We start from the raw sequence: 56,545 nt of genomic DNA on the forward strand, positions 1-56,545 counted from the left end.
CGGCTCGGCGGGACGTTCTCCGCCTGGATGGCGGAGACGCATCCTCGCTTTCCCCGCGAGGGCCTCGCCGCTCGCTACGCGGACCACCCGGACGGAAAATACCGTCGGCTGGCTGTCCGGGACCCGGCCGCCACGCCCGCGCTGATCGAACGGCTGAGCCATGACCCCGAGGTCTGGACGCGCCAGGCGGCGGCCGGCGACCCGCGGCTCCCGCTCCACCGGCTGCGCGAGGCGCTCCATGTCCCCGAACTGGCCTCCAGCGCGGGCGCCAACCCGGCGCTCCCCGCGGAGGAGATGGCCGCAGTCCTGGCCCGGGCCGGTGTTCCCGCCTGACCGCCGAGCAAAACTGCTTCGCTCGAACCTTCGGGCCGAGAGCCCTGTGGTCACCAGGGGAAAGGCCTTCTTCTCAGCTATTCGGTCCTGGCACGGATGAGAGTCTGAGTGGCCCTGCCCAGAGCTGTCTTGAGTTGCTCCCGCTCGTCGCGCACCTGGTGGACCTTCTTACCGGACGTCTGGTAGGCGGCTTCGAACGCTATCCACGCCTCATAGGCCACAAACAGCGCCTCGGAAGGGGCCCGGCCCAGTTCAAACTGGTGTCGAAAGCTCAAGGCCGGCTGGTGACGCCCGATCCACAGTTCGAGGCGGGCATGTTCGGCCATGTACTGCGCTGCGAGTTCGACTACGTCGTTACCCACGATGTTGCTGCCGATGATCTGCACACCGAGGTTGAGCTCCGGTGATGCTGTCGGGGTGCATAGCCGCTCAGGCACCTCGCTGGACGGTTGGGGTCCTCTCAGCCACTCCCACTGGCCTGTCATCATTACCTCTCTCTGCGAAGCTCTTTGTGTCAGTCAGCTTGCGACCTCTTAGATCTCGAGGGCGGCAGGTCAACCGCAGCGCCTCTGGGCATCACGGCCCGCCGCGGCCGTGCGATCGCCCCTCTTCTAGGCCGACTCCCGTCGTGCGGATCGGGAAGAGCCATCGGCTGGATCGATCACGAGGCTCCCTGTCGGGCTCTGTGGTCATCGGCGCTGTTCACGGCCCAGGGCCTTGAGTCCCATGCGTCCCGTTTGCTCGTCTTGGAGCGCCTGCTGTCTGCTCACGGCACCCAGGCGGGTGCGCCGGCAAGCATTCGGTGGCAGCTGTCCGTCATGCTCTCGCGCATTGCGCCTTCAGGGCTGTGTGGACTATGGAGTGTGCTGGCGGCAGCATGCGCCCGATCCGAGTGCGCACCCAACGGCCCTTGTCAGGCCGCTCGGGGGCGGCTTGTGGGGCTGACGGAGGATGCTGGGGCGTGGTGCCGTCCTCGAGCGTCTGTGCGCCCTGCACGCCCCCTCCACGGCTGGCCTGGCCGGGTCGCACCGTCGAAACCATGGGGCATACACGGGACATGTGCGCGGGGCGCGGGGACGGCACGGACTGCCCGAACCCGGAGGACGATGTGCTGGTGGACGGGGTGCGGTGCCAGGAGTGCTTGTACTACTGGGAGCTGGACGCGACGGAACCGGAGCGCCGGCTGGTGACGGATGACGGTCTGACCCGGCCCGTGGGGGATCCTTGGGAGGCAGGAAGCGGTAGCGCGGCGTAGAGACCTCCTGGCGAGGACAGCGTGCCGCGGTGACCCCGGTCAGGGGAGGACGTGGGCGAGGACAGCGGTGCATTTCCGGTTCGAGTTCGGCTGATGCGGCACCGAGAACGTCCTGTAGGGCGAGCCGGTCGCCTCATGGTGGAGCGCTGCATACCGGCCTGGCCGGAAGCTATGTCGTGCGACAAGCGAGTGGATTCAGCTGAGGGCAACCAGCACGGGGTCCAGGGTCAGCCTCGTAATGACTCCGCCACCCCGCCGCCTTGGCAGGAACGGGCCGCTTCCCGCCGCCCGCACGCCCCAGTGCCACGGTGATCCGCCGCAGCGGCCCGGCGTCCAGTCCGGCCGCCAACAGTTCCTTCTCTCGCAGCAGCGGAAGCCCTCGGTCACACCCCGCATGACAGCCAGCCCCCTTGCCGCCTATCCGCTTTCGTCGCTCAGCGTGGCACCGGCTCGCGTCACCTCAGGGCCCGCACGGACCTCGTTCACCGCCTTCGCCATCTGGGTGCAATCGTGAGCAGGGACCCACCAGCGGCACCGCACTGACCACCACACCGGCCCGCGTCAGCGCCTCCAGGATGCCCGCGCCCCGTCACTCGCCAAGCCGGCGAAACGCCTAACTGATCGTTTCAGAATGAGAGCTCGACGATCACTCGTTGTCGAGCCGCTGGAGAACCTGTGTGAAGTCGCCGTCGTCGAGCAGGCCGGCCAGCACCTGCGTCATGTTGTCGATGCCGGGATCCCGGACGATGAGGCCGTCGGAGCACCAGAAGTAGCGGCCGTCCAGGGCCTCGCCCGTGCGGGACCACCTGTCCATGATGCGTTCGACCTCGGCGAGCGTGAATACAGTCGCGCTCCAGCGCGAGCCGTCAGCCGTCAGCCGAACCTCGACGTCGACGTTGCAGATACTGTCCAGAGGCTCGCCCTCATTGGGGACGAACGACGCCTCGAACCGATCCGTTCGGACGCGGTAAAAAGGTCCGTCCCAACCCTGCTCCGCGGTTTCGCTCCGAGTGTTGGCCATCCGGGGAGTATGTCCAGCCCGCCCGAGCCGCTCAACTGGGTTCTCTGGCAAGCTTCAACGTCGTGATCGCGAACCTAGTCCCCGACGAGCTGTGGGACCGGATAGCCCCGCTCTTGCCGGCGCGGCCCGTGCGACGGCATCGCCACCCTGGGCGGCTCCCGGTGCCGGACCGGGTTGCCCTGGCCGGCATCGTCTACGTCTTGCGCAAGGGCGTGGCCTGGCGCGACGTACCGAGTGAAGTGGTGGGCTGCTCCGGGGTGACGGCATGGCGCCGCCTGCGGGACTGGACAGAGGCGGGCGTGTGGCCTCGCCTCCATGCCGCTCTGTTGACCGGAACTGCGTCGAGCTGACTTGCTGGACCTGGACGACTGCGCCGTGGACGGCTCGCACATCCGGGCGCTCAAAGGGGGGATCACGTCGGCCCCTCGCCCGTCGACCGCGCCCGCCCCGGCTCAAAGCACCACCTGATCGTCGACCGCCACGGCACCCCGCTGGCCGTCACGCTCACCAGCGGCAACCGACACGATGTCACTCAGCTTCTGCCGCTGCTGGACGCGGTCCCACCGATCCGCGGTTTGCGAGGCGGCCCCGCCGCAAGCCCCGGCGTCTATACGCCGACCGGGGTTACGACTTCGACAAGTACCGCCGCCAGCTGTGGAAGCGCAGCATCAAGCCGCTGATCGCCCGACGCGGCATCGCCCACGGCTCCGGACTCGGAAAAGTGCGCTGGGTCGTGGAGCGCGCGTTCGCCTGGCTGCACCAGTTCAAGCGCCTGCGCATCCGCTACGAGTACCGGGCAGACCTTCACCAAGGGCTCCTTGAACTCGCCTGTTCGATCATCTGCCTGCGGCGGCTTTCTCGATCATTCTGAAACGATCAGTAAAGCCTCGGCGCCAACACCCGCAGCCCGCCCTACTTGCGGGCTGCGGCCTCGTACGTGGGCGTGGCGGTGTTGCTGCAGGCAGTGAGCGCCACGGAAATGGCAGCCGCGCCAAGCGCGCCGAGGTGCTTCCGGTTCCGGTGGCCCCCGTCACCAGGGCCCGCGCTGGACAGCCACCGGACCGGCCTCCGAAGCAGGGTGGCATTGCGACGGGGCAGAGGCCAAGGCTGGAGACTCCTTCGGCGAGGTGCTCGGCTGGGGCGTCCGGCACGTTGCGGTTGCACGTAGCGATCAGTGAGACGAGTGTGGAGAGCCCGTTCTCGCCGTCGTGCCCGGCGGTGTTCGTCCAGACCCCGATGCTGAACCCGCCCGGCGCGTTGCGATCTCGCGCGTGCAGTACAGCGCGATGGCCGCCACGACTATGGCGAGGGGGACCCATTGCGGCAGGACGAAACCGAAGTACTCAAACCAGACCCGACTACCTGAGACCATCTTCGTGAACGATCCCAATACCGCGGCGGCGTTGACGCCGACGAGGGCGTAGCCGATTCCGCGTGTCCGGCGTTCCGTCCGGGGAGTGAGGGCCGCCGCCATTGCCAGGAGGCCCGCCAGCGTGAGCGTGGAGATCCCACCGAGGGACAGCCAGTAGCCCAGTCGATTCTGTCGTGGCCCGCCAATGGACGCGACCACCATGGCGTAGGCGCAAAAGAGGAGCGCCGACGGGAGAAACCGGAGCGGCAGGGCCACGCGTGCCTGCCAACGGGGTCTTGCCTGCACGGCGAACCATACGATCAGCCCCACGGTGGCGATGGCGACCGCGCCGGCGCCGCTGGCTATGTCGCGACCGTCATAGGCTCCGTCGATATTGGCCGCGGTCACCGTGGCGGCCACCAGGGTGATGAGGAACCAGACCGCGATCGCGATCCAGGACCGCGGTGCCACGGGCCTGCGGGGAGAGGCGGCGCCACCGGGGGACGACGATGGCCACGCCCCTGTCAGCGGTGCGGTGCCCGCCGGCACAGGCTCGGGCGCGTCCGCGAGCCTCCGCAGGGCCTGAGCGGCGTCCGCGGCACTCGCGTACCGCTCTGCAGGATCCTTGCGCAAAAGCCTGAGCAGGACGGCGTCCCAGGCCTCTGGCACACCCGCCGCCACGGAACTGGGCGCGGGTGGCTGCTGGCTCAGATGCGCCGTCAGATAGCCGACGGTGTCCGGGGCCTGGAACGGCAACCTGCCGGTGACCAGCTCGAAGAGCAGGCAGCCCAGAGCGTACAGATCGCTCCTCGGTTCCGGGTGGCCGCGCGCCTGCTCCGGCGCCATGTACGGGGGCGTGCCCACGATGAATCCCGTCTGGGTCAGCCGGTCAGCAGTCGCGTAGGGATCGGCGGCGCGTGCGACACCGAAGTCGAGGACATTCACCGTTCCGGAAGGCGTGACGAGGATGGTGGACGGCTTGATGTCCCGGTGCATGATGCCGTGAGCGTGTGCGTCATCCAATGCGTCACATATCTGAGCGCCCCACCGGGCCGCCTCGGTCAGGTCGACGGAGCCTTCGCGGAGCTTGACGTCGAGCCCTACGCCTCGCCACTAACTACGCCGGTGCCCGCACCGCCGCCCTCAACGCCGCCTCCGCCTTGTACGGCGCCAACTCCGCGCAGTACGCGGCGGTCGGCAACGCGTTCGCGGGTATCAACGTCGGCAGCCACATCACCCCGCCGGGCAGCGGTGTGACGGTCGCCAACCCGGGCAGCCAGTCCTCCACCGTGGGCAGCGCGGTCAGCCTCCAGGTCCAGGCGTCCAGCACCAACAGCGGCGCCCTCACCTACAGCGCCTCCGGTCTGCCCACCGGCCTTTCCATCAACGCCTCCACAGGCGTCATCTCCGGCACGCCGACCACGGCCGGGACCTACAGCACCACCGTCACCGTGAAGGACTCCACCGGCGCGATGGGCACCGCGTCCTTCACGTGGACCGTCAACACCAGCGGCGGTGGCGGCGGGGGTGGCTGCACCTCGACCCAGTTGCTGGCCAACCCGGGCTTCGAGTCGGGGGACACCGGCTGGACCGACAGCGGCGTCATCAACAACGACACCCGTGAGCCGGCCCACAGCGGCTCCTGGACGGCCTGGCTCAACGGCTGGGGCTCCGCGCACACCGACACGCTGTCCCAGTCGGTGACCGTTCCCGCGGGCTGCAAGGCGACCCTATCCTTCTACCTGCACGTCGACACCGCGGAGAGCGGCAGCACCGCCTACGACAAGTTGACGGTGACCGCCGGTTCGAAGACCCTGGCGACGTACTCGAACGCCAACGCGGCCTCCGGGTACACCCTGAAGACCCTCGACCTGTCCTCGTTGGCGGGCCAGACGGTCACCCTGAAGTTCACCGGCGTCGAGGACGCATACCTCGCGACCGACTTCGTCGTGGACGACACCGCCCTGACTACGTCATGAGTCGCTCCGGAGGGGGTCCCAACCTGGATCGCAGGCCGCCGGCACCCTCACGGTACGGGTGGCCGAGCGTGGCCCAGCACGGTGGAGGCCGGCGGCGAAGCCGTGCCAGTGTTCCTGGCTCGGTCGGTGAGTGGTGCGGTGTGCGGCAGGCACAGGGCGCGGGGATCGACGGTCTTGCGTACCGGAGAGCGCTCGGCGGCCCGGGCCGTGAGACAACCCGGCCCACTTGTTGCGTCTGGTCATGACAGGGCGTTCACCGCTGCTGCGAAGACGCGGGGCAGGCGCGTGGCGGTGGGCACGATGCGTGAAGCCAGTGCCGGCTGCTGGCGGGCCCGCACCAGGAGGTCGGTCAGGAGCCGGTGAGAGCGGGTCGCGCGGCACCAGTCGGTCTCGTAGCGGTCGGGTGTGCCGCGGCGCACGTTGGCGACCAGGGCTTCGGCACCGGTGAGGGCGAGTGAGATGCCCTCACCGGTCAGCGCGTCGGTGTAGCCGGCGGCGTCCCCGACGAGCAGTACCCGGCCGTGCGTGCGGGTGCGTGCCCGCTGGCGCAGCGGTCCCGCACCGCGTACGGCGGTGACGGCCCTCTCGGCGGGCAGGCGGGCAGCCAGTTCGGGGAAGCTCTCGAGCTGGGTGCTGAAGGGCGCTCGCCGGGTCGTCAGCAGGGCGACGCCGACGAGTGCGGGGCCGAGCGGAGTCACGTACGCCTCTGCGTAGGGTCCCCAGTGCACTTCGACGTAGGGCGACCAGGGAGGCACCGCGTAGTGGCGGCGCAGGCCGTATCTGGGTGCGGCACGGGTCTTCAGCTCCAGGCCGAGCGAACGGCGCAACGGTGAGTGCAGTCCGTCCGCGGCGACCAGCCACCGTGCGCGCAGGCCCGTACCGGGTACGGTCACGCTCGTCGCGTCCTGTCGTACGTCCCTCACCCGCAGGGGCAGTACGGGTACGCCTGCGTCCATGACGGCTTGGTGCAAGGCAGTGTGCAGGGTGGTGCGGCGCACGCCGAGGCCCAAGCCATGCCGAAACGCGGCCTGCACCTGACGGTGGCCCTGGATGTAGCGGATGCCGGTGATCGGGTGGCCGGGGACCTCCAGGCCGAGCGTGCCCAGGGCTCGGACGGCGCCGGGCATCAGGCCCTCGCCGCAGGCCTTGTCGACCGGTGTCCGACGTGGCTCCGCCACCAGAGTGTCGAGACCGGCGCGCACGGCGTGCAGTGCGGTCGCGAGACCGGCTGGACCGCCTCCGACGATCAGCAGGTCGTGACCGCCGCTCACGCGGGCGCTGCCGAGGCGAGGGCGGTGTTCTCACAGCGGATACGGACTGCGAGCAGCAGTGCGTTGCCAGCGGTGAACACGGCAGCGGTCAGCCACGCGCAGTGGACCAGTGGCAGAGCGGCGATCTCCACGACGACAGCCACGTAGTTGGGGTGACGCAAGAACCGGTAGGGCCCGGCTCCGACCAGGCGTGCTCCGGGGACGACGATGACCCGTGTGTTCCAGTACGGGCCCAGAGTGCTGATGCACCACCAGCGCAGTGCCTGCGCCATGATGACAAGCGCCAGCATGGGCCACCCGAGAGCGGGCAGGAACGGCCGGTGGGCGAGCGCACTTTCGGCGAGACAGCAGGCGAGCAGACCAGTGTGCAGCACGACCATGACCGGGTAATGGCCGCGGCCGTACTCCACTCCGGCGCGAGAGAGGGTCCAGATGGCGTTGCGTCGAGCGACGACGAGTTCGGCGATGCGCTCGGCCGTGACGGCCAGGACGAGAAACGTGTACCAGGACATGAGAGCACTCACCAGCGCAGCAGGACGACTTCGGAACAAAATCCCGGCCCCATCGCCAGGAGCAGCCCCCACGTGCCGGGCTCCGGCCGGTTCGATTCCCGCGTCTTTTGGAGGATGTGAAGGACGGAGGCGGAGGACAGGTTCCCCACCGTTGCGAGCGAGTGCCAGGCGGTGTTCAGGGCGTCGTCGGGCAGGTCGAGGGTGTCGGCCACGGTGGAGAGCACCTTGGGGCCTCCGGGGTGGCACACCCAGCTTCCGATGTCGTCCGTGGTGAGGCCGTGGTCGGCCAGGAAGGCACGCAGGTGCCGGCCGAAGTGGTCCCGCACGATGTCGGGAACACCGGCGTCGATCACGACGCGGAAGCCGGTGGGTCCGATGTCCCACCCCAGGAGCTGTTCGGTGTCCGGATACAGGTGGCTGCGTGTGGCGACCACGAAGGGTCCGGCTCCGTCCGGCCCGGTGTTGCCGCTGCCACGCGCCACGAGCGCTGCCGCGCCGTCGCCGAACAGGGCGCCGGCGACGAGGTTGGCGCGGGAGTCGTCGTGCCGCTGAAGAGTCAGGGAGCACAGTTCGATGCTGAGGAGTACCGCGGTGTCGGCGGGGTGCCCTCGCAGGTAGTCGTGCAGCCGGGCGAGTCCTGCCGCGCCCGCCACGCACCCCAGGCCGAACACCGGGAGTCGCTTGACGTCGGGGCGCAGTCCCAGGCGTCCGGCTAGCCGAGCGTCGAGCGAGGGAGCGGCGATGCCGGTGATGGAGGTGCACACCAGCAGATCCACGTCGGCCGGTTCGAGTCCGGCCTCTTGCAGTGCGCCGGCGAGGGCTTCCTCGCCCAGTTCGAGTCCGGCGGCCATCCACGCGTCGTTGCTCTGCCCGAAGTCGCCGAGGTCGGAGTACCGCTCGATCGGCAGGGCGAGGCAGCGTGTGCGCACACCGGCGGATGCATGGAGGCGGCGCAGCGGGGCGCGGTCGGCCCCGGCGGGCAGGCACAGGTCACCGATCGCCTCAGTGAGGTCGTCCTGGGCGTACCGATACGGCGGGAGCGCAGTGCGGATCGCTGCGACCGCGGTCGCCGGGCCGGGCGGAGGTGTTCGGGACGGCGCGGTGGCCAGCGAAAGGGCGTCGTCGACCATTGCAGTGACACGCATGCCGGTAATGCCTCCTGTTGCCGGGTTTTCCCGTAACTTCCCTGTGTGTCTCTACACGCACCCCACGCCCTTCCGTCCACGACACGCCGGGTCCCGGCGCTGTTGCGCTCCTGCCACCTGGAGCCGGCGGTCGCGGTGACGGTGCTCGTGACCGCGCTCGCCGTGGCAGCGGACCGCGGGGCGGCGGGCTCCGGAGCGGTGGCCGCCGCCGTACTGGCCGGCCAGCTCTCGGTCGGCTGGTGCAACGACGCGGTCGACGCCCAGCGCGACACGGTCTGCGAACGCCGCGACAAACCGGTGGCCACCGGTGAACTCCCGCCTCGGGCGGCGGCTGTCGCGGCCGGGACTGCTCTGGTGGTGTGCGTCCCGCTGTCGCTGCTGAGCGGCGCCGCGGCAGCAGCGGCGCATCTGGGCATGGTGGCCTGTGGCTGGGCCTACAACCTGGTGTTCAAGCACACGGTGCTCTCACCGCTGCCCTACGCCGTCGCCTTCGGGGCGCTGCCGGCCTTCGTCACCCTGGGCATGCCGTCGCCCTCCTGGCCCGCCTGGTGGGCGGTGACGGCCGGCGCGCTGCTGGGTGTGGGGGCCCACTTGGTCAACGCCCTTCCGGACATCGAGGACGATCTCGGCACCGGTGTCCGCGGGCTGCCGCAACGGCTGGGCCGCGCGACCTGCCGGTGGCTGGCCCCGTCCGTGATGCTGACCGCCATGGGTGTGCTGGTCGCAGGGCCGCCTGGAGCGGTGGGCGGGGTGAGCGGGGGACTGGCGGCGCTGGCCGGGGCCGTCGCGGTCGCGGGGACGGCTCTGCCGTCGGACATCCGGAGCCGGTGGCCGTTTCGAGCGGCGATCATCGTCGCGGGCATCGCCGTGGCGCAACTGTTGCTGCGGGGCTCGGACGTGGCCTGAACCCTCAGCACGTGGCCGCTCTGGCGGTGGCCGGTGGCTACAGGCCGGCAGCGTTGAAGCCGTTGAGGGCCCACGGTGCGGCCGAGTACCACAGCAGCCCGATCAGGCCGAACAGGAGGCTCCCGGCGGCGGAGAGCATCCAGGCGGGCAGGCGGCGGCTGCGCACCACCAGGACCTTGGCGACGAAGGCTCCGTACAGCGCGCAGCCGGCCACCGAGTGCAGGAAGACCCGGGTGTCCGTGGTCTCCACGCCATAGGTACGGACGCAGTGGTAGGCGACGGGTATTGACAGCAGGAAGGCGGCCCATCCCACGATGCGGTGCGAGGCGCGGACGTGGCGGGGCGCCGCCGTGAGGCCGGGCAACCGGCCGTACATCAACAGGGCCAGCAGAAGCGGCCGGGAGCAAGCCGCCGGGGGAGGGGGGATCCATGATCGGTCCTGGCTGTCACGTCGGCTGACCCTCGTGCGGTCGTCGCCGGTCAGCTCAGGTCGACCTTGTTGCCACTGACGCCCACGACGTACCACTCGGCACCGAACTGGTTGAGCGCCTGGCCGTTCGTGTCGCCCGGCTTGGAGTCTCCCGCGTAGCTGTACAGAGGGTGCCCGTGGTAGGTGACCTGCGTCTTGCCGTCGGACCGTTTCGACGTGCCCAGCAGGCCGGACTGTGCGGAGCCGCCGACCGAGGGGGCCCCGGAGGTCAGCAGCGGCGGCCAAGCCGCTGCGCACGGCCCGTTGCAGGTCGAGGTCGTCGACTTGTCCGCCTCGAACAAGTACAGGGTTCGCCCCTTCCCGTCGACCAGAATCGTGCCGAGTTTGCCGGCCGAGGCGGTCTTCACCGTGGCCTGCGCACCGGCCGACGCACTGCTCGCCGCTCCGTACGGGCCCGCGCTTTGACCCGGCGCGCTGCTCGTGGCCGTACTCGACGGCGTCGCCGACGACGAGGAACCACCACCGCCACCACTGGAACAGCCACTCGCAGCAGCGATCGTCACCAGCGCGGCCATCCACACGGCGCCCAGGCGGATACGCCTCATCACCACTCCACCATGGTCAGTAAGGGGCCCCGCCGTACGAGGGGCCAACGAACGCATACTCCCCACGACCCCCGGCGCCTCTTGCTCCCCAGCGTCGACTTTCACCGAGATGGGCCGGTACGCGGCAGCAGACGACACATCAGCCACGGACGCGCAGACCTGTGGAACGATCCGCACGCCGAACCCCGTCCCTACCAGGGCCGGCACGGCACATGGGTCGGGTATCACCCTGCACTGGGAGACGGGAGGCGGGGACACCGGGAGACAGCGGCAGCTTGTGCGACTCTCGGCGAGGCGCCGGCGTCGGCTCACCGAGAACGCCGGCGCATCGTCGTCGAGCATTCCGCACAGCGCGACCAGGCTGGTGACGGCGACGGCGGTGTCCAGCTCGGCGAAGGCGCCGGCGACGGTGAGGGCAGCGCCGCGCGCCCGCCTCGCGGTGCGCGCCCGGCGTCGTCACGTCATGCGAAGACTGACAAGAGCAGGGCCATGGCCAGCCCCGACACACTGACCAGCGTTTGAACGACGGTCTGCGTCTTCGCGGCCTGGTTCAGGTCCATGCCGAAGGACTCCTTGACGAGCCAGAACCCCGCGTGGTTGACGTAGTTGAGGCCCAGTGACCCGGCGCCGATGGCGACGACCAGCAAGGACGCCTCCAGCCCACCGCCCGCGCCGATCAGCGGGGCGACGATACCGGTGGCGGAGACGATCCCGACCGTCGCCGAGCCGGTGGTCAAGGACAGCAGCAGAGCCACCAGCCAGCCCAGCACGATCACATTCAGGTGGGCGCCTCTGGCCGCCGAGGCAACCGCGTCACCGATGCCGGAGTCCTTCAGCACCTGGTTGAATGCCCCGCCCCCGCCGATGATCAGCAGAATGGCAGCGATGGACCGCAGGCTCTCGGTCAGGGACGCCCGCGCCTGGTCCCCCGTGCTGCTGCGGCCGGCGAGGGTCACCGCGAGCGCGAAGAGGAAGCCGGCCAGCATCGCCATCAGCGGTTCCCCGGCGAAGGTGAGCACGGAGCGCAGCCCGCTGGACTCGTCGAGCATCGCCTCGGCCAGGGCACGCAGCAGCATCAGGGCGACGGGAATCAGCACGGCGGCGACGGCCAGCGGCACGGGAACGCCGGTACGGGGGTGGGCATCGGGTCGCAGCTGCGCACCGGGGCCGCCGACCGGTGCGGGCGTGGATCCCTGCTCTTGCTTCGCTGGGTGCCGACGTCCGGTGAACTGGGTCACCAGCGCGTCGTCCGGGCGCACGTCTGCCAGCCGCGGCGCGATCCAGCGGGCGTACACGGGCCCGGCGAGGATCACGGTGGGAATCGCGCAGACGATGCCGACGCCGAGCGTGAGACCGAGGTCGGCGTGCAGGCCGGTCATGGCGGTCAGCGGGCCGGGGTGCGGCGGCAGCATGCCGTGCAGCGTGGACAGGGCGGCGATGGCCGGGACCCCCAGCAGCACGTACGGGGAGCCCTTCGCGGCGCCCCGGTCCTCCAGCCGCCGGGCCACGCTGAAGATCAGTGGCAGCAGCACGATCAGCCCGACTTCGAAGAACATCGGAATGCCGATGACGAAGGCGGCGGCCGCGACGAGCCAGGGCAGACCGCGGCCCCCGGAGCGGTCGACGATCGCGTGAGCGATGGCGTCGGTCGCGCCGGAATCGGACAGCAGACGGCCGAGCATGGCGCCGAGCGCCAGGGTGAGGCCCACGTCACCGAGGGTGTGCCCGGCTCCCGTCTCGAGGGAGTCGACCAGTTTCGCCACGGGCTCGCCGGCCGCGAGTCCGGTGCCGACCGAGACCAGCAGGAGTGCGACGAACGGGTGGATCCGCAGGCGGGAGTTGATCAGACAGATCAGTGAGGTGATCGCCACCGCGAGGATGGCCAGCAGGTACCAGGTATGAGCGGTCACACGGGTGCCTTTCGGTGTCCGGCCGACGGAAGCGGACGGTGTACGGGAACGGGGATATGGCGAAGCACGGCCGCTGCGGGAGAACGCAACGGTTTCGGTCGTGGATCTGTCGGAGCGGGAGGCTGGAGAACCAGGGCGGCGAACGCTGCGGCCCGGTCAGCCGAGTCCGAGCTGTGCGAGGAGAGCGGCGACGAACCTGTCCTGCTGCCTCAGGTACGTCCGGAAGGTGTCGCCGGTCGCGAAGGCGTCGGTCCAGCCGTGCCGGGTGAGTTCGGCCTTCCACTGACGTGAGTCGTGCAGCGCGGTCAGCGCGTCGACCCAGCGTTTCTCGTCTTCGGCGCTGATGCCGGGCGGTGCGACGATGCCCCGCCAGTTGCTGAAGACCAGGTCGATACCCGACGCCTTCAGGGTCGGAACCCCGGGCAGGACACCGACCGGCGCGCCGCTGGTGACGGCGAGGATGCGCACCTGGCCGCTGTGCAGCTGGTCGAGGAACTCACCGAACCCGCTGACGGCGAAGTCCACCGTGCCGTCCAGCAGGGCGGGCAGCAGATCGCCCCCACCTCCGCCGTAGGGGACGTAGACGACCCTTGTGGGGTCGATGCCGACGGCCTTGGCGAGTTCCATGGAGAGCAGGTGGTCCGGGCCGCCGGGAGAGGAACCGCCGCCGGCCTTCAGACGCGTGGGGTTCTCGTGCCACGCGGCGATCAGGTCCTCGATCGTCCGGTACGGCGCGTCCTTGCGGACGACGACCGCGCCGGCCTCCTCGATCAGGCGGGCCAGGGGAGTGGTCCGGGCGACGCTCACCCGTGCCCGCGCCACGTGGGAGGCGCCCACCAGACCCAAACCCATCTGGAGGGCCAGCCTGCCGTTGCCTCGTTCGTCGACGAGGCGTTGCAGGCCGACCGTGCCGCCGGCCCCCGGAAGGTTGAAGACCTGCACGTCGGAGGCGATGTGTGCCTCCTGCGTGACGCGGGCCACGGTCCGTGCGGTGGTGTCGTAGCCGCCGCCCGGAGCATTGGGCACCATGATCCGCAGATCGCGGAGCGGGCCGTCACCGCCCGGCCAGGCCCCGCACGCGCTGAGGGCGAGCAGGACCAGGACCGTGAGCGTGCCGAGGACGGCTCGTGCTGTTGAACCGCGCATGGCACCTCACTTTCGGTCTCGACCGGTCGGCGTGATGATTGTGGCGGCCCGGCAGCGGTGCCGCCCAGGTTGTGTCAGCAACAGAGATTGAGTTCATTGTGGTCGCCACGTTCCGCCGTCACTCCCTCGCGAGCGAGATGCTGGTACTCCAGCTGGCCATCGTCGTCGTGGTGTTGCTGGCCGTGGCGGGTGTCTCGCTGGCTCAGTCGGCGGCCACCTTCCGCCGGGTCGAGGGCCGGCGGGTCGACGCGCTCGCCGAGCAACTGGCCGCGAACCCCCTGGTGCGCAGCCAGCTGGTGCGGCCCGCGCCGGAGGAGACCCTGGCCCCGCTGGTGCACTCGACGCTGTCCCAGTCCGGGGTGACGTCGGTGACCGTGGCCGACGCGCACGGCCGCATCGTCACCTCCACCAACCCCACGGTGGTGGGGGAGGAGTTGCCCGCCCGGCCGGGTGTCGACCACGGCCGCAGCTGGTCCGGGGAGCTGACCCTGGACGGCAACCGTGAACTCGTGGCGCAGGTGCCGGTGCTCGGCGCCACTCAGCAGACCCTCGGCCGGCAACTCGGCACCGTGATGATCGGCGAGGCGTCACCGACGGTGTGGCAGCGCCTCAGCGGCGCGTCCTCCTACCTGATCGCCTACCTGAGCATCGCCAGCGCCCTCGGCGGACTCGGTTCCTGGCTGCTCGCCCGGCGGGTGAAGCGGCAGACCCTCGGCCTGGAACCCCGCGAGATCACCGGCCTGGCCGAGCACCGTGAGGCGATGCTCTACGGCATCGCGGAGGGCGTCGTGGCCCTCGATCCCCAGCACCGGGTCACCCTCGTCAACGATGTCGGCCGTCACCTGCTCGACCTGCCGGAGGACTGTGTGGGACAGAGCCTGGACGGCCTCGGCATCGGCGGACGCCTGCGGGACGTCCTCACCGGCGCGCCCGAGGAGGCCGCCGAACGGCACGACCAGGTGGTCATCCGCTCCGGACGAGTACTGGTGATGAACCGAATGGACGTCACCAAGGACGGCCGCCTGCTCGGCTCGGTCACCACCTTGCGCGACCGTACCGAACTGGCCGAACTGGAGCGGGAGATCGGCTCGTTCCGCAGTTCCTCGGAGCTGCTGCGCGCCCAGGCCCACGAGTTCGCCAACCAGCTGCACACCATCTCCGGCCTGATCCAGATCGGTGAGCAGGACGAGGTGGTGCGGTACATCCGCGCCCTGAACCAGCGCCGCCAGTCTCTCGACGTGACCCTTGCCCGGCGCGTACGCGACACCGCCGTGGCGGCCCTGCTGATGGCCAAGTGCTCGCTCGCGGCCGAACGCCGTGTCACGCTGCGGATCTCGGCCGACACCGCCCTCGACCGGCTGCAGCCGGAGGACGCCGCCGACGTCGCGACCGTGCTCGGCAACCTCGTCGACAACGCCGTGGACGCCGCCGCACACGACGGCGACGGTGACGCATGGGTCGAAGTCACCCTCAGGCAGGACGCCTCCAGCGTGGAGATCACCGTGCGCGACTCGGGCCCCGGACTGCCCCCGGAACTGGCGCGCGAGGTGTTCTCGCACGGCTTCACCACCAAGGCCGCCCAGGAGGGCGAGCGGGGTATCGGACTGGCCCTGACCAAGCTGGTCTGCGAACGTCACGGCGGTGAGATCTCGGTCGCCAACACGCCCGACGGTGCTATGTTCACCGCCCGCATGACCGTCAGTCCCACCGCAGGCGCGGTGGCGGAAGGAGCCCCCCGATGACCGGCGCAGGCGACACCGTCGACGTGCTCGTCGTCGACGACGACTTCATGGTCGCGCGCGTGCACAGCACCTTCGTCGACCGGGTCGAACCGTTCCGGGTCGTCGGGGTGGCACACACCGGCGAGCAGGCGATCACCGCCGTCGCCGACCTCCACCCCGACCTGGTCCTGCTCGACCTCTACCTGCCCGACCTGTTCGGTCTCGATGTCATACCGCGGCTGCACAGCGCCGGTCACGACTGCGACGTCATGGTCATCAGCGCCGCTCAGGAGGCCGACACCGTACGCGGCGCCGTCCGCCGCGGCGTGGTCGACTATCTCCTCAAGCCGTTCGACTTCGAGGACCTGTGCCCCCGGCTGCAGCGGTACGCCACCCGACGCGGCCGCCTCCTGCAGACCGTCGTGCGGGGCCAGGCAGACATCGACCGGGTGCTGGCCGGATCGGGGGTCGCCACCCCCGGCAGTTCCCTGCCCAAGGGGCTGAGCGTGGAGACCGCCGACCTGATCGAACGGACCCTGCGCGACGCCGAGGGCACACTGTCCGCTGGCGAGTGCGCCGCCCTGACCGGCATCTCCCGCGTCAGCGCCCGCCGCTACCTCGAGTACTTCCACGGCACCGGCAGCGCGCAGGTGTCCCTGCGTTACGGCGCCGCGGGCCGGCCGGAGCGGCGCTACAGCTGGCGGCCGACACTCTGACGACAGTCGCCCGAGGACGCGGACCCGCCCTTCCGGATCCATCGGTGTCCGTTCCGGATCCATCGGTATGCGTCGCCGCCAGGACGGCAGGGACGGCCAGGCGCCGGCGTCCCGGTGCGCCACAGATCACCCCGACGTCCCGGGGGACGCCGTAAGAACCATCCAGAGGAGGCGTCGAAGCGGTACCAGCCGCACCGCCGGCCGCTCCCCGCCTCACCGGCCGGTGCCTGCGAGGACGTCCTGGACAGGGCGGCGAGCAAGCACCGGCGCCCGTTTGGGCGCCGTACCCGCCGCTGTGGTACGCGCCGCCGGTCGAGGCCGCCGCGAGGAGCGGTGCCCGGACGTCGGGGGTGGAGCACCCGCGCCGCGGTCAGCGCCTCTTCACAGTCGATGGCGTGTACGACGCCACCCCCGCCAGACCCGCGGCCGTCGGCCTTCGACAGCACTCGATCTGACGGCCGCCACGGCCCCAGCGCCTGCTGGACGGGCGGGGGACCACGACGGCGAAACGATGATCCGCCCTGGCCGCCGCGGTCCGAGGTTCTGCCGGTTTCGGACCCGGGCTGCAGGGACCGGGACGGGTCTGATCGGGGTCCCCCTCAGCGTCTTGACCGTACATGATCTAATCATGTATCACTTCATTGTGAAGCAGGTAAATAATCTTGAATCTCTCACCCAGGACCCGGACGGGTTGCTCTACGACCCTCAAGTACGCGAAGTCATGCTGCAGTTCGCGGCCGGGGGTGACACTCTGCGCCTGGAGGCGGCAGCCGCCGCGCGCGCCGCGCACAGGTCCGTGGAGCGGCTTCGCGCCCATGGAGCGGAGGGCCGTGGTCTCAGCGCGGGAGCCAGCGATGTCCTGATCCGGCTGCGCACGCTCGGCGAAGCCGGTACCAACCTCGGGGACCTCGCCCGCTCCGCGGGCATGACTCCCCGTAATGCCACCGGCCTGGTCGACACACTCGAACGCGAAGGGCTCGTCCGGCGCGATCCCGACCCCGGCGATCGCCGGTCCGTCCTCGTGCGCATCACCCCGGCCGGCCTGACATGGCTGGAGGAGTTCCGGACGCCGACCCAGCGGGCGATGGCGGCACTGTTCCACGGATTCACCGACACCGAACTCCACCAGCTCCGGCACCTGTGCCTCCGGCTTGTCCAGAACCAGCAGCGCATCGCCGCCCGCCTCGCCGCCACCCAAGAAGGGACCAACCCCAGATGACGACGGCCAAGACACGCACCACCGTCCGGGCCTACCACCAAGCCCGGTTCCAAGGCGACATCCCGGCCGCCGCGCGAACGCTCAGCGACTCCTTCCACTTCCGAAGTCCCCTGCTGACATCCGACAGTCCGCACGGGCACCTCAGCGGCCTGGACGCGTTCCTGGGAATCGTCACCGGCGTCGACCTGGTCAGCGAACTGTACGGCGAGACCGAAGCGACCTTGATCTACGACGTCCACACTTCTGTCCCGGCCATCGGCACTCAACGTACGGCCGAGAACTTCCATCTCACCAACGGCCGGATCGACACCATCCATCTGATCTTCGACGCCACCCCCTGGCACGCGATCATGCAGGCAGCCAACCCGTCGCACACGGAGGATGCGGTGACCGCGCATCCGGCGCAGCCATCATGAGTGGCCCACAACGGGGCAAGGGGATCAGGCCCGCAGCTCTCCGAGGCGCCGCAAATCGTCACGCACCGACTCCCTCTCCTGGTCGGTGAGCTGGATGGCGACGGCTCGGCTGAGCGCGGCCTTCGCGGTGGACTCGTCACCGAGGCGCCCGGCGACATCCGCACGCAGCACCAGCAGCCGAAGCAACTGCACGGGCGTGGGCTGCTCGTCTTCCATGCGGAGCGCCCGATCGATGATCTTCGCGGCACCCTTGGGGTCGTCCTTGGAGTCCGCGAACAAAGTGGCGTGGTGAAGGGCTCGGGCAAACGGTTCCGTGGGTGCGGGCCGGTGGCGCTGGTCCTGGCTGGTCGGCTGCCCGATGCGCAGGCAGTTGCCACCCGGATCGGTCACAAGGAACTGCCGCGTACCGAAGGACGTGTCCTTGAGTGGCCCGATGCGCGGCAGCCCACGAGTGGGGACCTTTCCGTACGCCGCCTTGAGCCGGGCACGGAAGGCCTTGTGCAGCCCGTCGACATCGCCGGTAAGAACGAGGCAGGTGCTGTACGACTCGGTCGGCTCGTACCCCTTCAACGCGAAGAAGTGGAGCTGGATGCCGCCCAGTTCCACGACCGCGTACGGGTTGGGACTCTTCTGCTGGAAGGTCACCGCGAACCCGAGGACGGTGTAGAAGTCCACAACTTGCTGGATGGTCCTGCACGGCAGGATCGGGATGGTCGTCTCCCTCATACGGCGCAGTGTAGTCAAACTTGAATAGTCGCGGACGGTTTCGACCGTTCGACCGTCCCTGGGGTTGTGTGTGCGTCACGGCAACTGCTCACTGCCTCTGGAAGGTGAGCTCCAGCGTCGGAAGATGCCGGGGATTCGGACGGCCAGGACGTCCCACAACTCGCGGACGGCGTGCTCATGGTGGTGCTGGGCGGGGATCGATTGGTTCCAGTCCTGGGCGCGGCGGCGGACCAGGCCGGTGCGGTAGCCGTCCGGCAGCGCGGTCAGGGCGGCGATCGTCTGCGAGGCGGTCCCCGCCGACCGCGACGGCCAGGGCGACGTACAAGCTCACGGTGGCCCAGGTGTCTGCCTGTCTGGCGAGACATTGTCGTACTCGATGTACCTGGTGATTATGGGTTCTTGGGCAGGCAGGGCGGGAGGGATGCCGTGGGTGTGGGCGCGGGCGGCTGGGGTGCGGAGAAGGGTGGCTGGGACGATCCGGGGCCTGGGACAGGGACGCGCAGAGCGGCGGACGTGCTCCACTGGGGTGGCGTGGCCTGCGTGGTCGTCGGATGGCTCGGGCTTTGCGTGCGGATGGCTTTGCCGCGCGCGTGGGACGGGCCGTGGTGGCAGGCCGCCGCCTTGACCGGTGCAGGAGGCGTGGCAGCCATCGGCGCTGAGGGGATCGAACGGCACGTCCGGCGGATCAAGCGGTTCCACGCTTACCGGGAGGTGCTGGAGAACCCAGCCCCGCGCCCGGCCGAGGCGGGAGTGGACCCCAGTGTCTTCCGGCTGCTGTCGCCGCTGTACAGCCCCGTGCCCTTCCGTGACCGCGACGACGAGCTGGCCCGGCTGCGGCACTGGTGCGAGGACGAGACCGATCCGCACCCGATCATGCTCCTGGCGGGTGACCGCGGCGTCGGCAGGTCACGGCTGGCGCTGGAACTCGCGCGGGCGCTCGGTGATTCGTGGACCGCCGGGCGGCTGCTGCGCGGCCCCGGGCAGTTGTTCCCTGCGCTACGCGACCGGGGCAGGCCCGCGCTCGTCGTGGTGGACGATGCCGACCTGCGCTCCGACGTGGACAGCCATCTGCACTCGTTGGTGCGCGCGGACGTCGTCCCGCTGCTTCTGGAGTTCGGTGCGCGTCCACACGACACGCCACCGGTGCGCCTGCTGTTCGTAGTCGGGCACGCCGAACGCTTCCGTGCCGTGGTCGGCGAGGAACTGGCCTACTCTCATGACGACCCCGAGGTGCGCCGCCTCCTGGCCGACGCGCCCGTACTGAACCTCGCGCCACCGGTGCTCGACCGGGCCGTCCGGGCCGAGCGCCACGCGGAGGCCCTGGCCGCCTTCACCGCGGCCCTCACAGACGCCGCGGGCAGCGAGCGGGCGGTCGGCACCGAGGCCGCTCAGTCCGGTGCCCCCCTGAGCGCCGTCCCCGTCCGGCCCGAGCGGGCTTCCCTCCAGACCCCCCTCGATCTGCACGCCCAGGCCCTCGTCACCGCGCTGACCGGCGAGCCGGTGCCCGCTGTCCCCCGGAGCTTCGAGGAAGTCGCCGGTGTCCTCTTCGAACGGGAGTGCCGGCGCTGGCGGAACAGCGCCGCTGCGTTCACCGGACCCGGCACTCCCGCGCTGCGCCGGCTGTCCGACCACCCCGGCCCGCCCGAACGCGTCATGCTGGCCCTGCTGTTGACCGGTCACCGGGAGTCTGTCACCGCCTCACACGCCCTCGCGCGGCTTCCCGAATTCGCGGGGCTGGAGGAGGAAGAGACACGGTCCGAGGCATACGCCTGGGTGACGTGGGCCCTCGCACTGCACGGCGGAACGCGCCCGGCCGCCCGCATGGCGGAACCCTGGATCGGTCCGGAGACCTTCACCCACTGGTTCCTGACAACACGGCTGCACGCCGAGCCGGAACTTCTGGCCCGCCTTGGGACGGGGCTGAACGCACGCCGGTCCGAGCACCTGACGGGCGTGCTCTGCCGGGCCTGCGAGGACTTCCCCGAGGCGGGCGAGATTCTGCGGCGGTACGTTGCGAGCAATCCGTCGGCGCACGGATACGACGCCGTGCGCGGCGCCAGGGTGCTCGCCCATCCTGAGCGGGTGGACCCCTGGATCGCCGAGGGTCTGCGCAAGCTGGAAACCGGGTCCCGCCCCACCCTCAGCACCCCGGTCTCCCGCGACCTGTACAGCCTGGCGCGCCAGGCCCTGCCCGAGGTGGTGCCGCTGTCCCACGCTGTGCTGATCCGCGCGTACCAACGCACGCGACGGGCCGAGGCGAAGCAGGAGCGACAGCACAGAAGGGAACTGCGGCGCCGGGAACGCGGTTCACGCACCTGACCGCGCTCCCGGCCGTGTCGTCCGCCGCCGACTACCCGTGCACACTCCGGCCGCCCCAGCCACCGGACTCCAAGCAGCACAACACCACCGGCCCAAAGCCCCAAACGGCAGCGGCCGTCGGTACCCACATGAGCCACCGCCGCCACCACAACGTCCGCCCCGGGCTTGTGGTCGGCGGCCACGGAACGCCGCGCACCGCCGAGTTCGCAGGAACAGCCACTGTGACCCCCGGCCATCCGAATTGCCGAGGGTCCAAGACTCCCCGTCACGACGCCGCCCGCGCCCGGGCGGAGCGGCCCCGCATCATCCACGAGCCAGGCCACCGCTTCGTCGTCGTCATCGAAGAGGCGGCCCTGCACTACCAGATCTGCAACGCCGATGCGACGGCCGCCCAGCTCGGCCACCTGCTGACGGCCGGCGCTCTGCCGCAGGTGTCCCTCGGCGTCATCCCGAGCCGTACCACCGAGCGCGCGCAGTGGCCCCGAGAGACCTTCCACATCTCGCGGTGATTAGAGGCGCCGGGCACCACTGCCTCCCAGCTGGGCAGTTCCCGCGGGCCTGCATCGTAAGGTCCGGATCGGTAGCGATGCCGGGGAAGGGATGTGGCACAACCACCCGGCTCCCCGATGGCCTGGCGGTGCAGGTGAGGACGGCCGGGGAGGCGCGCCTGGGCCTGTCGGGAACATAGGCTGCACCGGTGTTCCCGGCGGTCTGAGACGGCTCCCCACCTAGGTGCTGTCTGACAAAGGATCTTGGTTGGGTTCGCGGAGCCAGAGGATGAGTGCGGCGAGGTGGACTCCGGCCTTGTAGCGGGTGGCGAGTTTGTCGAAGCGGGTGGCGATCGCGCGGAACTGCTTGAGGCGGTTGAAGCAGCGCTCGACCACGTTGCGAGCCTTGTAAAGCTCGCGGTCGAAGGCCGGCGGTCTGCCGCCGGCCTTCCCTCGCCGCAGGCGGTTGGCCTTCTGGTCCGCCCGCTCCGGGATCACCGCCCGGATGCCTCTGCGTCGCAGGGACTGGCGGATCGCCCGGGACGAGTACGCCTTGTCCGCGACGACCACATCGGGTCTGAGGCGGGGGCGCCCGGCGCCGGTCCGGGGCACCTTCAGCTCGAGCATGACTGTGTTGAAGACGGTGGAGTCGTTGACGTTGCCGGGCGTGACGACGACAGCCAGGGGCAGGCCCCGGCCGTCGCAGGCGAGGTGGAGCTTGGTGGTCAGCCCGCCGCGGGACCGGCCCAGCGCCTGGCCAGCCGACGGAGGTGCCGGATCTTCCAGTTCGTCCCCCGCCGCCGCCCCTTGCGGGCCCCGGCGGCGTGCTGATGGGCCCGGGTGATCGTGGAGTCGACCGACACGGTCCACTCCACGGCTCCGACGGAGTCGTCGCGGATCTGGACCTGCTCGAGCAGACGGGCCCAGGTTCCGTCCGCCTCCCATCGGGCGAACCGTTCATAGGCCGTCTGCCACGGCCCGTAGCGCTCCGGCAGGTCACGCCACGGAGCACCGGTCCGCAACCGCCACAACACCCCGTTGATCACCTGCCGGTGATCCCGCCACGGACGACCACGACCCTCAACACCCGGCAGCAGGGGTGCTATCCGCTCCCATGCCGCATCCGTCAACTCACCCCGACCCACCACAAGATCAATTATCAGACAGTGCCTAGTGGTCTCGGGCGAGAATCAGGCGAGACAGAACTCGTTGCCTTCGATGTCCTGCATCGTGATGCACGACTCGTTGACGCCATCGGCGCGCTGCGTCAGCACGTGTTTCGCGCCGAGCGCCATCAGCCGTGCGCATTCGGCTTCGAGTGTGGCCAGGCGCTCCTCACCCACGAGCCCGGCGCCGGCCCGTACATCGAGATGCACCCGGTTCTTGACGACCTTGCCTTCGGGAACTCGCTGGAAGAGCAGGCGCGGGGCTACACCCGAGGGATCGGTGCACGCGAAGTAGATCTCATCCTCGGGCGGCAGGGAGCGGTGGTACTCCTCCCATGTGGCAAAGCCCTCCGGGACCGTCGGCAGGACGTACCCCAGCACCTCGCACCAGAAGGCGGCGAGGCGCGCAGGCTCCGCGCAGTCAAAGGTCACTTGGAACTGTTTGATCGTTGACATCGGCGCACGATATCAGGGCCCTGCGTATCCCCGCAGGTCAGGAGGTCCGCACGCTGTCGGGGGAGGCGCCTGCTGTCCGCTGCTGTGTCGTGCGGTCGCAGGGGTGAATCGAGGTCACTGCCTGGCCGAAGGGAACCTGGGATGCGATCCCGGCCAGCCACTCTCGTGCTGCAAAGATCACTTACGGGACAGCTTTTTGGACGGTCCATGGGAGAGGAATTACGGCCAACCTGGTCCGTGGAGTGGTTCCAGAGGCAGTTGAGAGTGGGTAGGCGGGGCGCGCAAAGGGGGAGGAGCGGGGTCGAAGCCGCGGGCACGGTCGGCTGCCGTAGGGCCGGCGCGGCCGCCCAGCAGCCGCTGCACCGTCACCGGGGACACGGCGGCGAGCAGGCCAATCGAGTGGATCCCGTAGTCGTGCAGAACCTGGGCTTGACGCGCGTCGATGAAAGTGCTGCCCCGGTCTGGAGACCAGCGCGGCAGCGAGGGGGTGCTCCTCTCGGAGCTGTACTCTCCGATCGACGACAGGTTCAGGTGTCGAGAGCGGCCTGTTCCCAGGCTTCGAGTCCCTCTGCGCCAACTGAGGCATAAGCGGTTTGCTCACCGCTGCTTGCTTGAACGCGGAGCTCCAGTGTGCCCGTCAGGCGCCGATGACGGAGGGCGAAGTCGCTTCTTGACAGGGCGTTCAGCACATCTTCGTACTGCGGTGGAGTGAGCCCTTCGAACGTGAAGCGCCCCAGATACACGCGTACCTGATGTGCTTCCTGGTCGACGTCGGCGGCGACGAACAGGTCGTCCCGGACCGCCACGTCGACACTCCAGCCGCCCAAAGTCTGCTTGCGAACCCGCACCCGAGGTCCATAGAGGTCATGGAGGTGCCTGAAGAGGGCGGCGCCGTTGTCGAGCTCACTCATTATCGGCCCCTCCACGGCCCGAAGTGCGTCCAATAGTGTTGTCTGAACACCTTAGAGCGGAATCCGGCACGGGCTGCCTTGCCCCGAGGTGACGTGTGCCCGCGCGCCGACCAGCCGACGGCGAACCTCTTGCCGCGGTTCAGCCATCCGGCTGCTCTCGCTCCGGCATGTTCGTCGCCGAACAGCCGGCTGGTGGCACCAATGCCTCGCGCACGATAGGCCCATGATCCGAAGCGGGCTGCCGCCGTGACTACCCGTGCGCCGAGTACCCCCGGTACGCCCGTCCTGCCGCACCCAACTCGGGTACCGCGACCGTGGATGCGGTGGCCCACTTGTGCCGCCAAGCCCACCTGCCTGCGTGGCGCGCCCGGCCAGCCCAGCTCCATCGGCCCTCGAGGCCGAACCCGTTGACGGGATCACCGTTGCAGTATTCGTAGGCGTTGGCGTTGCCGCCGGGGATGGGGTCGGTGGACAGAAAGTGTCCAGTGGTGGGGTTGAGGCGCACGCCTATGAGGGTGAGACCGGTGAGAGTCTCGGAGGAGCGCTGCTTTCCGCTGAGCCAGTCATAGCGTGTGGCGGCCTGCCCGGGCCGGGAGGTCGCCGTACACGTCACTGTCGAGGATGGTGGGGGCGATGCTGGTGTCCAGGGGCAGCGTCAGGTGATGTCGCCGTGGAGGTTCTCCGGCTGCAGGATCGTGCCGCCGGTCTTGGTGGTGGTGGCAAGGTTGCCCTCGAGGCCGTCGACGTCGCGGGTGATGTCCCCGGCTGTGTCTTCGGTGATCCAGCGGTGGTTGTCGGTATCGGAGTCGTAGTGGTTGGTCTTCGTGCCGGTCTGCGTCCAGGTGCCGGCGTTGTTGGTCTCGGTGTCCAGGTGCGCAGGAGCAGGTTGGAGTGAAGGGTCCGGCTCTGGCGCTGGGTGCAAGCGGTCTGCTGCTGGACGAGGTCGTCGGCGTAGTAGGCCAGCGTGGTGCCGGGCAGCGCGGTCGTGCGGCCGAAGGCGTCGTAGACGGAGGCGGTGTTGACCAGACGGTCGGCGCTGTGTAGGTGTAACCGGTGACGGTGGTTCCGGCGTCGGAGCCGGTGGAGGCCGGAAGGGCTGCAGGACATCGACGTTCTCGACGCCACCCGCGCCTTGCCGGCCCCGTCATCGAGCGAGACTGCCCGCCGTCGATCCGCAGGAATCAGCTCGGCAAGTCGAGCCTCCCCCTCGCGCAGCCGAAGGCCGTGGCCGCTCCCGATCCCTGCCACTGCGCCACCTCGACTACATGCAGACCCGACACGAACACCTCTCCTCCACGGTGATCAACTCAGCGTATGCCGACGCCCCGGCCGAACCTGCAGCCGCCTCACCGAGCCGAACGCGCAACGCCATGCCCGGCGATGCGGACCGGGTTCGGCCGTTGGTGCACCCTCCGGCTGGTGCCCCGTGTTTACTGGTGAGTGGTTCTTTGCCATGCCGGAACAAGTCGAGGGGGAACGGGATGTTGAAGCGAATTGCCGCCGTGACTGCGGCCGTTGCGTTGAGCTGGGGGCTGAGCACCACGTCCGCGAGCGCGACGTCTCAGTACGTTCACTTCCAGAACCTGGCCACGGGCCACTGCCTGGACTACGCGGCTGACAAGGGGGTCTACGCCACGGGGTGCAACGGGGGTGGCTACCAAACCTGGCTGATCAACAGTCAGACCTTTCAACTCACCGAGCTGCGGCAGAACGCGGGTGACAGGCTGTGTCTCGTCGCCCGCAACGGTGCCGCAACGATGCGGCAGTGCCTGTCCGACGACAAGGCAGCCCTCTGGGTGATGGCTCCCACTCGCTCAGGCTTCGAGCTGATCAACAACGTGACCGACACCTGTCTCGGAGAAGGGCCGACGGGCCGCGTCCAACTCGTCACCTGCACCGGCGGCAACTCCCAGCTGTGGAACATCTGATCGTTCGATGACTCACGGGTGTCGAAGACGGTTCGTCCCGCGACCGCCGAGTAGTTGCGGGACGAACCGCGTTCGAGCAGGCACAGCGATGCACGGGTCGGGCCCGGAGTCTCGGCCGTGACGGACCATCTCGCCACCCCACTACCGAGGGCGGGGGCCATGCACTCTGAAGCGGCGGAACGGGCCGGCGGGAAATGCTAGGAACGTTGTAGAAGGGCCTGAGCGGCTTCGACGCGCACGAACTCGTCGCGGCCGAAGCGGAGGGTCCCCTGCGGGTCTGCCCGGGGGTGAAGGCGGCGCTGCCGGCGAGGGCGCCTGCGGAGTGGCCGCCTGGGCCGGGGCGCCGGGGAAGCTCACGGTCAGGATGTCGGCGAAGCCTCTGTCGGCGGCCTGCATGACGCAAATGTCCTTGATGTAGCTGGTGAAGCCGTCCCAGGGGTCCGGGTCGGCCAAGGCCTCGGCCGTGGCCCGCGCGTAACTGTCATACGGTCGGCGAAGACCGAGGCGGCCAGGTCCTCCTTGCGGGGGAAGTGGCGGAACAGGCTGAGCTGTCCCGTAATGATCTTCGTGCCCTGCAACTCTGTGCAGTAACTCGCCTCACGTCATGCGAGAGCGCACCTGTCGGACGGCTGGCCCATCCTCGTCGACCTGGAATGCGGACACGTGCGACTCAAGACCTCGGACGAGCGACGCCTGTGGAAGTACCCCAGCACTGACGGCCTGCAACCACAGTTGCAGGACAGGCCCTGAACAAGAGAACAGACAGCTGCCGGAGGCGCCGCAGGCAGGGGAGCCGACGACCGTTCTCGCCCTCATGGTCGCGCTGAACGCGCCGGCCCGAAGTGCCACGGAGGTAGCCGTCGCGCGCCGCCCCAAGGTACGCATCACTTACGCATGTGCAAACTTCCATTTTCTGTACAACCGTTTGAGGCATCCACCAGTCCAACTGCTCGCACACAGGTCAGCCAAGGGTGGGGGAGTCATGCAGAGCGGAAGACGGGTACGGTGCGACGGGGCGGCGACGGCCAAACGTTTGAACCGTACCCTGGCTACACAAGTGGCGTACGCAGCGTCTGCGTCACCGGCAGGTAAGGACGGTCGTCTCTTCAGCCTGGGGCGACGTCACTGGCCTTCGGCCCTCTGATCCACTCGACGTCGGGACGAATCTCGTCGCCGGCGCAGGCTCTCGCTTGAGTAACCACGCTCCCACGCCGACCTGTCCGTTTCGGACAGGGCTACCCATGCGAGTTGGTTTCGCTTTCCGAGAGCCGATCAACGACGTCACCGGCCGGCTCGTCACGACGTGACGCAGGCCCGGGGCGAGCTGGCATCACATGCCGACACATCACCAGGCGCCCGTTCTGAAGCAACGTGCTGCGCCGAAACGATTGCAAAGAGAGGCCATGGCCACACATCAGACGACGGAGCGAATACCCGACGCGCCCTCCGTCCCTCCTTCCGCCGGCAGCAACGCCCATACGCCAGCCGTGCCCGTCGCCAAGGCTGCGCAGCCACCGCGCCTGGCGCTCGTGGACGGACTACGGCTCGCCGCCGCGCTCTTCGTGGCCGCTTTCCACTTCCTCGGCACAACGAACCCGGCCGTCCTGGGGGAATCGCCCAAGGAATTCTCCTATCTCGTACATCGCGCCGCCCTTTACGGCTGGCTCGGTGTCGAGATGTTCTTCCTGATCAGCGGGTACGTCATCTGTATGAGTGCATGGGGTCGCAGTCCGGGCCAGTTCGCGGTCTCTCGTATATCCCGATTGTTCCCCGCGTACTGGTTCGTCATCCTGCTGATCGTCGTACGTATCGCGATCATTCCCATGCAGACCGGGGACATCTATTCCGTCATCCATCCCCGAGTCGTCCTTTCGAATCTCACCATGTTCCCCGGGCCACTCAAGGTCGGCCTGCTCGACGGCGTCGCCTGGACGTTGGACGTCGAAGCTCGCTTCTACCTCCTCATGGCCGTCGTCCTGAAGTTCGGCGCGACGTACCACCGGATGATGACCTTCTGCACTGTGTGGCTGGTGGCAGCCTTCATCACTCACTCCACGCAGAACAAACTGCTGGACCAGTTCACCCTCAGTGCCTACGCGGGCTACTTCATCGCGGGTGTCGCCGTCTACCTCATGTGCCGGTTCGGGCAGAACATGATGTTGTGGTTCCTGCTCGGCATGGCCTGGGCCTATCAACTGTCCGTGCTCCAGCTACGGGTGAACTTCCACCCCGCCACGTCCCATACTCACAAGACCGTTTCTTGGACTCTGTGCGCCCTTTTGGTGACCGGATTCCTCACCGTGCTGATGATGGCGTCGCTCGGGCCTTTGAGGAGGATCCGCTGGCGCTGGCTGGTCACAGCCGGAGCCCTCACATACCCCTTCTACCTCGTCCACATGAGCATCGGCGTCCCCCTGGCGAAGGGTCTGACCCGGCGCGTACCGGAACTCGGTCCTTGGGGCACCCTTATCGTGACCATGACCGCCATGCTGCTGCTGTCGTATGGCATCTACCGCTGGGTTGAGAGACCCATGAGCAAGTGGTTCCGGCACAACCTCATGAAGGGACTGAAGCCCAAGGAGAAGCCAGAGTTCGCCCTCTGATGCCCATGTATCCACGCTAGAGCAGCTGATAAGACCCAGCAGTATTCGGAGCGGCCCTCGACTGACAAACCAATCTTGACCGCGCCCGATGGCAGGACCAGCACCTTGCGGCACGGCGCCCACCTCGGCATCCCCCACGACGACGGCATCGCCTGCATCGCCGTCACCCTGCGCGCCGGCCGCACGACCGAGCAGAAACAGAACCTGTAGCGAACTGGCCGGCGCGCGCCGGCGTCGAGCCGCACAACGTGGTGATCACCCTGTACGAGAACACCTCCCCGGTTTGGTCCTTCGACCACGGCGAGGCGCAGTACGTCACCCCCGCGGTGTGACGGCAACTGGCGCGACAGTCCCTCGACATCCTCAGCCGCGGTTCGACTAGCGTGGCGACGATGAACTGCCGGAAGAGGGTGAACAAGAACAGGCGACATGACAAGGGGCGGAGGCACGGCATGAGCGGCGTGGTGCGGGCTTTCTGGGGTCCTCGTGAGGAGTCGGCCGAAGCGTTGGCGGATCGCTGGAAGCGGACGCTGGACCGGCTCTCGTCCCTGCTGCCGGCGCTCGCACCCGGCCCGGGCGAGGCGTGGACCTGGCAGCAGATCCACGAGTCCGGGCCGGCCACCGCACTGCGTGCCGACGAGGAGTCGATCCTCGCGGCGCTGCGCTCGCTCCGGACCGAGGACGGCTGGTCCGATCACACGGGCTACGGACTCTCGCTGGCCATCGGGAACGACTCCGGCTGGCGGGCCGACGTCCGCGGGGCTGCAGGAGGAGCCCCCGAGTTCCTGCTGCAGAACCTGATCATGGAGATCGAAGCGCCCGCCGGTGCCACGGTTCCCGAGGCGGACCTGCTCACCCTTGCCGCGGAGACCTGGCAGCCGGACTTCGGCGAGGTCACCGACGACGACATCCTCGACGCCCTGGAGGACGAGGCGGACTTCGGCATAGGCGAGCCGTCCGTCGGCCGGTTCGGCTACCTGTCCCCGGCCCGTGCGGCACTGGTGCCCGCCGGCCTGCCCGACGTCACCCGCACCGAACTGCCCTCCGGCGGCCTGCTGCTCGCCGTCGCACCGCCCACTGCGGAGACGGACACGGTGGTCCGCGTCAACGTAACGCTGCGCGAGGCGAGAGCCCTGGAGCCACTGCCCAAACCGCTGGACCGGAGCGTATGGGGGTGACGGGCCAGCACACAGACGACCGGCCGGTCCGTTGGGCTGCCACTTGCCAGCACCGCCGCGCCCCCGTCAGTACCAGCAGTTGATTAGCCGTCAACTTAGGTAGAAGTCACCGGGGACGTCGTGGGCCCCAGAGCCCGCGTACGGGCCCAAACAGGGCCGTCAGTCTTCGTCCAGTCCGTTCGCGGCGAGTTCCCGCAGATGCGCGGGCAGGCTGCCATCGGCGGCGAGACGGGTGAGCGCCTCACGGCTGTGGGGCAGCGTCTTCCACCAGAGCAGCATGCTCACGGCCTGCTCGGCGGCCATGCCGTTGTGGGCGTACTGCTCGGCGAGCGCCGTTGTCCCCGGGGTGATCGCGGCCTCGTCGTCGACGTACATGCCGAGCCAGGTGAAGACCTCGCCCGCGATCCAGCCGGTGATCCAGGCCGCCCACCTCTGGAAGAAGCGTTCCGCGTCCTCGCTGTCGGGATCCTGGGGAACTCCGGGGATGCCGAGCAACGCGCATTCCCTCATTCCCTCGGTCAGGCGCTCCCGGGTGACGAGTCGGGCGTACGGCATCAGGCTGCGCAGGACGGCGCGGATCTCGAGCCAGGCGGGCGGCTCGTCGTCCTCGGTCCCCTCCCACTCGGGCCCTGGAGCGGGGTCGGGAAGAGGACCGGTCGGCGCGCACGCCTCGAGCAGCGCCCGGGCTCGGGCGAGGTTCTCGTCGGTCTCGGGCAGGTCCTGCGGCCACTGGAACCCGGAGGGCCAGCTGTAGGGGAGGTCCCGCGCGGGGCCTGGCAGCAGGGGCTCCTCCCCGTGCGGGGGCTGCCGGGTGCGGACGTCGTAGCGCCGTGCTCTCAGACGCCGGAGCGTGTCGCGTGCCTCTTCGCTCGCACCGGCCCGCCGCACCACACGAAGGAGCGCGGTCTCGCCATGGGGCGTACCCAAGCTGCCCAGAAGGTCCACCGCATGGTGCACCGCGAGTCCTTGCCCGATGCAGCGTTCGGCCACGTCCGCGACACGCACCTGGTCGTGCGGGTCCTGTTCCAGCCAGCGCAGGACATCGCCCGCCCAGTGCGTCAGCGGGTCCGGGTTCGGGCTCGTGTCGGGCGGTGTCGCGGGCAGTGCCGCGACGAGCGCGTCGAGGGCTGCCTGCTCGTTCCCCTCCGTGTGGGGCAGCTGTTCCAGCGCACGGCCACGCTCCGGCGCGGGGTCGCTCCACGGCGGCGGCAGCGCACGCACCGTTGCGGGCAACAGGTCGTCCGAGTCAGGTAACACCCAGGTACTCCATGGCAGTCTTCGGGTCCTTCATCTTGCCCGAGTCACGGGCCGCCTGCTGTCCGGCGGCACTCTCCGATCAGCTGTGGGCGTTGAAGTGGAAGGCGTTGGCAGGGGTCTTGGTCATGGCGGCATTCCCGGCGATGGCAACGGCCCGGCTGGCATCGCCCGACACGCAGTGCTTCCTCGCAGCAAAAAGTCAGCTCACCAAGACCCCGACAAGACCCAGAGCAAGAAGAAGTAGACACCCACGAGCAAGCCCCCTGCCTGCGGGTTCTTCGCCGGCAGGGGGCTTTTCCGTCCCCATGAGCCGTGGCTGAGCCGTGGCTCGGCCGTATTCGGCTACGAACACGGCTTCGCGAGGACTTCCATCCCGATCAGCCCGACACCCGCCCGACGGTGAATCCCTCGCCGTCCTGAAACTCGATCAGGACACGGCTGTCGACGAGGTAGATCCAACACTCGTAGCAGCACTCCAGTACCGCGTCGGTGTACGCAGCCGCCAGGCCGGTCTCCAAGGCGAGGGAGGGCACCGCGAGGTTGCCCCAGAACACAACCGCCAGTTCCTCCGGTCTCCCGTACTCGCGCAACAGCTTCCGGAGTTCCTCACCATCGAACACCGGGGAGCTCTCAAGCACCTCAACACCCGTCCAGTCCAGCCGGGACGACGCCACGGCGCCGATTCGGCTCAGGCTCAGTGCGGCGAACGTCCGGTCTTCCTCGTACGACAGCACCACTGCCGCATCGCCGACGGCTGCCAAGAGCCCCGCGATCGCATCAGGCTGCGTCCCATAGTCGGTCCCAGCGCTCAACACGCTCCCCCTGCGTCCACGACGGCCACGAGGAACCAACCATCAGGCAACCAACACGTATCGGTAACCGACCACACGCCAGGCCCGGCGACAGCGGCCACGTCCACCACGTTCCGCTGACAACCAACGTCGACATCAACGACCACGGACAGCCGTGACGACCGGCAGCCAGGCGCGGCGGCCATGCCCGCGATGAACCCCTGCCACGCCCCTGAAAGATCGAACTTTGAAGGCAGTGCTCTGAGAGGCCGTGCCGCACAGGATGAGTGCGATGGCTGTCATCATCATTCGATGGCAAACGGTCAGCTACCGGTAGGTTGGGCCCTGGAGGAGATCCGTAAGTTTCTGGCGACCGGGAGGCCATGCCTCTCGACACCCATTGCGTCGTGATGGGCTGGCCGGCGCTGGACGAGCGGCTCCACCCCGAGATCGTGTTGGGATTCCGCGGGCTCTGCCTGGTGAAAGCCGTCAACGACGACGACTGGTACATGGGCAGTCTGAACGACGACGGCAGCGTCACCTGCTGGAGCGTCTATGACAACTTCTACGAGGCACTTTGCGGCCTCTAGCGGGACAACGTCTAGGCCGCGGATCGGGCAGATGGCCCAAGCCGCTGCGGCCGAGGGCGCCCCGATCGACCCGAAGCTCATGACGCTGGAGTTCCTCACCTCGCGCGGCCACTCCCCGGGCGGTGACAGCGACACAGGAGCGTGCCGGTCAGCACGATCCGCGCGGGTCTCGCCGGATCGTACGTCAGCGAGTCGTAGGCATCGGCCCGAGCCTTGTCGTGTGGGCCGGGGGAGGGGATGTCGTATCGAGGCGTTGCAGCGGCGCGGCCGCTGCAACGCGCCCCGTCTCGTGGAAGAGCTGCTCGCCCACCTGGTCGTCTTCGGCGGTTTGCAGGTAGCGGCGCGAAGCTGCTGCCGAGCGCCGCGCCCACCTGGAACGGCTCTGCACCGGCCACGCTCCGCGCGCTCCTTGGACGCTGTGACCGGAGATGGACTAACTGGTGATGACGCAGGAGTCACCGGGGTGGACGGGCTGATCGTCCCGGGGAGCGCGCAGCGCCTTCTTCGTGGTGCCCGTGCCCTCTACGAAGTCCGCTGCCGCGACACCACCGAAGCCATCGGCCCGCGAGCACGACATCGTCGACACGCTTGCCGAGGCCGACGTCGACTACTGTGCTGACAAGGGCCACCAGGGCGCCGGAGGCACGGTCCGTGTTCCCTACCGCGGCCAGCGGGAGACACTCTCTGCAGGGCAGCAGGCCGTCAATCGATCCCGCGCAAAGATCCGTGCGCTGGTCGAGTCGGCCGTCGCCACCCTCAAGACCTGGCGTCTCCTCCGCGAACTCCGCTGCTCGACGACCCGGATCGCGAGACTTGTCCCAGCCGTCCTGGTCCTCCAGGTCACTGCCACGGGCTGAGATCAATCCGCAGCATTCACCAGGTCCGTCAATTCGGCCTCGGTCGTCCCAGCCCGCAGACGAACGTCGAAGGTGTAACCCTCATCGCAGAACACCAGGTCAAGATCCATGGGCGCCAGCCTCCGAAAGACGATCGCCAACCAGATCGCGTCTTCCTCCCAGACGTCCATGTACAGGCAGGTCCCGTCTTCGTGCAGATACGCCTCACCTGGACCGTTCTCCGTCTCAAACTGCCATACAAGGCTGCGCGCTTCACTGCGGTGCACCGACTCGATCTCGACCTCGGACCACCGGTCACGGATCGCGTTTGTCAGCGCGTCCCGATCGATGCGCCATCCGCCCACATCACCCTCGACCACCGCCAAGAACGTCATAGCCAGGGTCTACCAGATATCCGTGACTCAGCGCCGATCGGCTGTCGCCTGAGGTTGGAATGGGTTCAGTATCTGTTCTTTTCCGTGACCTTCCTAATGAATGCGGCCGCTTCTGCTTCACTGATCTCCGCGTGGTCGACCTCGTTGTGCCCCAGTTCGTACAAGCGCAGGTATGCGGTCGGCTCCCAACGCAGGTTCCTCGTAAAAGCCTCGTCATGCGCTACGCCGTTCACCATGCGGCATCTGACGATGCCCTGGGGATTGCTGCGCGAGTAGCCCTCGCTGAACTTGGCGTAGTACGTGATGTCGCCGAGGCGCGGGTCGAGAACGCGTACGCTCGCTCCACGGCTGTTCAGCCACTGCTCGAGTTCCGGTCCGTTGATCTCGCGCCGCGCACCCGCCTGGTCGATCACCGCAGGGCCGAAGAGTGTGCCCGAGAGCCCTCGTACGGCTGTGTGCTCGTCGAGTGTTGCCTTCAAGGACGTCTCACGCACTGACGCGTTGGTGAGATCGGCACCTTCCAGCCTCACGTCGATCAAGGAAGCGCCATCGAGATGTGCTGCCCGGAAGGAAGCCGACCGGGCATCGACCGCCCAGAGGCCGGCACTTCCCAGGTCTGCTTCGTCCACGGTAGCGCCGCGCAGGGAAGCCTCGTCGAGCTCGGCCTTGACCAGGGATGCGGCGGACAGGTCGGCCTCGTCGAGCACCGCGCCCTCCAGATGCGCCCGGTAGAGGTCGGTGCCGACGAGTTTGGCGTTTCGGAGGACGGTCCGCGTCAGGAGTGCCATGGCGAGGTCTGCACCTGACAGGTCAGCTTGGGACAGGTCGAGTGCCGAGGCGTCCAGAAGCGAGTCAGCCCGCTCGAGCCACTCTCCAAGAGCGGCGGCGGCCTCCGCGTCGGGCGGCATCATCCGGACCATTCGCTCGAAGTCACGGACACCAGACAACTCGATCACTCCATCCGTGCTGTTCGATGATCGACCTGACGTCATCGATCGCCGCTTGGTTGGCATTGTGCATGCCAAGAATCACTATGCGCCCCTTGACGGCGATCTGATCTTCCAGCTTGCGGATCTGGTCCACGTTCACCGCGGTCGGGTCGAGGCCGACGACGTGGTCCGGGACCTCTTCGTCGTGCTCGAGGCGGGTGGTGATGCCGACGCCGATGACCCCGCCGCGCCCGCTGGCGAACGGCGCGACGTCCTTCGTGAGCTCCTCAACTGCCCATGGGGCCCGCCAACTGGTACGGGCCGCTCTTCGCGTCGAGCCACTGCGTCTCGCGCAGGCCGAGCAATTGTGGACGAGGACGCCCTGTGCCGTACCGAACCGGCCTGTTGCGGACTCGCAGTGCGGTGCGGTGCGGTCGGCAAGCCGCCTCGGGATGTCGTCTTTATCGGAACGTAACAATCGCTGGGGGGATCTTGTGGAGCCGTTGACGCGCGAACCTGCGCCTCTGCGCCCGCGCCCCTGCGCCCATGCCCACCGGTACACGCCCCGGTGCCACGGCCTGTGACTGCTCGTCGGCTCGCTGGTGTGCTGCCCGCCGGTGCGACCGTCGGGCGAGGCGGTACCCCATGCGGACAGGCTTCGGCCGGTCGGCCGCGGCACACCCTGCGCCCGGATGGCGGGCGAGTTCGCCGAAGGGCTGCGCCGGCCCGGCCGGGACACCCCTGGGAGGATGTCCGCTGCACGTCGTCCCGGGGTGCCGGGACACTGGACATGAACGACCGCTGTGGACGTGCCCGTGTTCGGCGCCGATGCGCTGTCGGCCGCCGGGTGTCGGTCGGGCTGGGCGCCTGCGTCCTGTGCGCCCCCGTGGCAGGCAGGGCAGATCACATGAGCATGGAACCCGTAGCGCACGGTGAGCTCTTGGCGGCGCGCGCGGTGGCCACCTGGCTCGGCCGGCAGCGCAGGGGCAGCGCCGTGGTGGCCCGCTGTGTCGTGGGGTCGATGCATGTCGTGGGGTCGATACGACTGGGCGCATCGTTCATTGGCTACGACCGCGCGAGGTCCGCCGCACTGAGCGCTCCCTGAGAGTCCCGGACGGGCGACTCAGCAAGGCTGCGGGCATCCGGCCATGGCTCGACCGACGAGGTGGGGGCCGAGGTACCCGGGATCTTCACCGGACCACGCGCCGGGGGAGGGTTTGTGCGCGTCGCGTTGGCCGGGACCGGCTTTGTCTCGTTCCTGAAGGAGCTCGACGAGAAGGCCCACCCCTCCACGTGGAACGACGCCAGGGAGAACACCACCGAGTTCCGCCGCGTCCCGCCGCGTGTACAACGCCCTTGCGCCCGCGGTCGACCGGATCGAGGCCGCGAGCGGTCCGCATGGCCCGGGACCCGAGATCGTTTGTCATCGGCGGCATCGTTCCGGACGAGGAGTAGGTGTCGGGCGCTCATAGGTGCATGGCGATGAGGGCGACGTCGTCGGCGGCGCCGCCGGCGACGTCGAGCCGGGCCAGCAGTGCGTCGGCCAGCCGGCTGGGGGTGAGGTGTCTGTACTCGGTCAGGGCCGAGCACAGGCGGCTCAGGCCGTCGTCGATGTCCTCGCCGCGGCGTTCGATGAGTCCGTCGGTGTAGAGCAGGAGGGTGTCTCCGCGGGTGTAGGGCAGGCCGGCCTGGGGGCGCGGGACGTGGTGCGGTCGGGCGCCGAGGGGCGGGTCGGTGGCTTTGTCCAGCAGCTCGCAGGTGCCGTCCTCGTGGAGCAGGATGGGCGGGGGGTGCCCGGCGTTGCTGTAGATGATCAGCCTGCTGCGGGTGTCGATGAGGACTTTGACGGCGGTGGCGGCCGTGGCTCCGTCGATGGAGCGGGCGTACAGGCCGAGGACCTCCAGAGCCTGGGCGGGGCTGGGGGTGGCGCGGATGGCCGCGCTCAAGGCGCTGCGCAGCATGCCCATGACTGCCGCGGCGTGCAGGCCGTGTCCGACGACGTCTCCGACGGCCGCGGCGTAGCGGTCCGGTGGCAGGTCGACGACGTCGTACCAGTCGCCGCACACGTTCAGGGAGGTGGCGGCCGGCAGGTAGCGCACGGCGATGTCGTCGTTGTGCCGGTTCAGGTCGGGGACGGAGAGCATGGCTCCTTGCAGGGTGACGGCGACCTGCCGCTCACGGGCGTGGGCTTCGCGCAGTTCCTGGTTCAGCCGGGACAGCTCGTGGGCCCGCACGTACAGCTCGGCGGCCATGCCCTTCTCCCGGTCGGTGAACTCCTCGGTGAGCCCGTCTGCCCGGCGGGAAAGGACGAAGGCGGTGACGTCCTCGACTCGCTGGACGATCCATCTCACTGCGCCGTCGGGCCCGGGAAGGGGAGTGTTGACCTCCGTCCACCACCGTTCTTCGAACTGATCCGGGCGGCCTGGGACGGAGAGGTCGTACCGCTGCAGCACCAGGGTGTCGGGAAGCCCGCTGTCCAGCACCCGCACCATCGAAGCCTTCGGGCTGTGCCGCCGGTAGTCGGGGGCGCTGGGGTTCTCCGGCAGGGCGTCGAAGAAGTGCCGGCCGACCAGTTCGTCCCGGCTGCGGCCGGTGACGGCCAGGTAGGCGGGGTTGACGTAGTGGATCATCAAGTCCGCGTCCAGCACCAGATACGGGCTCGGTGTGGCCTCGAAGAAGGCCGTGAAATCGATATCCGCCGTCACCACGGTCCGCCGTCCTCGGCACGCTCACTGTGACCGCAGAGCGTGACCGCCCACACGACCACTCTACGTGCTGGCGCGCCTGAGAGGCGGGACGGATGTGGCCGGATATCCTCGCGCCTTCCCGCGCACCCCCCTGCGCCCCCCCGCACCGCCACCCCCCGCGGGCACGCCTCGGACACCGGGGGGCGGCTTCGTCTGACCATGTACTCCGGCCAAGGTGCACATGACCACGACGAAGGCCCTGAAAGTGGTCAGCCTTGCCTCAACCGGCCACGGCGCCCGTGACCACGGCCGCCCGGCTCCGCGATGTCGTGGATCGGCTCGTTGCTGCGGATCGGCAGCCGCCGTGCCAAGCGGGCGGGGGAGAGCGGTACGCGGGGTAGATGCTGGAGGTGCCCGGTGGCCTGTACCGATGAAGGATGCAGGCGTTGTGGCACTGTCCGTGGTGGCGAGCGGAAGGACCAGTCGGTATGGCACGGTCGCGTGCGGAGGCGAGCATCAGACATCCACGGCACGAGCGCAGGGGCGAAGCCCGGCTGCCCGCGGTCGTCGCGACGCTCGCCGCGATCGCCCTGTACCTGTTCCTGCCAGAACGCCTGCTGGTCGCCCCGCGCTACGTGCTGCCCGCCCTGGAATGCCTGCTCCTTGTTCCGCTGATCGCGATCAACCCGAAGCGTCTGACCCGGCAGACAAAGGTGTTCCGGGTGCTTTCCCTCACGCTCGTGGCGGTCATCGCCGTCAGCAATCTGGTGGCGCTGGTCATCCTGGTCCACGAGCTGGTGTACGCCGGGGTGAAGGACGGCCGGTCCTTGCTGGTGGCGGCGCTGCAGGTCTGGCTCACCAACATCATCGTCTTCGGCCTGGCCTACTGGGAGCTGGACCGCGGCGGCCCCGTCAGCCGCACCCAGGCGCCCCGCTCGGCACTGCCCCTGGCGGATTTCCGTTTCTCGCAGGACGAGAACGACGACGCCGTCCAGGAAGTGGCCGACGGCGCCAGCGCCACCTCGGACTGGGTCCCCACCCTCGTGGACTACCTCTATGTGTCCGTCACCAACTCCACGGCGTTCAGCCCGACCGACACGATGCCGCTGTCGACCCGCGCAAAGCTGCTGATGAGCATCCAGAGCGTCTCCGCCCTGCTCACCTCGCTCCTCGTGATCGCCCGAGCTGTCAGCATCCTCCACTGACGGCCATGCGCCTTTACCGGCTCCAACAAAAACAGTTTGACCATGTGACTGTCGTCTTGATCGCTCGTTGACGTGGTCAAGCAACACGCGGTCGTCAGACGGCGGTGATCAGCAGGGCCGCGACGAACAGCCACAGGATGTGCCAACTCTGGTCCAGGGCGTAGGCCCTGCCCCGATCCTTGGGGCGTACTCGCCCTGGCCGTCACCGGGCCCCGAGTGTGACCGAGCGGCGCAAGATTCGAGTGCCCGGACGGGTGGTCATGCGCTGCGGTCAGGGTCGCGACGGTCTTCTGTGGCTTCGCGCTGGCGACACGTGACTTCGCATCGAAGTCTGATAACGGCCGAGAGCGTGCAGCTCACGATCGGCGGGCAACCTTGGTGCCCTTGCGGAACCGGCCCACAGGTCCCGGGCATCGCTCGATCGTGGCGGGTGAACCCCTTGCTGCCCTCTGTGTGCGGGGCGACACGGCGGAATGGTTCCGCCCGGCACGCCGGTCCGGGGAACATGGCAGCAGACGCCAAGGGCCCGGACCGCCGCCGTTGTCGGGGGACGCGACCGGGCCACGCCATCCGGGGGGATGCCATGAACACAGCCGTGCGTACACGAGCGGCGGACAGAGGACGGGGAGTGCTGGAGGGGGCGTTCGCGCTCCTGGAAGCCCTGCGGCAGCACGGCGATGAGACAGGGGTGACCGAACTGGCAGTCGCTTGCGGGGTGCCCAAGAGCACGGCTCACCGGCTGCTGGAGCAGTTGGTGGACCTGGGGGCAGTAGAGCGCCGTGGCGTGCGCTACCGGCTGGGCGCGCAGCTCTACCGGCTCGGCCAGGCGTGGCAGCCGCACCCGGGGCTGCGTCTGGCGGGACGCCTGCCGCTGCATCGGCTGAGGGCCGCCACCGGAGGCAGTGCGGTGCTGGCGGTGATGCACGAGGAACGGGCACTGACGGTTTGTTCGGTGCCCGGCCGGGTCGAGCCACTCGTGCCGGTTCGTAACGGCGAGGCGTTCTCGCTGGACACGGCGCTGGGCAAGGCGCTGCGAGGCCCGGTGCGTAGCGGCGTCGTCCTGGACCGGGAGGATGTGGTGGCCGGGGTCTGCTGCGCCGCGCTGTCGGTGCGGCTCCCGGCGGGCGCCGTGGTCGGGGCGGTGGCCGTGATGGTGGAGGCCGGCCAGCGGCTGGAGGCGGCAGCGGACCGGGTCGCCGAAGCAGCCGCAGCCGTCACCCGTGCACTGGGCCGGTCCGGGATCGACCTACGTCCGTGAGGGCGCGCCCGGCCGCGTTCCGCTCAGTGGAACGCGCGTAGATGCGAGGCGGCGACGGCGGGCACGGTGGATGCGTGCCGGGGGAGGCACAGGCTCCGCAGGACAAGGCGGGGCCACCATCTCACTCAAGGGGGAACCAACCATGCGTGCAATCGCTCGAGTGGCCACGGCCGCTCTGCTCTCGTTGGGCAGCGTCACCGGATTCGCCGCGGCGGCCCAGGCCGAGCCGATCGACTACGTCCGCATCGAACTGCTGGAGCTGACCTGTCACCAGCAGAGCGAGGGTGATCACGACGAGGCCTACCTGAAGGTCACCGACGCCAACGGAAACGCCGTCAAGGTGTGGCCGGGAAGCCTCAAGTACCAGACGATGGGCCCGGGTTACGTCCGTTCGATGACCGATGGCAACGGCAACGCGGCCCTCGTCCTCGGCAAGCAGCAGGCGCGCACCATGACGCTGTGGGACTACGACACGACGAGCAGCGACGACAAGCTGGGTGCGACGCTGGTGACGGGCAGCGAGGCGGGTGCCGAGATCCAGTACCGCTCGCTCGAGGGTTCCGGCGGCGTCTACACCATCGCCTACCGGGTCATCGACATCTGACGGTCTCGGCGGTCTCGCGTCGACGGTCTGCCGGGTACTCGCCACCCGCCCGGCGCCGCCCCGCGCGCACCAGCGGCGCGCACCAGCGGCGCCGGGCCGCGAGCCCGTTGAGCGCGCTCGTGAGCAGGAGATCGATCGGGTCCAGGCTCGCTTCCCCGAGCTCGTGCATGCGGCCGCGGACCTGCCCGACGGTCTGGTCCGCGACGGCGAATTGATCGTGTGGGTGGGGGAGGGGATGTCGTTCGAGGCGTTGCAGCGGCGCGCGGCCGCCGGCCACCTCAGCGCACCCCTCCTTGCGGAGGAGCTGCCCGCCCATCCGATCGTGTTCGACGTCCTCCAGGTCGACGGCCAGGAGCTGCTGCCGCGACACCACAGAAGCCATCATCGGCGCCACCACCGGAAGCCCGGAACGCCCCAGACGTTCATCCTGGGCCGCTACGACGACACCGGCCGACTGCGCCCGGTCGGCCGCAGCACACCCCTACGCAAGGACGCCGCACGCCAGCTCGCCGAGCTGCTGACGTCGGCCACGCCTGGGCAACCCTGGGAGGGCGTCCGCTACACGTCGTCCCTGGGGCTCCAGCAGACGCTCGACGTGACCCTGGTCGAGCCCGGCCTGGTCGCCGAGATCGCAATCGACACCGCCCGGGAACGCGGCGCATGGCGCCGCCCCGCCCGCTACGCCCGTCTACGCCTAAACGTGACGGTCGCGGACGTGCCCGCGTTCGGCCAGGCCACATTGCCGGCCGCAGGGTGATCAGCCGCAGTGCGCCCCCGTGTCCTGCAGCTCCGCCTCAACGATTTAGGCGATGGCCGCGTCCTCCACCGAGATGCGGCTGCGGCCGTACGCGGGACTGACGGGGAAGCCGTCGGCGGCGAGTTGTTTGACGGCGCGTCGATGTCCGAAGGGGTAGCCAAGCGGAGCCGCTCGTGCGGGCTTTCGGCTGACCGGGGAGCGTCTGGGAGACCGGCCCGTTCGTCTCCGTCAGGGGAGGATCTTGATGGCGCTCTGCCAGTTCAGCTGCAGAGGTTGCTGGACGGAGATGTGCAGGAAACCCAACGCCTCGAGCTCACGGGCGCGGCGCAGCGGACCGACGTCCAGGGGACGCATCGCGCCGGAGGAGATCAGCTCCGCGACCTTGGCCTTGGCAGGGGAGTCGTCGCCGGCGATCAGTACGTCGAGCGGGAAGCCGTGGCCTTCGCCGGTCGTGAGCAGCCCGGCGAACGTGGTGTTGAATGCCTTGACGACCTTCGCGTCCGTGCCGACGATCTGCTGGATCTGCTCGGCGGCCGAGGTGTCGGCGGGCGTCACCCGCGAGTCCAGGGTGGCGAAGTCGACGGGATTGCAGATGTCCACCACGACCTGTCCGGACAGCGTGGCACGGGCGGATCCGGCGACCTCCAGCGTTGCGTCGTAGGGCAGGGCCAGCACGGTCATGTCGGCTTCCTGCGCCGCAGTGGCCGAGCCGGTTTCGCCGTCCGGGAAGCGCTGCTTGAGCTCGGCGGCTGCCGCTCGGCCGCGGTCGGCGTCGGGGTGGACGAGGCACACGCTGTGGCCGCCGGTGAGTGCGCGGGTGGCGATCGCTCGGCCCATGTTGCCGGGACCCACGATGTTGATCTTCACGTTGCTGCCTTCCGATCGGGCCCGGGTGAGCGGCAGTGCTCCGGGCTGTCCGTCCGGGCAGCGAGCAGAGGTCGGATCATGGCACTCGTGGCCCAGCCGGTCGCCGCCTGGCGCAGTTGCATGCCTATCCGGTTGCACGCCGCTTGTATGCGCCGAAGGCTCGCGCGTCACCCTTGCGTCCGAGCGCGTCGCGACGCGGCCCTCGGTGCCGCCCTGTCCGGCCCGTGCTTCGGCCAGGGGAGCGCACCCGTACCGGCGATGGCCGTCGATGGGCGAAGCTTGAGAGACGTGGGGCGGGGATCCGCCGGGCTGGTGCTCGGCGTGCAGGGAGTGGGCATGGTGGCGGACACCGTGGTGATCGTGAGCGTGGGCCGCCGGGGCGGCTCGGCTTGCTGGTGGCGAGCGCACTCGTCCTGGCGGGTGCGGTGTCCTCGCGCTTGGGCTCTCCACCGGCGTGACCGGGGCCACAGCCGCATGTCTGATCATCGGCGTCGGTAACGGTTCCTTCTGCGCGCACGCTGGAAGTACCGGCCGCACTGGTTCGCCCGGGGGTACGGGGCCGCCTACCAGGTCGATCCGTCCACCGGCCGCTCGGGAGCCATGCGCGCTGAACCAGTACGGTCGCTGGACCAGTACCGACAACTTCGACGCCTCGCAGACAAGCGATCCAGCCGCCGCGGTCGCGCTCGCGTGCACCCTGCAGGCCCTCCGAGATCTCCAAGGCGTCGCGCGCGCCAGGACGGCCGCCGCGGCCGTGACCGTCGCCCGGCCCGGCGGCCCGGTGCTCGGCCACTTCACGGCCGCCGGCCAAGACGCCGAGAACGCTGCTCAACGCCGGGTCGTCCGTAACGGTCGTGGAGCAGCGTTCCGAACTCCGCTCGGTCAGCGGATCCGCGTGCGCGTCAAGGCGCCTGGCTCGGGTTCGCCCTGCGGAGATTCGCCGCATGCCGTTGTAACTGATACTGTTACGACGAGGTTGTAGGGGCGAGGGAGGAGAGGTCCGAGGTGAGCGCCAACAGCAGGCTGACCATCGCGTCGCATGCCCTCACATGGATAGGTCTGTATCAGCGGCGCGGTCATGAGGTCGCCACTTCCGAGCAGATCGCGACGAGCGTCAACACCAATCCGGTGGTGATCCGACGCCTCTTGGCTGAGCTGCGCAAGGCCGGCCTCGTTGAATCGCGGCGAGGTACGGGAGCGGGCTGGATGCTCTCCCGGGACCTGGCGGCGATCACCCTGCTCGACGTTCATGAGGCGGTCGCTGCCGGGCCGATTTTCGCTCTGCATCCCTCGTCGCCTGACCCCGAGTGCGTCGTGGGCCACGGCATCGGTCCGGTGCTGACTTCCGTCTACGACGAGATCGAGGCCGCCCTTCGCAGGGAGCTGGCGAGAACGACGCTGGAGGACGTCCTGCGGGACGTACTCAAAACCGCCTAGCCCACCCCCGATCCCGGTGGTGCGCTTTTCGCGCCCGCCAATGTAACAAAAATGGTTACCTCGAAGATTCGGAGAACCCCATGGGACAGTTGGACGGCAAGACCGCCCTGGTAACCGGCGCCTCCACCGGCATCGGTCTGGCCATCGCGCGCAGGTTCGCCACCGAGGGAGCGACGGTCTACCTGACCGGCCGCCGCGAGGCCGAACTGAACACCGCTGTCGCGCAGGTCGGTAGCCATGGGATCGGCATCCGCAGCGATGTGTCGCACCTCGACGACCTCGACCGGCTCATCACCGAGATCACCAAGCGCAGCGGCAGCCTCGACATCGTCGTCGCCAACGCCGGCGTCGGGGACTACCGTCCGCTCGGCAAGATCACCGAGGAAGAGTACGAACAGATCACCTCCATCAACCTCAAGGGCACGATCTTCACCGTTCAAAAGGCCCTGCCCCTCCTGTCGGCCGGTGCCTCGGTGATTCTGCTCTCCTCCAGCGCGGCCCTGCGCGCCGCCCCGGGCCTCGGCGTCTACGCCGCCACCAAAGCCGCGATCCGCAGCCTCGCCCGCACCTGGGCTGCCGAACTGGCCGGCCGCGGGATCCGGGTCAACGCCCTCACTCCCGGCCCCGTCGAGACCCCCGGCGGTGACGCCCTGCGGGCCGCGTTCCCGCAGGGCGATCAGTCCGCGGTGGCCGAACCCGCCGCACCGACCCCGCTCGGCCGCGCCGGGCGTCCCGACGAGGTCGCTGCGACCGCCCTCTACCTGGCCGGAGACCACAGCTCCTTCACCACCGGTGCGGAACTGCTCGTCGACGGTGGCGTCACCCAGCTCTAGAGGTGACGTGAGGCGCATGCGCCACCCACCAACCCCACACGTACGAGAGGCAAGGGCAAGCACAATGACAAGGGATTCCCAGACCTCACGGGCAGTGGCCGAGCAGTTCCTGGAGCGCCTCGGCAGGCAGGACCAGGACGGCATCCAGGAACTGTTCGCGACAGACATCGACTGGCACGTCCCCGGCAACGACGAACTGCCCTGGACCGGCCGCCGTACCCGCCGGGAGGAGGTCGCGCCGTACTTCACCACGATGTGGCCGCACTTCGTACCCGGCAAGAGCAAGGTCGTGCTGGAGCGGATCATCGTCGACGGCGGTGACGTGATGCTGCTGGGGGTCTTCACGCACACCGTCGCGTCCACCGGCAAGGAGTTCACCACTCCGTCGGCCATGCACCTGGTGGTCGAAGACGGCGAGATCGTCCGCATGCACCTCTACGAGGACACGCTGAGCGTCGACCAGGCGTTCAACACCGACTGAGCGCGACAAGGGTTCATGGGCGTCTTCCGCAACCCGCCCCGGGCACGGGGTGTACATCGTCCTGATGTCGGGCCGTACGGCATCCCGGCTCGCTCTGGGCCGCTCTGCCGGTTGTGAAGCCCGCGGCGTCCACACCGATAGAGGTCAGACTGCTGTACCGCCCGGCGGCCGGGGAGGACGACAGCTGCCCTCCCTTGGCGCCGGTCACCGACGTCGGACTGCGCCAGGAGATCCACGAGGGCCTGCAGGTCGTGGAGAACTGGAACTCCGTGAACAAGAAACCTCTTCTGCGGCAAGGACGGCGACCTGGCCGGACAGACGTCTCGACCTGGACCTGACTGCCCGGGACGCCGTGCCCAGGCCGCGCGCGCCCCGAAGGTGGACCGGCGGCGGTCCTGGGATGAGGAGCTGGGGCTCCGATCGCCTACGAACAGCATCTGGTCACCAGCACTCTCGCCGCATGACAGCACAAACAGGTGTGCACTTCGCGGGGGAAGGTTCAGCCGGCGTGTATTCGTGGGCCGCGGCAACCTCCTGGTGCGAGCACCTTGACGCCGTCGCCGACGAACTCGATGGCCGCCCACGCAAACGCTTCCAGGTCGGACAGTGCGGCCACATCCACCCGGACGGCCACGGCATTCTCGCCGAGTCGCTCGCGTGCTGCGTCGAGCTTGTCGCCTGAGCACGCACCGCGCCGCTCTCAGGTCGTCATGGTGGAGCCAGCGCTGAGCCAGCTACAGAAGCTGACCGCGGCCGAAACGCACCGCCTGGACCGCGTGATCGTCGCGATCAGCGTCAACCCCGAGCTGAGCACCCCGGTGCCCGACACCCTGCTGCGCGACTACGCCGACGACGTCGACGGAGCCCGCGTCATCTGCTACGTCACGGCCCTTCGGCACATCGCCATCCTCGCCTACGTTGAGGCGTAGGGGCCTCCCGAGCACCCATGCAGCGCCCCGGACCATGAGGTGGTTCGGGACGCTGCTGCATCCCGCTGTACGGTGCAGCGAGCGGTGCCGCTCGGTGCCCACGCCGGGGCCGCCGGGCGTGGATGCTGCGAGGCGGGCACCCGGGCGGCACACGGGTGCTGCTCGTGCAGCGGGCCGCGTGCCGCAACGCGGCGGCGCCGTGCAGCGACCTGACGCGGTGGGACTGGGCAGTGGCCCGGGTGACGTCGAGCCGTCGCCAACCTCAAGATCTGCCGCTGTGGCGTGCACGGACCCCGAGGGCATCGCTCCGCACGGTGGCGGCGCGAGGAGCCGGACGTATCGGAGTCGCTTCGGCAGATGATCTTTGCGTGTATCCGTGACCGGCCTCGCCCGGCTCGCGGGACGCATGGTGACCTCGGCCGCCGCCTGCTCGACGGCGTCGCGGCCAGTCGAGCGGGTCGCGGCGGCGTCCTGTGTGGTACGACGGCCCGGTGGACCGGTACGGATCTCGACGGCAGCGATGGGGAAGCGGCATTGGGCGACCCAGGACGGGTACTGCGAATCCATCAGGACGTGCGCGGAGATACCTGGGAGTTGCCGGTGTGGGGATCGCTTTCCGGGGCTGGCCGAGTATGACTGCTCTTGGTGCAACTGTGTCCCGACCCGGCCCTAGGTGGTGCCCGTGCCGGCGTCCGTTCGGCTGGCTGGGGTGGGCCAGGATGTCCGCGGTGCTCAGGAGGCACAGGTGAGCGCGGGGCCGGGGCTGCCCGGTGCGCTGGCCCATCTTGAGCCGCTGCTGGACAAGGGCGGTTACCCTGCGCTAGCGCTGCTGGTCGGCCTGGACAACGCGCTGATCCCCGTTCCCGGGCAGACGATGCTGATCGTGGCCGCCGTCTACGCGGGGACCGGCCGGATGAACGTCGTCGCTGTCGTCCTAGTCGCGTGGGCGGCCGCCACCGCCGCCGCAGAAGCGGCCTACCTGCTGGGGCGCCGCCAGGGCAGTGCGCTGATCAACCGCTACGGCCACTATGTCCGCCTCACCCCGCAGCGCTACGCGCGCGCGGAGACGTTCTATCGGCGCCGCGGTACGAGCATCGTCTGTGTCGCCCGCTTCGTGGACGTGCTGCGCCAGACCAACGGATTGCTCGCCGGCGCCAATCACCTGCCCCATAGGTCGTTCTCCGCAGCCAATGCGGTCGGCGCCGCCGCATGGGTGGGTGCGTGGACGGCGCTCGGCTACGGCGCCGGCACGGACATAGGCCCCCTGTACCAAGAGGCCGTGCGCTACCAGCTCCTGCTGCTGCCCGCCCTCGCCCTGCTCCTCGCTTTCGTCATCGCCCGTGCGTGGTGGAAGCGCCGTCACCGGCAACCGCAGGACCGTGCGTCTGCCTCTCGATGAGATGGTCCAGTCGACGCGGGACGGGCGGGCGAGTTGTTGCCCTAGTGCCGCCGTTCGACGCGGCGGTGGCGTGGCTGCGTGGGCGGCGGGTGCTGCTGCCGGGGGTGACGACGCTCCCCATAGGGCCCCTTTCCAGCCGGTGGGCCGGTGCCGTGTCACGTTGTGCACGCTCTGGTGGTAGTGGTCCTGGAAAAACCTGGATGCGGGCGAGCAGCTGAATGCCGGGTTGCGTCTGCGCTGCCTTGACTTGCTCTCTCGCCTGCTGCACCCGCCGGGGGGCGGACACGCAGCCGGGTGTGGCGGAGATGAGCAGGGTGCGGGCAGCCTTACGGGGAACACCCCATCGCCCCGCCGGGCGGGGCACCGGGCGGCTCACGGCAACCGCCTTTCCGCTGGTGCGCCCACGGCAGCACGCGGGCCGAGCGCCCAGGCCTCCGGCGCCGGGACCGGGAGGAGGCGAGAGGGAAGCTCCGGGCCATGGTCGCCGACCTCCTGCCTGCGGGTGGCATGACCGGATTGTTGGGGAACCCTTACCGGTGCCTTCCCGGCCGTGAATCTTCGGCCCGTACCGTTGCGGTGGTGCGGCGGCCGCCGCAGACCCTTTTGACCAAGTGGGAGTGCGGATGACGACGGGCCGCCGGGCCGTGCTGGCCGCCCTGGCCGGTGGCGTGCTCGCCGGATGCGCGGGCTCGAGGAGCGCGACGAGCGGAGCCACGTCCGGGCCGCCCGCGGTGCCCGCACTGAATGCGGCGCCCGCGCCGAACGCCACCGTGGACGCGCCGCCATCCGCCCCTTCGGCGACGGCGCCGGCGATCCCCCGTGCCGAGATCGTGGCCCGCTACCGACATGCCGTGCCGCGCTCCTGGGGCTTCGATGGCCCCGGTGTGGTGCACGCGCTGCCGAAGGGGAAGCGTGAGATCGCGCTGACCTTTGACGCCTGCGGCGGCGCGGGCGGCAGCGGTTACGACCAGCCATTGATCGACTTCCTGCGCAAGCGCGAGATACCGGCGACCCTCTTCATCAACTCCCGCTGGATCGAGGCCAACCCGTCCCTCTTCCGCCGACTGGCCGCCGAGCCGCTGTTCGAGATCGCCAACCACGGTACCCGGCACCGTCCGCTGTCGGTCACCGGGCGTTCCGCCTACGGCATCCCCGGCACTCGTGACGCCGGGGAGGTGTACGACGAGATCGTCGGCAACCGCGCCGAGCTCACCCGGCTGCTGGGCGCCCCGCCGCGCCTCTTCCGGTCCGGCACGGCGTACTGCGACGACGTCGCGGCACGGATCGTCACTGATCTGGGAGAACGCTTCGCAAGCTTCTCGGTCAACGGCGACGGCGGCGCCACCTTCACCCCCGAGCAGGTCCGCACCACCGTGGCGTCCGCGCCCGGCGGCTCCATCGTCATCTGCCACATGAACCATCCCGAGGGCGGCACCGCCCAGGGCATCGCCGCCGCCGTACCGAAGTTGCTTGCGAGAGGCCACACCTTCGTACGTCTGTCCGACGCGGTGCACTGATCAGCGCCGCATCAGGCGATGCTTGCCTGTCAAGGAGCCTGCCGGTCGTCACGACGAGGTGAACGCCGCCTGTCGCGGACCGGCTCCGCCTGACACCACCGAGTCGATCAACTGGTCGGCGACGGCGACGGCGATGTCCTCGTTGTGGAGGTGGCCGTCACCGAAGTTGAACCCTGTTCTTCATCGGCCGGTGCGCAATGGAGTTGAGCTTGTCCTCCGCACCCGGCGCGAAGGCCCACAGCGCCGAGGCCCAGTTGCCGGCGTACTGGCGCATCGAGGGCAGGAAGGACACCAGGTCGGGGCGCAGGTTGCCGAGCACCGGGAAGAACAGCAGCCCGGCGGTGATCGCGGCAGTCAGCCACGGGGAGGACATGTCTGCGATGCCGTAGCCGGACCAGGCGCGGAAGCCCCAGAAGAGGAACACCGAGGCGAACGCGAAGAGGATGTTCCATTCCAGCGGCACCGCCAGCGGGAACGTCGAGGTGATGAACACGTGGAACAGGACCATGAGAGCGACGGCGGCCAGGGTCACGTAGGGATCGGTGGAAAACAGCAGCACCAGATGGGTCACGATCTCGACGGTGGTGCCGCCGATGTGTGCCAGGGACCCGGTGACCTTGGAGGGGCGGATGTCGCGCGGGAAGTCGCGGTAGTGGGCGCGTCTGAACCACTTCGCGGGCAGGCGCGGGCCCTGCCGCGCATGCGGCAAGGCCCGCTCGTTGAATCGCTATTCGGCCCGATTCGGCAACGAGACGTCGCCTTGCGTCCCCGTCAGGGCCGTTACGCCGGCCACCTCGACGGACACCGTTCCTGCGTTCATGACCATCCAGGCGCTCAACAGGTCGGCCCTGTATCTCGGCGGCCACGCATGCACGATGGTGAGACGTCGGCCGTAATGGCGCGTCAGCCGGTCGAAGAAGTCGCGCAGGTGCGCGCCGTCGTAGGGGTCGGCCGTCGGGATGAACGACACCGCACCGCGACTGGAGACGGCGAAGAGGAAGAAAGTGTGGACCTCGTGGGTGGGAGCGGCCTCCATGCCGAGGGGAGCCCAAAGGCGCCGGTCCATCCGCACCCAGCCGGTCCACAGGGCCTCAGCGCCTGATGCCCGAGGGTGAGCGGGCGTCCCGGGTTCATCGGCTGCGGACATGTGGTCGGTCGGTATGGTTCGGGGGCTGCGTAGCCTGCCCAGAAGGGACGCGTCGACGAGGAGCCCCCACCGGATCAGGTAGTTGCGGATCGTCGAGGTGCTGAGTGTCATGTGGAAGCGGTGGCGGATCAGCTCCGCGAGCGCCTGACGCGACCAGAGGCTGTGGTGCAGGCCGACCTCTTCGGGGGTGTGCGTCGCCAGGGTCCTGACCGCCCACAGCTGCTGCGCACAGGACAGGGCGAGCTTGTCACCGGGGCGACGGCCGCGCCGACGCGGGCGCAGGGCGTCGTCCCCCTGCCGGCGGTACGCCCGCACCCAGGCTGACACGGTCTGCCGCGACACCCCGAACAGGCACGCTGCCTCCCCCTGCGGCACTCCTGATTCCACTGCGGCCACCACGCGCCGGCGCAGGTCTTCGAGTGCCTCGGCCGACAACTTGCGTGCGTCCCTGGGTTGCATCTGTCCTCATCCCCCTTGTCGCTGCTGTCTGTTTGACCGGTGACCGCCTCTCAGCGGACATCGACCGGGATCCGTGCGACGGTTTCGTCCAGGTCGGATGTCCGCACGGTCAGCGACAGTTGCCAGCGCCCCGGGAACGGCAGTGATGCGGTGGAGAGGTAGTGCCCGGTTCCTCCGTCCTGAAGGTCCGCGGTGATCGGTCCCAGCGACCGCTCGGGGAGGCTGAACCGCGCCTGTACCTCGGCGACGGTCCTGGGCAGTCCCCTGGTGTCCAGCACAGAGAGATGGAGCTCGTTGGTGCCGACAGCCGCGGGGCCGAGCTCTACGGCAAGCAGGCCACGTCCGCCGGCTCCGCCCGTGTCGAACTGGACGACCTGGCTGAGCGGCTGGGGCGGGGTCGACGCGGCCGCCGCCGTCTTGGCCGCAGCCTGCTCGGCCCGGGCGGGCTCGCTGTTCACGAGAAGGGCCGTGAGGCCCAGCAGTACCGCCGCGATGCCCGCTTCAACCGTGATCAGCCGTCTGAAGCGGCGTACTCCCTCCTCCCCAGGCCATCGCTGTGCGCGCCGCCGGATCGAGGCTGCCGTCGGCAGGGCGGCGTAGTGGCCCTGTACCCATCGGCGGGCCCCGGCCCCGAGCGCGATCAGCACCGCGGCCAGACACAGCTTGCCGATGAGGATCCGGCCGTACTCGGTGCCGTAGAGCGCCGGGAACGTACCCACCTCTCGCCAGGCCTGGAAGATTCCCGTGACCGCCAGGAGCAGCACGCACACGAGGGCCGTGCGGGAGAACCGCGGTATGGCCGACTCCATGGCCGGCAGGTCCCCCGACCGGAGCAGCACGGCAGCGAGCACCACCAGGCCGCCGATCCACACCCCCATCGCGGTGAGGTGAACCACGTCGGCGACCAGGGCCACGGCGACGAGGGATCCGGCGGCGCTGTGCGTAGCCAGGCTCCAGGTCACGGCGAGCGCGCACCCGGTGGCGAGCACGATGGCCGCGCGCCACCCGAAGACGCCCGTGCGCGGCTCGCCGCCGGCGCGAGCGCGGCGCAGCAGGAGCATCAGCCCCACCCCTGTCACCATCAGCAGCCCGGTCCGCGCAATGAGTACCAGGCCCATGCGGGTGCCCAGCGTGGCCCTGATGAGTGAGGGGTGCAGTGTCCTGACCGATGCGGCGCCTGCCGCGTATGGCTCGTACAGCAGGAAGGTGAGGGCGGTGGCCGCCAGTACGGCGTACCAGCCGCACCACAGCAGCCTTCGGGCGCCGCGCCGGTGAACCGCGCCGGGCCAGCAGGTCACCGTGAAGAACGCCGTGCCCACCAGCAGGGCAATGCCCGCGAAGGACAGCCAGCGTACGGCGTCGTAGAGCACCACCACCCAGCTGCTGCTCCCCAGTGCGGAGGCGGCGCTCGCAGGACCGCCTCCCTGCGTGGGCTCGCCGATGCTGAACGTGAAGGCGCCCTGCACGGGATGTGTGTCGGCGGACACCACGCGCCAGGCGAGCGTGTAGGTACCGTCACTCAGCACGTCCGGTATCGGCAACGTCACTCCAGCCGGTTTCCCTTGCGGATGTGCCGGCCGTCCGGTTTTGATGGTGTCGCCGTCCGGGCCGAGCAGGCGGAAACCGGCGAGGCCGAGGTCCACGGTCTCGCTGAACGTGAGTGATACCTCGTGGGGTGTGTCATTGAGAACCTGCCGGTTCGCCGGTGTCGTGGACAGCAGCACGGCGTGAGCCGAGGCGGGTGTCTGACCGCCGGCCACGGTCAGCAGGGTCAGCAGGGAGACGAACAAGGTGTAGGCGAAGGTGCGGAGCGTCGCTCGGTGCATCGTTTCTCTCGGACTCTTCAAACCGGAGGGCCTGCGATCGGAAGGGGGCACGACGCCGGCGGCCTGGGATCAGGGCCGCCGGCGGCTGGTGCGCTCAGACGCGCGCCTTGACCTTCGCGGGCTTGTCGGCCGGCCCGCGTTGCTGCGGTGCGACCTTGCGCCGCCTCAACGACAGTGACCAGCCGATGGCCGCCAGGCCGGCGGCCAGGCCCGCTGAACCCAGCACCCTGCCGAGGATGTCGGGGCGGGCCGTCGGCGCAGCCGGCACGGTCGGCACGGCTGGGGCGGCAGCCGGCTGGACGGTCAGTACCGGTGCCGGGTGTTCCGGTTCTGGCGCCCCTTGCTGCGGGACGTCGATCCAGCGCACGACCGTGCCGTCGGAGTAGGTCTGCAGCGTCTTGAAGACCAGCGAGTGGGTGTTCGTCGGCAGCGGGCCGAGGGAGACCGGGAATTCCTGGAACTGGCCGGGCTCGATCCTGCCGCCCTTCCAGACGATCGAGCTGACCGCCTCGGTGACCTCGCCGTCGTCGGTCTTGAGCGGTGTGGCGAGCTTCTGCTTGTGCACTGTCGCGGTCCACCCGGGGACGGGCTGGACGGCGACGGACGCCAGCGGATGGTCGGCCGGGAAGGCCACCTCCACCTGCAGTGTGGAGGCGTTGTCCCGCTCGTTCGGCACACGGAAGGCTTCCTTGGCGTAACCGCCTGGCTCAGATGTTTTCGGCTGGATCGTGACGTGTGCGGCAGCGGCAGGAGCGAGGACGAGGACCGCGGTGGCACCGGCCAGCGCTGCGGCGGGCAGTCTGCGGCTGAGCAGCGGTCGGGGGAGACGGGATGGCAAACGAGTGCTCCTTCCAGGAGGAGTCAGGCCGGTCGCCGGCATGCGCACGGGACCGGAAGCGGCATGTCAGCCCAGCAGAGGGAGCTTCGGGAGGGTGACGGTCGCCGGGTCGACCTGGATGATCGAGACCAGACCGGCCATTCCGTCCGCGTTCTCCGAGTGCGAGAAGATGTGGCAGTGGATCATCCACTTGCCGACCTTGGTGGGCGTCCAGACGATGTCGTAGGTCTGGCCCACGCCGACGTTCAGCGTGTCCATCTGCTGCGGGGCCGGAAGTTTCCGCCCGTCCTGGGCGACCAGAGTGAAGTAGCCGCCGTGCAGGTGGATCGGATGGATCATCTCCGGTCCGGTGCCGATCAGGCGGATGTGTACCTTCTCCCCGACGCGCGCCGAGAGCTGCGTGGTGGCGGGGAAGCTCTTGCCGTTGAACACGAAGCCCAGCGGCCCGTCACCGATCATGATCCGGTAGTCGCGGTCCGCAGGGATGTCGCCGGTGTTCGGCACCACTTTGAGCGCGCCGTACAGGCCCTTTCCTTCCTGCTCGCCGCCCATGTGCGAGTGGTACCAGTGGGTACCGGTGCTGACGGCAGTCCATTCGTAGGTGTGCGTCTCGCCCGGCTCGATGGCCGGCTGGGTCAGGTCGGGCACACCGTCCTGGTCGTTGGGCAGGTCCATGCCGTGCCAGTGCACCGATGTCGCCTCGGGCAGGTCGTTCTTCACGACGATGCGGACCCGGTCGCCCTCGTTGACCCGGAGCACCGGGCCAGGGACGACGCCGTTGAAGGCGTAGGCCTGCTTGACGTGCCCTGGGGAGGTCTCCCAGGAGATGGGGGAGGCCGTCAGATGGAACACCTTGACGCCGTCGACGACGTCGTAGGGCGCCAGTTGGGTGCCGTCCCCGAGGTCCTGGCCCGAAGCGGCCGGCTGGATGGCGGCGGGGCGCGGCGCACTCTCGCCGGTCTTCGCGCCGCCCGCCTTCACGGCGTGCTGCACGGCGGTGGGGACGATCACCGCCAGCACGAAGGCGGTGGCGACCGCCAGGAGGCGGCCGGCTCTGCGGCGCGGAGCCGGGAGCATGTCTGAGGGGGACTGCAGGGATGTGTCCTCGGAATTCATGGGGTCTCTCGTTTCGACGGGGCCGAGGGTTCGGGGAGCCGCCGTGGCGGCTCCCCGAACCGTGCGGAGGGTGTTACGGGCAGGCGGTCCCGTAGGTGATCGGGTTGCGCTGACGACAGGTCAGCTGGTCGTTGACAGCGTTGCTGGGCGCGTTTTGCGACCAGCCGTTGTAGACCAGCGGGATGGGCAGGACGCCCGTGCCGCCGATACCCGAGTCGCCGACGATCGTGTCGTCCATCGCGGTGTTCTCGGACGGGTCGAGGACCATGTGGCCGACGACCTTGGCGTCGGAGATGTCGCCGTCGCCGTTGGGGTCGATGTCGACGATCTCCATCGCGTTGGAGAACTTGCTGGCGACGTAGCCGTAGTAGCCGCCGCCCTTCTTGGCGCCGAAGTTGATGCCGTGGCAGCCGGAGTCGCACGGCAGGTACTTGATGACCTGGTCGGTCTTGGTGTCGATCACGGCGATGTTGCTGGTGAGCGTGTCGGCCACCAGGACGGCCTTGCCGTCAGGGCTGACCGGCAGCTGGATCGGCAGACCGCCGAACGGGCCGATGGCGCCCTTCACCGGGTCGTAGTTCTTCCAGAGGTCGATCTCCTTGTGGTGCACGGTGGCGGAGCCGTCCGCGCACGCGTCCGTCTTGAGGGAGATGCAGGAGACCGTGTTGCCGAGGAAGTTGGCCACGTAGGCCTTCGAGGAGTCCGGCATCATGCCGGTCGCCAGGGGCAGCTCGCCGCCGACGTCCTTGTGGAAGGTGCCGGTCGGGATGTCGACGATGGAGGTGTCGTTGGTGTCGGTGTTCGGTGTGACCATCGTCTTGGCGTCCGCGCTCATCCAGTGCGCGTGCGGGTTGGCGATCGGATCGCCCGGAGACTGGACGGGGATGCGCCGGTCGATCCTGGTGCCGCCCGGGGCCACCTCCATGACGGCGCCACCGCCGTTGAGGGACACGTGCAGCTGGTCCGTGTCGGTCCGCGACATGACGTGTGCCGGGTCTGGGCCGACCTCTATCTGCCGGACGTACTGACCGGTCTTCCGGTCGAAGACGTCCAGCTTATTGCTGAACCACTCGGTCTGGTAGATGTACTTCTCGTCACGGTCCGTCCACATGTTGTGGGGGTTGTCCATGTTGATCTGGGGCAGCGACACCTTGCGGTCCACGGTCCAGTTCTCGACGTTGACCTTGGTGGCCGTGCCCGGCTTCGACTTGCCGGCCAGCCGCTCGAACTCGGTGTCGATCCACACCTCGCCGACACCGGGGGTGCTGGGCCGCTGGGTGAGCGCCGGAAGGGTCTTCGGCGTGTTGAACTTGTTCTTCAGGTAGGCGTCGAGGCTGGGTACGAGCTCCTGATTGCCGTCCGAGCCGTACATCAGGATCGGCGCCGGCGGGAACGACGGGTTCCAGGTCTTGGCCTCGGTGTTGCTGTACCGCTGCCAGTTGCCCGGCGTGGTGATGTTGAAGAACTTGTCCACCAGCTCCGTGACGACATCCGCGTCGGAGGGCACGTTCAGGGAGCGGCTGTTGACCCGCAGCTTCTGACCGAAGTCCAGACCCGGGGTGAGCGGGTCGTCCACCACGATGGCGCCGAGCATCATCGGGTGGACCTTGCAGGCGAAGGCGTACAGGCCCGGCTTGGTCAGCTGGACGCTGGTCTGACCGACCCAGGCGCCCGGCTGGTCGAACGGGAAGCCCTTCGCTCCGTCCGGCCAGATGAGGCTCGACACCGTGTGGGCCGACATGGCCGCAGGCGCCGAGACGTCGAAGTTCGCGGTCACCGGCAGGGTGATGTCGTTGGTGGCCGCCCACTTCTGGATGTCCGCCAGCAAAGGAAGCAGGTCGGCGCTGACCGGGAGGCTGGACAGCGAGGTCGGGGCGTTGGCCGGCCGGGCTGCCATCTCCTTGCCGAGCTCGTCCAGCAGCGACGTCGCCTTCGCGACCCGCGGGTCACCGGAGGGAAGAATCGTCGCGATCGACGACTTCAGATTGTCGAGGCCCAGCAGTTTCAGCGGGTCGACACCGAGCTGGCCGACGTTCGGAGCCGAGGCCGTGTTGAAGGTGAAGTCCTGCAGCCCCGGGAGGTCACCGTTCAGCAGGTTGAGGGCGTCGGTGCCCGACAGCGCACCGTCGCCGAGCGCACCGCCGAGCAGGCTGGAGGTGGCATTGGTCACGGTGGAGACCGTGCCGCCGAGCAGACCACCGCCACCGAGCAGGCCACCCCCGGCCGGGGTGGCTGTGGCGCCCGTCGCGCTGCTGAGCGGAACACGAGGCAGTTCTGCCACGGCCAGCGACTTGGTGCCGAACAGGTTGAGGTTGGTGTTGTACCAGGACCCCGCGGCGTCGTTGAGGTGGAAGGAGACGGGCAGCGGCCCCGCGCCCACCGGGGCGCCCCCGCCGCTGGAGGTGGGTGCCGGCGACGCCGTCGTGTTGCTTGCGGACGGTGTCGGCGTCGGTGACGCGGTGCTGCTCGGGGTGGGCGACGCCGTGGCACTGGAGGTGGGCGTGGGCGAGGGAGAGGAACTGCTGCCGACGACCACGGTGCCCTGCATGTCTGGGTGGAAGCGACAGTGGTAGCTGAACGTACCCGGCGACGAGAACGTGAAGGAGTACTTCGCGCCGGGGGCCAGGTCAGGCGAGTTCAGATCGCCGCCGGTGACGCTGTGCGTAACCCCGTTGG

General features: G+C 69.2%; 52 protein-coding genes and 5 pseudogenes (2 of these 57 cut by a window edge). 28 read left to right on the forward strand and 29 right to left on the reverse strand.

The genetic code is table 11. From position 1 onward, the window contains the following. Nucleotides 1-333, forward strand: the 3' portion of a protein-coding gene (locus ACF1AL_RS32195) for a hypothetical protein (RefSeq protein ID WP_391778602.1). It extends 600 nt beyond the left edge of the window; the window shows 333 of its 933 coding nt (coding positions 601-933); its start codon lies off the left edge, out of view; the stop codon is at nt 331-333. A gap of 77 nt (nt 334-410) precedes the next feature. Here the strand turns inward: ACF1AL_RS32195 and ACF1AL_RS32200 are convergent, their stop codons facing one another. Beyond that, the gene (locus ACF1AL_RS32200; protein WP_391778603.1) at nt 411-719 is read right to left on the reverse strand and encodes a hypothetical protein; all 309 of its coding nucleotides are present in this window, start codon (nt 717-719) and stop codon (nt 411-413) included. Nucleotides 720-1,372: 653 nt separating this feature from the next. On the opposite strand from ACF1AL_RS32200, the gene ACF1AL_RS32205 reads away from it, so the two are divergent. Further along, nucleotides 1,373-1,588, forward strand: a complete 216-nt coding sequence (locus ACF1AL_RS32205; protein WP_391778604.1) for a hypothetical protein — start codon at nt 1,373-1,375, stop codon at nt 1,586-1,588. Nucleotides 1,589-2,234: 646 nt separating this feature from the next. Here the strand turns inward: ACF1AL_RS32205 and ACF1AL_RS32210 are convergent. Next, the gene (locus tag ACF1AL_RS32210) at nt 2,235-2,609 is read right to left on the reverse strand and encodes a hypothetical protein (protein WP_385750155.1); all 375 of its coding nucleotides are present in this window, start codon (nt 2,607-2,609) and stop codon (nt 2,235-2,237) included. A gap of 62 nt (nt 2,610-2,671) precedes the next feature. Between ACF1AL_RS32210 and ACF1AL_RS32215 the strand changes: the two are divergent. Further along, a pseudogene (locus tag ACF1AL_RS32215) lies at nt 2,672-3,480 on the forward strand (IS5 family transposase). Nucleotides 3,481-3,780: 300 nt separating this feature from the next. Here the strand turns inward: ACF1AL_RS32215 and ACF1AL_RS32220 are convergent. Further along, nucleotides 3,781-5,031, reverse strand: a pseudogene (locus ACF1AL_RS32220) (protein kinase); the annotation flags it as partial. Between the two features lie 38 nt (nt 5,032-5,069). Here ACF1AL_RS32220 and ACF1AL_RS32225 point away from each other — a divergent pair. After that, nucleotides 5,070-5,939 (forward strand): annotated as a pseudogene (locus ACF1AL_RS32225) (putative Ig domain-containing protein); the annotation flags it as partial. Between the two features lie 239 nt (nt 5,940-6,178). On the opposite strand, the gene ACF1AL_RS32230 reads toward ACF1AL_RS32225, so the two are convergent. From ACF1AL_RS32230 to ACF1AL_RS32240, 3 genes are read right to left on the reverse strand one after another with little or no spacing between them, the layout of a single operon-like run. Next, the gene (locus ACF1AL_RS32230) at nt 6,179-7,210 is read right to left on the reverse strand and encodes an NAD(P)/FAD-dependent oxidoreductase (RefSeq protein WP_391778605.1); all 1,032 of its coding nucleotides are present in this window, start codon (nt 7,208-7,210) and stop codon (nt 6,179-6,181) included. Continuing rightward, a complete protein-coding gene (locus ACF1AL_RS32235; RefSeq protein WP_391778661.1) occupies nt 7,207-7,722 on the reverse strand; it encodes an isoprenylcysteine carboxyl methyltransferase family protein in 516 nt (171 codons plus the stop codon). The genes ACF1AL_RS32230 and ACF1AL_RS32235 overlap by 4 nt, the downstream gene beginning before the upstream one ends. An 8-nt stretch (nt 7,723-7,730) precedes the next feature. Continuing rightward, entirely contained in the window at nt 7,731-8,867 is a 1,137-nt protein-coding gene (locus ACF1AL_RS32240) for a type III polyketide synthase (RefSeq protein WP_391778606.1), read from the reverse strand. 45 nt (nt 8,868-8,912) lie between these two features. On the opposite strand from ACF1AL_RS32240, the gene ACF1AL_RS32245 reads away from it, so the two are divergent. Next, nucleotides 8,913-9,773 (forward strand): UbiA family prenyltransferase, encoded by an 861-nt coding sequence (locus ACF1AL_RS32245; protein WP_391778607.1) that lies wholly within the window; start codon nt 8,913-8,915, stop codon nt 9,771-9,773. A 37-nt stretch (nt 9,774-9,810) separates the two neighbouring features. Here ACF1AL_RS32245 and ACF1AL_RS32250 read toward each other — a convergent pair whose 3' ends face one another. The 4 genes from ACF1AL_RS32250 to ACF1AL_RS32265 all read right to left on the reverse strand — a co-directional run bounded on the left by ACF1AL_RS32250 (nt 9,811) and on the right by ACF1AL_RS32265 (nt 13,864). Next, the gene (locus ACF1AL_RS32250) at nt 9,811-10,299 is read right to left on the reverse strand and encodes a DUF6529 family protein (protein ID WP_391707438.1); all 489 of its coding nucleotides are present in this window, start codon (nt 10,297-10,299) and stop codon (nt 9,811-9,813) included. Continuing rightward, nucleotides 10,254-10,808 carry a hypothetical protein gene (locus tag ACF1AL_RS32255; protein ID WP_391778608.1) on the reverse strand — a complete coding sequence of 185 codons (555 nt, stop codon included), beginning with the start codon at nt 10,806-10,808 and terminating at the stop codon, nt 10,254-10,256. The genes ACF1AL_RS32250 and ACF1AL_RS32255 overlap by 46 nt, the downstream gene beginning before the upstream one ends. Before the next feature lie 461 nt (nt 10,809-11,269). Next, complete coding sequence (locus ACF1AL_RS32260; protein ID WP_391778609.1) at nt 11,270-12,718, reverse strand: GntP family permease; 1,449 nt, start codon at nt 12,716-12,718, stop codon at nt 11,270-11,272. 156 nt (nt 12,719-12,874) lie between these two features. Then, nucleotides 12,875-13,864: a tripartite tricarboxylate transporter substrate binding protein gene (locus ACF1AL_RS32265; RefSeq protein WP_391778610.1), complete on the reverse strand. Its 990-nt coding sequence runs from the start codon at nt 13,862-13,864 to the stop codon at nt 12,875-12,877. A 98-nt stretch (nt 13,865-13,962) separates the two neighbouring features. On the opposite strand from ACF1AL_RS32265, the gene ACF1AL_RS32270 reads away from it, so the two are divergent. From ACF1AL_RS32270 to ACF1AL_RS32285, 4 genes are all read left to right on the forward strand, one after another. Continuing rightward, nucleotides 13,963-15,606 (forward strand): ATP-binding protein, encoded by a 1,644-nt coding sequence (locus ACF1AL_RS32270; protein WP_391707450.1) that lies wholly within the window; start codon nt 13,963-13,965, stop codon nt 15,604-15,606. After that, nucleotides 15,603-16,301, forward strand: a complete 699-nt coding sequence (locus tag ACF1AL_RS32275; protein ID WP_391778611.1) for a response regulator — start codon at nt 15,603-15,605, stop codon at nt 16,299-16,301. The genes ACF1AL_RS32270 and ACF1AL_RS32275 overlap by 4 nt, the downstream gene beginning before the upstream one ends. A 628-nt stretch (nt 16,302-16,929) precedes the next feature. Beyond that, on the forward strand, nt 16,930-17,520 hold the full coding sequence (locus ACF1AL_RS32280; RefSeq protein WP_391778612.1) for a MarR family winged helix-turn-helix transcriptional regulator: 591 nt from the start codon (nt 16,930-16,932) through the stop codon (nt 17,518-17,520). Beyond that, on the forward strand, nt 17,517-17,936 hold the full coding sequence (locus tag ACF1AL_RS32285; protein ID WP_391778613.1) for a hypothetical protein: 420 nt from the start codon (nt 17,517-17,519) through the stop codon (nt 17,934-17,936). Before ACF1AL_RS32280 ends, ACF1AL_RS32285 begins: the two co-directional genes overlap by 4 nt. 24 nt (nt 17,937-17,960) lie before the next feature. Here ACF1AL_RS32285 and ACF1AL_RS32290 read toward each other — a convergent pair whose 3' ends face one another. Continuing rightward, nucleotides 17,961-18,662 carry a bleomycin resistance protein gene (locus ACF1AL_RS32290; RefSeq protein ID WP_391778614.1) on the reverse strand — a complete coding sequence of 234 codons (702 nt, stop codon included), beginning with the start codon at nt 18,660-18,662 and terminating at the stop codon, nt 17,961-17,963. Between the two features lie 639 nt (nt 18,663-19,301). Between ACF1AL_RS32290 and ACF1AL_RS32295 the strand changes: the two genes are divergently transcribed. Both ACF1AL_RS32295 and ACF1AL_RS32300 read left to right on the forward strand, forming a co-directional pair. After that, nucleotides 19,302-20,981: a hypothetical protein gene (locus ACF1AL_RS32295; protein WP_391778615.1), complete on the forward strand. Its 1,680-nt coding sequence runs from the start codon at nt 19,302-19,304 to the stop codon at nt 20,979-20,981. Between the two features lie 269 nt (nt 20,982-21,250). Then, a pseudogene (locus ACF1AL_RS32300) lies at nt 21,251-21,481 on the forward strand (Scr1 family TA system antitoxin-like transcriptional regulator); the annotation flags it as partial. Nucleotides 21,482-21,709: 228 nt separating this feature from the next. Here ACF1AL_RS32300 and ACF1AL_RS32305 read toward each other — a convergent pair. From ACF1AL_RS32305 to ACF1AL_RS32325, 5 genes are all read right to left on the reverse strand, one after another. Further along, nucleotides 21,710-22,617 (reverse strand): IS5 family transposase gene (locus tag ACF1AL_RS32305; RefSeq protein ID WP_391778616.1). Its coding sequence is split into 2 segments (ribosomal slippage): nt 21,710-22,275 and nt 22,275-22,617, totalling 909 coding nucleotides; the frame shifts between segments, so codons are not numbered across the junction. A 42-nt stretch (nt 22,618-22,659) separates the two neighbouring features. Then, nucleotides 22,660-23,091, reverse strand: coding sequence for a VOC family protein (locus ACF1AL_RS32310; protein WP_391707470.1), 432 nt, complete (start codon nt 23,089-23,091; stop codon nt 22,660-22,662). 527 nt (nt 23,092-23,618) lie between these two features. Then, complete coding sequence (locus tag ACF1AL_RS32315; RefSeq protein ID WP_391778617.1) at nt 23,619-24,002, reverse strand: hypothetical protein; 384 nt, start codon at nt 24,000-24,002, stop codon at nt 23,619-23,621. A 250-nt stretch (nt 24,003-24,252) separates the two neighbouring features. After that, complete coding sequence (locus ACF1AL_RS32320) at nt 24,253-24,615, reverse strand: RHS repeat-associated core domain-containing protein (RefSeq protein WP_391778618.1); 363 nt, start codon at nt 24,613-24,615, stop codon at nt 24,253-24,255. A gap of 42 nt (nt 24,616-24,657) precedes the next feature. Beyond that, nucleotides 24,658-24,924 carry a hypothetical protein gene (locus ACF1AL_RS32325; RefSeq protein ID WP_391778619.1) on the reverse strand — a complete coding sequence of 89 codons (267 nt, stop codon included), beginning with the start codon at nt 24,922-24,924 and terminating at the stop codon, nt 24,658-24,660. Nucleotides 24,925-25,483: 559 nt separating this feature from the next. On the opposite strand from ACF1AL_RS32325, the gene ACF1AL_RS32330 reads away from it, so the two are divergent. From ACF1AL_RS32330 to ACF1AL_RS32345, 4 genes are all read left to right on the forward strand, one after another. Then, complete coding sequence (locus ACF1AL_RS32330) at nt 25,484-25,930, forward strand: ricin-type beta-trefoil lectin domain protein (RefSeq protein WP_391778620.1); 447 nt, start codon at nt 25,484-25,486, stop codon at nt 25,928-25,930. A gap of 1,403 nt (nt 25,931-27,333) precedes the next feature. Then, nucleotides 27,334-28,533 carry an acyltransferase family protein gene (locus ACF1AL_RS32335; RefSeq protein ID WP_391778621.1) on the forward strand — a complete coding sequence of 400 codons (1,200 nt, stop codon included), beginning with the start codon at nt 27,334-27,336 and terminating at the stop codon, nt 28,531-28,533. A 75-nt stretch (nt 28,534-28,608) separates the two neighbouring features. Beyond that, nucleotides 28,609-28,743 (forward strand): hypothetical protein, encoded by a 135-nt coding sequence (locus ACF1AL_RS32340; RefSeq protein WP_391778622.1) that lies wholly within the window; start codon nt 28,609-28,611, stop codon nt 28,741-28,743. A gap of 242 nt (nt 28,744-28,985) precedes the next feature. Further along, nucleotides 28,986-29,711: a hypothetical protein gene (locus ACF1AL_RS32345; protein WP_391778623.1), complete on the forward strand. Its 726-nt coding sequence runs from the start codon at nt 28,986-28,988 to the stop codon at nt 29,709-29,711. 159 nt (nt 29,712-29,870) lie between these two features. Here ACF1AL_RS32345 and ACF1AL_RS32350 read toward each other — a convergent pair whose 3' ends face one another. Beyond that, the gene (locus ACF1AL_RS32350; RefSeq protein WP_391778624.1) at nt 29,871-30,968 is read right to left on the reverse strand and encodes a hypothetical protein; all 1,098 of its coding nucleotides are present in this window, start codon (nt 30,966-30,968) and stop codon (nt 29,871-29,873) included. Between the two features lie 377 nt (nt 30,969-31,345). Further along, a complete protein-coding gene (locus ACF1AL_RS32355; protein ID WP_391778625.1) occupies nt 31,346-31,780 on the reverse strand; it encodes a hypothetical protein in 435 nt (144 codons plus the stop codon). Nucleotides 31,781-32,142: 362 nt separating this feature from the next. Here ACF1AL_RS32355 and ACF1AL_RS32360 point away from each other — a divergent pair, with 362 nt between their 5' ends. Together ACF1AL_RS32360 and ACF1AL_RS32365 are read left to right on the forward strand one after the other, a co-directional pair. Continuing rightward, nucleotides 32,143-32,349: a hypothetical protein gene (locus ACF1AL_RS32360; RefSeq protein ID WP_391778626.1), complete on the forward strand. Its 207-nt coding sequence runs from the start codon at nt 32,143-32,145 to the stop codon at nt 32,347-32,349. Between the two features lie 557 nt (nt 32,350-32,906). Beyond that, nucleotides 32,907-33,206, forward strand: a pseudogene (locus ACF1AL_RS32365) (transposase family protein); the annotation flags it as partial. 2 nt (nt 33,207-33,208) lie between these two features. On the opposite strand, the gene ACF1AL_RS32370 reads toward ACF1AL_RS32365, so the two are convergent. The 4 genes from ACF1AL_RS32370 to ACF1AL_RS32385 all read right to left on the reverse strand — a co-directional run bounded on the left by ACF1AL_RS32370 (nt 33,209) and on the right by ACF1AL_RS32385 (nt 37,214). Further along, on the reverse strand, nt 33,209-33,580 hold the full coding sequence (locus ACF1AL_RS32370; protein ID WP_391778627.1) for a hypothetical protein: 372 nt from the start codon (nt 33,578-33,580) through the stop codon (nt 33,209-33,211). Between the two features lie 65 nt (nt 33,581-33,645). Further along, nucleotides 33,646-34,536 carry a pentapeptide repeat-containing protein gene (locus ACF1AL_RS32375; RefSeq protein WP_391778628.1) on the reverse strand — a complete coding sequence of 297 codons (891 nt, stop codon included), beginning with the start codon at nt 34,534-34,536 and terminating at the stop codon, nt 33,646-33,648. Continuing rightward, nucleotides 34,511-34,987, reverse strand: coding sequence for a hypothetical protein (locus ACF1AL_RS32380; protein ID WP_391778629.1), 477 nt, complete (start codon nt 34,985-34,987; stop codon nt 34,511-34,513). Before ACF1AL_RS32380 ends, ACF1AL_RS32375 begins: the two co-directional genes overlap by 26 nt. Nucleotides 34,988-35,975: 988 nt before the next feature. Next, nucleotides 35,976-37,214, reverse strand: coding sequence for a PP2C family protein-serine/threonine phosphatase (locus tag ACF1AL_RS32385; protein WP_391778662.1), 1,239 nt, complete (start codon nt 37,212-37,214; stop codon nt 35,976-35,978). A 470-nt stretch (nt 37,215-37,684) separates the two neighbouring features. On the opposite strand from ACF1AL_RS32385, the gene ACF1AL_RS32390 reads away from it, so the two are divergent. The 4 genes from ACF1AL_RS32390 to ACF1AL_RS32405 all read left to right on the forward strand — a co-directional run bounded on the left by ACF1AL_RS32390 (nt 37,685) and on the right by ACF1AL_RS32405 (nt 41,020). Next, on the forward strand, nt 37,685-38,401 hold the full coding sequence (locus ACF1AL_RS32390; protein WP_391707315.1) for a hypothetical protein: 717 nt from the start codon (nt 37,685-37,687) through the stop codon (nt 38,399-38,401). A gap of 628 nt (nt 38,402-39,029) precedes the next feature. After that, nucleotides 39,030-39,659, forward strand: a complete 630-nt coding sequence (locus tag ACF1AL_RS32395) for a helix-turn-helix domain-containing protein (RefSeq protein WP_391778630.1) — start codon at nt 39,030-39,032, stop codon at nt 39,657-39,659. A 142-nt stretch (nt 39,660-39,801) separates the two neighbouring features. Then, nucleotides 39,802-40,263, forward strand: coding sequence for a hypothetical protein (locus ACF1AL_RS32400; protein ID WP_386585271.1), 462 nt, complete (start codon nt 39,802-39,804; stop codon nt 40,261-40,263). Nucleotides 40,264-40,426: 163 nt separating this feature from the next. After that, nucleotides 40,427-41,020 carry a hypothetical protein gene (locus tag ACF1AL_RS32405; RefSeq protein WP_391778632.1) on the forward strand — a complete coding sequence of 198 codons (594 nt, stop codon included), beginning with the start codon at nt 40,427-40,429 and terminating at the stop codon, nt 41,018-41,020. Between the two features lie 228 nt (nt 41,021-41,248). Here ACF1AL_RS32405 and ACF1AL_RS32410 read toward each other — a convergent pair whose 3' ends face one another. Continuing rightward, nucleotides 41,249-41,887, reverse strand: a complete 639-nt coding sequence (locus ACF1AL_RS32410) for an NADPH-dependent F420 reductase (RefSeq protein ID WP_391707300.1) — start codon at nt 41,885-41,887, stop codon at nt 41,249-41,251. A gap of 1,005 nt (nt 41,888-42,892) precedes the next feature. Here ACF1AL_RS32410 and ACF1AL_RS32415 point away from each other — a divergent pair. The 7 genes from ACF1AL_RS32415 to ACF1AL_RS32445 all read left to right on the forward strand — a co-directional run bounded on the left by ACF1AL_RS32415 (nt 42,893) and on the right by ACF1AL_RS32445 (nt 48,483). Then, nucleotides 42,893-43,324 (forward strand): Rrf2 family transcriptional regulator, encoded by a 432-nt coding sequence (locus tag ACF1AL_RS32415; protein WP_391707297.1) that lies wholly within the window; start codon nt 42,893-42,895, stop codon nt 43,322-43,324. Between the two features lie 80 nt (nt 43,325-43,404). Further along, entirely contained in the window at nt 43,405-44,157 is a 753-nt protein-coding gene (locus ACF1AL_RS32420) for an SDR family NAD(P)-dependent oxidoreductase (protein ID WP_391707294.1), read from the forward strand. A 64-nt stretch (nt 44,158-44,221) separates the two neighbouring features. Continuing rightward, a complete protein-coding gene (locus ACF1AL_RS32425; protein WP_391778633.1) occupies nt 44,222-44,638 on the forward strand; it encodes a nuclear transport factor 2 family protein in 417 nt (138 codons plus the stop codon). A 460-nt stretch (nt 44,639-45,098) separates the two neighbouring features. Next, nucleotides 45,099-45,320, forward strand: a complete 222-nt coding sequence (locus tag ACF1AL_RS32430; protein ID WP_391778634.1) for a hypothetical protein — start codon at nt 45,099-45,101, stop codon at nt 45,318-45,320. A gap of 28 nt (nt 45,321-45,348) precedes the next feature. Further along, nucleotides 45,349-45,567 (forward strand): hypothetical protein, encoded by a 219-nt coding sequence (locus ACF1AL_RS32435; protein WP_391778635.1) that lies wholly within the window; start codon nt 45,349-45,351, stop codon nt 45,565-45,567. A 745-nt stretch (nt 45,568-46,312) separates the two neighbouring features. Continuing rightward, nucleotides 46,313-46,966, forward strand: a complete 654-nt coding sequence (locus ACF1AL_RS32440; RefSeq protein WP_391778636.1) for a DedA family protein — start codon at nt 46,313-46,315, stop codon at nt 46,964-46,966. A gap of 623 nt (nt 46,967-47,589) precedes the next feature. Next, a complete protein-coding gene (locus tag ACF1AL_RS32445) occupies nt 47,590-48,483 on the forward strand; it encodes a polysaccharide deacetylase family protein (RefSeq protein WP_391778637.1) in 894 nt (297 codons plus the stop codon). A gap of 157 nt (nt 48,484-48,640) precedes the next feature. Here the strand turns inward: ACF1AL_RS32445 and ACF1AL_RS32450 are convergent, their stop codons facing one another. The 6 genes from ACF1AL_RS32450 to ACF1AL_RS32475 form a co-directional block, all read right to left on the reverse strand. After that, the gene (locus ACF1AL_RS32450) at nt 48,641-49,192 is read right to left on the reverse strand and encodes a DUF3556 domain-containing protein (protein WP_391778638.1); all 552 of its coding nucleotides are present in this window, start codon (nt 49,190-49,192) and stop codon (nt 48,641-48,643) included. 18 nt (nt 49,193-49,210) lie between these two features. After that, nucleotides 49,211-50,089: a transposase gene (locus ACF1AL_RS32455; RefSeq protein WP_391778639.1), complete on the reverse strand. Its 879-nt coding sequence runs from the start codon at nt 50,087-50,089 to the stop codon at nt 49,211-49,213. A gap of 50 nt (nt 50,090-50,139) precedes the next feature. After that, on the reverse strand, nt 50,140-51,915 hold the full coding sequence (locus ACF1AL_RS32460; protein ID WP_391778640.1) for a copper resistance protein CopC: 1,776 nt from the start codon (nt 51,913-51,915) through the stop codon (nt 50,140-50,142). A gap of 94 nt (nt 51,916-52,009) precedes the next feature. Continuing rightward, nucleotides 52,010-52,753: a YcnI family protein gene (locus ACF1AL_RS32465; RefSeq protein ID WP_391778641.1), complete on the reverse strand. Its 744-nt coding sequence runs from the start codon at nt 52,751-52,753 to the stop codon at nt 52,010-52,012. A 66-nt stretch (nt 52,754-52,819) separates the two neighbouring features. After that, complete coding sequence (locus tag ACF1AL_RS32470) at nt 52,820-53,869, reverse strand: multicopper oxidase family protein (protein ID WP_391778642.1); 1,050 nt, start codon at nt 53,867-53,869, stop codon at nt 52,820-52,822. 73 nt (nt 53,870-53,942) lie between these two features. Next, nucleotides 53,943-56,545, reverse strand: the 3' portion of a protein-coding gene (locus ACF1AL_RS32475) for a cupredoxin domain-containing protein (RefSeq protein WP_391778643.1). It continues 139 nt past the right edge of the window; 2,603 of the gene's 2,742 nt are visible here — the last part of the coding sequence; its start codon lies off the right edge, out of view — the gene reads right to left on this strand; it ends in the stop codon at nt 53,943-53,945.

Source organism: Streptomyces sp. NPDC014801, assembly GCF_043082085.1.
Lineage (GTDB): Bacteria > Actinomycetota > Actinomycetes > Streptomycetales > Streptomycetaceae > Streptomyces.

What these genes read in the sequence shown, in the direction of transcription:
- ACF1AL_RS32265 (WP_391778610.1), bottom strand. Translation starts at nt 13,864, where the DNA reads ATGCGCGGTTCAACAGCACGAGCCGTCCTCGGCACGCTCACGGTCCTG.
- ACF1AL_RS32460 (WP_391778640.1), bottom strand. Translation starts at nt 51,915, where the DNA reads ATGCACCGAGCGACGCTCCGCACCTTCGCCTACACCTTGTTCGTCTCC.
- ACF1AL_RS32430 (WP_391778634.1), top strand. Translation starts at nt 45,099, where the DNA reads ATGACAGCACAAACAGGTGTGCACTTCGCGGGGGAAGGTTCAGCCGGC.
- ACF1AL_RS32420 (WP_391707294.1), top strand. Translation starts at nt 43,405, where the DNA reads ATGGGACAGTTGGACGGCAAGACCGCCCTGGTAACCGGCGCCTCCACC.
- ACF1AL_RS32310 (WP_391707470.1), bottom strand. Translation starts at nt 23,091, where the DNA reads ATGTCAACGATCAAACAGTTCCAAGTGACCTTTGACTGCGCGGAGCCT.
- ACF1AL_RS32445 (WP_391778637.1), top strand. Translation starts at nt 47,590, where the DNA reads ATGACGACGGGCCGCCGGGCCGTGCTGGCCGCCCTGGCCGGTGGCGTG.
- ACF1AL_RS32240 (WP_391778606.1), bottom strand. Translation starts at nt 8,867, where the DNA reads ATGCGTGTCACTGCAATGGTCGACGACGCCCTTTCGCTGGCCACCGCG.
- ACF1AL_RS32345 (WP_391778623.1), top strand. Translation starts at nt 28,986, where the DNA reads ATGAGCGGCGTGGTGCGGGCTTTCTGGGGTCCTCGTGAGGAGTCGGCC.
- ACF1AL_RS32455 (WP_391778639.1), bottom strand. Translation starts at nt 50,089, where the DNA reads ATGCAACCCAGGGACGCACGCAAGTTGTCGGCCGAGGCACTCGAAGAC.
- ACF1AL_RS32390 (WP_391707315.1), top strand. Translation starts at nt 37,685, where the DNA reads ATGGCACGGTCGCGTGCGGAGGCGAGCATCAGACATCCACGGCACGAG.
- ACF1AL_RS32210 (WP_385750155.1), bottom strand. Translation starts at nt 2,609, where the DNA reads ATGGCCAACACTCGGAGCGAAACCGCGGAGCAGGGTTGGGACGGACCT.
- ACF1AL_RS32290 (WP_391778614.1), bottom strand. Translation starts at nt 18,662, where the DNA reads ATGAGGGAGACGACCATCCCGATCCTGCCGTGCAGGACCATCCAGCAA.
- ACF1AL_RS32285 (WP_391778613.1), top strand. Translation starts at nt 17,517, where the DNA reads ATGACGACGGCCAAGACACGCACCACCGTCCGGGCCTACCACCAAGCC.
- ACF1AL_RS32280 (WP_391778612.1), top strand. Translation starts at nt 16,930, where the DNA reads ATGTATCACTTCATTGTGAAGCAGGTAAATAATCTTGAATCTCTCACC.
- ACF1AL_RS32400 (WP_386585271.1), top strand. Translation starts at nt 39,802, where the DNA reads ATGCGTGCAATCGCTCGAGTGGCCACGGCCGCTCTGCTCTCGTTGGGC.
- ACF1AL_RS32370 (WP_391778627.1), bottom strand. Translation starts at nt 33,580, where the DNA reads ATGACGTTCTTGGCGGTGGTCGAGGGTGATGTGGGCGGATGGCGCATC.
- ACF1AL_RS32435 (WP_391778635.1), top strand. Translation starts at nt 45,349, where the DNA reads ATGGTGGAGCCAGCGCTGAGCCAGCTACAGAAGCTGACCGCGGCCGAA.
- ACF1AL_RS32275 (WP_391778611.1), top strand. Translation starts at nt 15,603, where the DNA reads ATGACCGGCGCAGGCGACACCGTCGACGTGCTCGTCGTCGACGACGAC.
- ACF1AL_RS32235 (WP_391778661.1), bottom strand. Translation starts at nt 7,722, where the DNA reads ATGTCCTGGTACACGTTTCTCGTCCTGGCCGTCACGGCCGAGCGCATC.
- ACF1AL_RS32360 (WP_391778626.1), top strand. Translation starts at nt 32,143, where the DNA reads ATGCCTCTCGACACCCATTGCGTCGTGATGGGCTGGCCGGCGCTGGAC.
- ACF1AL_RS32255 (WP_391778608.1), bottom strand. Translation starts at nt 10,808, where the DNA reads ATGAGGCGTATCCGCCTGGGCGCCGTGTGGATGGCCGCGCTGGTGACG.
- ACF1AL_RS32330 (WP_391778620.1), top strand. Translation starts at nt 25,484, where the DNA reads ATGTTGAAGCGAATTGCCGCCGTGACTGCGGCCGTTGCGTTGAGCTGG.
- ACF1AL_RS32315 (WP_391778617.1), bottom strand. Translation starts at nt 24,002, where the DNA reads ATGAGTGAGCTCGACAACGGCGCCGCCCTCTTCAGGCACCTCCATGAC.
- ACF1AL_RS32205 (WP_391778604.1), top strand. Translation starts at nt 1,373, where the DNA reads ATGGGGCATACACGGGACATGTGCGCGGGGCGCGGGGACGGCACGGAC.
- ACF1AL_RS32470 (WP_391778642.1), bottom strand. Translation starts at nt 53,869, where the DNA reads ATGAATTCCGAGGACACATCCCTGCAGTCCCCCTCAGACATGCTCCCG.
- ACF1AL_RS32425 (WP_391778633.1), top strand. Translation starts at nt 44,222, where the DNA reads ATGACAAGGGATTCCCAGACCTCACGGGCAGTGGCCGAGCAGTTCCTG.
- ACF1AL_RS32335 (WP_391778621.1), top strand. Translation starts at nt 27,334, where the DNA reads ATGGCCACACATCAGACGACGGAGCGAATACCCGACGCGCCCTCCGTC.